This window comes from Moraxella boevrei DSM 14165 (genome assembly GCF_000379845.1).
GTDB lineage: Bacteria > Pseudomonadota > Gammaproteobacteria > Pseudomonadales > Moraxellaceae > Faucicola > Faucicola boevrei.
The window spans coordinates 1-56,315 of the sequence record NZ_KB903773.1; the positions used below are offsets into that span (position 1 = coordinate 1).

The window sequence follows — 56,315 nt, forward strand, 5'->3', positions numbered from 1 at the left end:
TTTTTTTAGTCGCTGGATTTCTCGTTGTTCTTCAGTTAGGGCGTTGCCTTTGGTTATGGGGTTGCCTCGTTTTTCTCTGCGATAACGGGTTAGCCAGTTTTCGAGTGTGGATTCGGCTATTTCATATTGGGTTGCAACATTACTTGGTTTTTGCCCTTGTTCTTCTATGAGTTTTATCATTTCTAATTTGAATTCGGGTGTGTATGTTTTACGTACTTTTGTCATGAGATTATGCCTCCGTTTGGGGTATTATAATCTCTTATCAGCTGTCTAGGTTTATTATGCCACTACAGGTAAAAAATTATGAAACTCACCCCCACCGCCCAAAAATTTATCCTACATTGGGGCGAGATGGGCAACAAATGGGGCGTCAATCGCACCGTGGCACAAATCCACGCCCTACTTTTTATCACAGGTACACCGATGAATGCCGATGAAATCGTGCAGACCCTTGGGGTTGCCCGCTCCAATGTTTCTAATAGTATCAAAGAGCTTCAAAGCCTAAACTTGGTACAGACCACGCACATTTTGGGCGACCGCCGTGATTATTTTACGACAAGCACCGATGTGTGGGCGCTTGCTCGCACCATCGTGCAAGAACGCTACCGCCGTGAACTTGCCCCCACCGTGCAGTTTTTAGAAGAGCTGATACAAAGCGATGACTTTGCCAAAGAAAATACCAATGTACAAAAACGCATCAAAGACACGCATCAATTTGTCGCCACGCTTAGCACTTGGGTAAATGAAATGCTAAAACTTTCTACCAAAACTTTAAATAAAATCCTAAAACTTGGGGCAACTGTGCAGAAGTTTTTAAAGTAGGTTGATCAAATGAAAAGTAATAAGCCTTATCCTACCAGAAAAGTAATTTTTGCTTATGGATTAATTGCTCCTTTAATTGGTTGTTTATTGGTGTTTGTTAGCTCATTTATAATTGCAATTATCCATTCTCAAAATATCAATGATTATGGATTTATTATTTTAACAATATTTTTTGTTATCGCTACTTTTATGGCTATTATCCCAGCTTTTATTACAGGTATTTGGGTTGCTAATACGAAAACTTATATTTGCAATAAAAAAGATTATCTTAAAATATTTAATAAAGGCGTTATATCTTGTTTTCTTTTTATTTTATTTTTTATAATTAGTTTTATTATCATTGATTTAATTAATGATTTACCTATTCAATATTTACCAAGTAGAATTTATGATAATTTCTCAAAAGAATATTATGTATTGATAATATTTTCATTAATTGGCGGTTTAAGTAGTGTTATTACAGCAAAATTATTTTTACCAAAACCACCCAAAGATTTTGAAAAATAGGATAACAAAATGCCAAGCAAAAAAGAAATCCTAGAATATACCAAACAAAATGAATTTGTTTATCCAAAAGAGAAAGTTATTTTGGGTTTTACATTATTGGGCGGTATGGTAGGTGGTTTTATTTTTGGATTGGGCATTATGTTAGTATTTATTATTGGTGATATTATTAATAATAAAAATATTTTAACCGTAAACTCTTTTGTGGAGTTACTATTATCATTACTAAGTTTTTCGTTAGTTGGTTTATTTGTCGGTGGTATTCCTGCTTTAATTACAGGCATTTATTTGGCAATGACAGAATTTATCATTATAAATAAAAAGGATTATCTATCGCTACTATTAACAGGTGGTATAATAACTATTTTTATTTGCTTAATTTTAATATTTTTAAAAACGGCGAATGAAGCAAGTCTTGATTTTGGTGTCAATTTAATTTTATTGATATTATTTTTTATTGGCGGACTATCAGCAATGATTTGTGGTAAATTATTTTTACCAAAATTACCCAAAGATTTTGAACAATAGGAAATCAATATGAAAAAATCCAATTATCTTAATAAAATACAATGGCAAGATTTACGCCATTTAACAATTTATGAAAAAACCTATAATATTCTATTGCCTTATCCATTTTTAGGGCTATCTTGGTATTTTGCTTATCAAGAAATGTACTTGATTGCTGTTATATTTTCTTACTTTTTTACCATTACTGCATATCGGCAAGGACACGATTTATATCATCATACGCTTGGTGTTTCTCGTTTTATGAGTACGGTGTTATTGTTTTTGATTAGTTTGGTGTCATTTACCAGTTTGCACAGTATGAAATATAGCCATTTATTACATCATCGTGAACCATTATCCGACAATGACACCGAAGGCTATTTGGCACATAAAAATTGGTTAATGGCATTATTTGGTGGATTGTTGTTTCGCATTCGGTTATTTAAACACGGCTTTAACTTAGCACCCAAAAGAGAAAAACGCAAAATTATCCTAGAAAGCACACTGATTTTATTATTAACCATTGCCATTTTTTATTATCAATATAGCGTTTTTATTTATCAATTTGTGGTAATGTTTATCATGAATGCTTGTGCAGGATTAATTGCCGTTTGGGGATTGCATCACGATTGCGATGAGGTGGGTCGCACCGAAAGAAATCCGATTGTAAATGCCTTATCTTTTAACTTATTTTATCACGCTGAACACCATTTATTTCCTGCTGTACCCACGCAAAATCTACCCAAACTTGCCAAACGCTTGGATAAAGTAGCCCCACACCTTGCTAATAATAGGGTTGTACCATTTTTGGCAAATAAAAATAATGAAAATTGTCCAATTAAAGGACTGTTTGCTTAATAGGAGAGCTTATGAACATTTTAATCGTAGGCGGTAGCGGATTTTTGGGTAACGCTTTGAGCAATAAACTCTTAAAAAATCCCAAAAATACCCTATTTTGGGTCAGTCGTCAGTCATTTATCCCCAATAAAAATGTACAAGTTTTAACTTATGATGAATTAACGCCAGAGCAACATTTTGATATTGTCATCAATTTGGCAGGGGCGGGCATTGCCGATAAACGGTGGAGCGATAATCGCAAAAAAGCATTATTAGACAGTCGCCTTATTCCCACCCAAAAAATCATTGATTTTATCCATCAAAGCCATCACAAACCCAAACTTTTGATAAGTGGTTCGGCGATTGGGTTTTATGGCGTGCAAAAATTAAATGATGATAGCATTTTAACCGAAAATACTACGCCCATTTGCAATGATTTTGCAAGCCGTCTTTGTCAAAAATGGGAAACGCTTGCCAATACCAGTACTATTAAAACCGCCATTATTCGCACAGGCGTGGTAATGGACAAAAATGGCGGTGGAATGCTAAAACGGCTATTACCCCAATTTAAATTAGGCTTGGGTGGCAGGTTGGGCAATGGACAACAAATAATGAGCTGGATTAGCATTGATGATTGGGTGCGTGCGGTGTTGTTTATTATTGACAAAAATTTAAGTGATACTTTGCCCCACCGCCAAATTTATAATTTAACTGCCCCAAATAGCGTCAATAATCGTGAATTTACCCAAGCACTTGGCAAATTTTTAAACCGTCCGACTGTTTTTGTCGCCCCAAGTGGTGTTTTAAAAACCCTATTGGGAGAAATGGCAACGCTGCTGCTGAACGGACAAAGAGTACATCCAAAAGTTTTATTAGATATGGGGTTTGAGTTTAATTATCCTACTTTAACATCTTATTTAAAACCCAAACGGAGCATAAACAATGATTAGTGTCTATTATGATAGCGATTGCCCCATTTGCCAAAGTGAAATTGACCACTTAATGCAAAAATGCCCCGATAAAATTATCGCTGTGCCTGTATTGTCTACTCTTGATGAATTAAATCGTTATGGCATTGACAAAATAGAGACCCTGACTTATTTGTGTGTCAAAGACGCTAATGGACAACTGCACAAAGGCATTGATGCGGTGCGACTGCTGCACATTAGTGCCGATACACCTTTTGCTTTTTGGCTAACGATGCCTGTTATCAAGCAAATAAGTGGCTGGATTTATCCTATTTTTGCTCGCCATCGCTACAAAATCCCCAAACGCATTGTTTACTTATTGTTTGGCAAACCCAAAACCAATTGTGAAAATGGTGTGTGCCATATTGACCCAAAAAAGCGTTAACAGCCAAACCTTAATCGCCAATTTTTAACAAGCCAAAAAATTTTAACAAGCCAAAAAAAGCACAAACCTAAAATTTGTACTTTTTGATTAATTAAAATTAAAAATTATTTAACACTATCTAACATATAATCTACCGCATTGGTCACTTCGACATCTAGCAAATCTGCTTTACCCCCTTTGGGAGGCATGGCATTAAAGCCGTTAATCGCATGGCTATGCAATGTCGCTGTACCTTTACCGATACGAGCTGACCAACCTGCTTTATCACCAAATTTTGGTGAACCTAACAAACCTGTGGCATGACACGTATGACAAACGCCTTCGTAGATGGTTTTACCGTCACGTGGATTATTCGGGTCGGCAGCCCCGAGCTGTGCTGCAATCGTGATATCGCATTCTTGACCTTCAAAGCACACTTTGCCTTGGGGGGCGATGCGTGCGATTAGGTTTGGATATAAAGCAACCAATTTTTGTACTTGCGGTGGGTCTTGTGGGATTTCTTCTTTTTTGGTCGCTGGTGCAACGCTAGAAGCGGTAGCACTGGCAGTCGTTTCGGCTTGGCTGACAGCGACACCTGCTAAGCTTAGCATTGCCATCGCTGATAACATAACTAATTTTTTCATGCTTTACATTCTCTTATTATGAATGGTTATCAATCTTCACAGTTGTGCAATACAACCTGTTTGACCTGTTTAAATATCGTTTTCCCTACTATTATAAGGGAAAATCTAGGCAAAAATCTATGATTATTTTATCGCTTTTTAACGCCTAAGCAGTTCTTTTAACAAACCTCGCTCCACCAACAACACCAAAGCGATATAAATCAACCATAGAGCATTAGATAACCAAAAATTCATGTCAAAAACACTGACAATTATCACACTAAACAGCATTAAAATTGCCAAAAATCCGCCGATTTTTTTGGTTTTATACGGAATAGGATACATTTTTTGCCCCAAAACATACGAAATCGCCGTCATACTGGCGTACACCACGAGCGTAACCCACGCCGACACCATAAAGCCGTATTTTTGCAAAAATAAAATGTGTAATAAAATCGTCAAACCTGCCCCAAACCACGAAATTGCCGTGCCGATTTTGGTACGGTCGGTCACTTTATACCAAGTGGAAAGGTTATAATAAATGCCAAAAAACAAATTGGCAATCACGATAATCGGCACAATATCAATCGCTGTCCAATAACTGCTATCCGTGATAAATAGCCGTTTTAACCAAGAAATATTGGCAATAATTCCCAACGCCACCACCGAAGCAGTCAAAGTAAAATATTCGGTCAATGTGGCGTAAGTTCTAGTGGCATCGGCGTTTTTCATTTGTTTAAACAAAAACGGTTCAATCCCCATGCGATAAGCAGTAACAAACAGGGTCATTAGTACGGCTAATTTGTACGCCCCGCCATATGCCCCTGCATCACCTTTGTCAATGGTGTAGTATTGTATAATTTTATCAAAATTTTCATTGACCATAAATGCCAAGCCTGCCAACATTACTGGGTAAGAATAGCTTAACATTTTTTTAAATAAATTTTTGCTAAAATCAAATTTTACTTTAACAACAATCGGCAATAACATGACAAAAGTTGAGAAACTCGCCACCAAATTACTAAAAAATGGGTAAGAAACTTGCTGTTTTAAACCAATACTTTTGGCAAAATCCATAGGCACAAAGCGGAATAAGGCGATAACCAACACAGTTTGAATGAGAATGGACGACACCCGAATGGCGGAGTACATCACAGGTTTGTTGTGAAACCGCAACCACGCAAAAGGTATGGTACACACCGCATCAAAAAAGGCTATCCACGCAAACCACCGCAAATATTCAGGATTGCTTGCATAATCTAGCAAAGTGGCAAGCGGATAATTGAACAACAACACCGTTAGCAAAAACAAAGTCGCCAACCCAGTGACAAACCAAAAAGACGTGTTAAACACTTTTTGGTGCATACCGTCTTCACTGGCGTAGCGAAAATAGGACGTTTCAAAGCCAAACGTCAGCATAATATTGATAAAGGCTATCCAAGCATACAAGCTGGTAAAAATCGCAAAGGCTTCTTTATCTATATAGTTGATATATAACGGATTTAATAAAAAAGTGATGATACGTGGCAAAATCGCCCCAATGCCATAAATAATCGTTTCACCCAACAAACGTTTGATATTCACACGCCACCTACTTGATTGTGTTCATTGCTATTTTTTAGTTGAAGATAGGCTTGTCGCACTTGATTGACTTTGTCTTCGGTCAAAAGATTAGGCAAATTTTTCCAAACGTTGTGAAAGCCGTAACCACCTTGTAGCATCTCTTGTTTTGCTTGCTCTATTGTCCAGTTTTGCTGAATAATCCGATACATGGCAATCACAATACCTGTGCGGTCAGAACCATGATAACAATGCACTAACACTTTTTTACCCAATTTTTGTTGGTTATCGATATCTAGTAAAATTTTGGCAAGTTGCTCTGGGGTAACCGCCCAAGTTTTTAACGGTCGGTTGATTAAAGTAAAACTTTGATTGTCAAAATGTTCTTCATTTTCATCTCGGTTAAAATAACGCAAGTTGATAATGGTCTTGATGTCTTGTGATTTTAACAAGTTCATATCTTCAGATAACAATTGTTCACTGCGGAATAACTGCGTATCTACTTGGTAAAAATTGCTGTCTTTTTTGATGAGTTTTGCCCAATTTTTTGGGCGTGGCTCTAGGGTCGGTGGCGTGGCACAGGCAGTCGCCGTGATAGAAATAACGGCGATGATCAGAAATTTTTTTCGCATATGGTTAGCTAAATTGGTTAAATTTTTAAAGCGTGTAGTTTAATCAATTTACACAAAAAAAGCATTAATTTTTATCAAAACACCCTTTAAAAGCAAATTTTTGGATTAGTTGATAAAGCTTTGTTGGTTCAGTGGCGAAATCTACTGCTAAAGTAGTAGCTTTTTGCCGTTAGTTGAGTGTTTTTAACAAAAAAAATCTTTTATAATGAACGCTCATCCACCACCGAGGCAACGCTTAGCGAAGACTATTATGAAAACCTTATCAATCAGCACACCGACCCACGTTGAAACTCGGGTTAGCACGGGTCAGTCACCTAGCCAAAAAAATTGGTATGATTTAAAAAAACAAACGCATACCCCTATTTTGATTGATAAATTTCATAGACAACTCACCTACCTTCGTCTGTCAGTCACTGATTTTTGTAACTTTCGCTGTGATTATTGTCTGCCAAATGGCTATCAAGGTAAACGAGCTGATAATGAACTTAGCCTGTCTGAAATTGATACACTTATCCACGGTTTTCACATGCTTGGCACAAAAAAAGTGCGTTTCACAGGCGGTGAACCGTCCGTACGTCGTGATTTAGCGGACATTATTGCCATTGCCAAATCGTACGATATTCACAAAGTTGCTATATCTTCTAATGGCTATAAATTAGCCAAGCATTTAAAGTCTTGGCAAAATGCAGGTCTGACCCAACTAAACCTTAGTATAGATAGTTTTAATGCTGAAATTTTTAGACAAATCACAGGTTTTGATATGCTACCCGCACTTTTAAAAGATGTGGATAAACTTTTGGAGACGACCGATATTGCCTTGAAAATGAACGGTATTTTGATGGCGGATACAGCGTTTGATAATCTTATGTCTGCTCTGGATTTTGTGAAAAATCGCCCTGTTACCTATCGGTTTATCGAGTTTATGCAGACATCGGACAACAGTGAGCTGTTTTTTGCTCAAAACCAAACCACCACGCTCATCAAAAACTATCTGTTTGATAACGGCTGGACAATCCGCCAAAAACACAATGATGATGGTCCTGCGATAGAATACGTTCATGATGACTACATGGGCAGTATTGGTGTGATTGAGCCGTATGCCAAAAATTTTTGCGACAGCTGTAACCGCTTGCGTGTCAGCAGTCTTGGCAAGGTACATTTGTGTCTTTTTGATAGTCAAAATTACGACATTCGTGAGTTTTTAAGCAATAACGACACAAACGGCTTAATCCGTGCGGTTCAAAATCTTATGCCAATCAAGCCCGAACATCATTATCTTGACAGCCACAGTGGACTGATGAATAACTTGTCTTTAGTTGGCGGTTAATATTGTTACTCATTTTAAAGGAAAACCATTATGTGCGAACTTTGTAACGACCCTAATCACACAACAGAAAGCCACAAAGTGAACAACCCAAAAGCAAAACCTGAAAAACCATTCATTCCCCTAAACATTGCCGTCTTAACCGTGTCGGACACTCGCACGCTTGATGAAGATACTTCGGGTAAATATTTGGCGGATAGTATCGTGGACGCAGGTCATAATTTAGCCGAGCGTGCCTTGACTACCGATGATATTTATGAGATTCGTGCGGTGATTAGTCGCTGGATTGCCGACCCCAACATTCACGCCGTTATTAGCACAGGTGGCACAGGCTTTTATGGGCGGGATAATATGCCAGAAGCAGTGAGCGTGTTATTTGACAAATCCGTGGACGGCTTTGGCGAGATGTTCCGCTTATTATCAAAAGATGAAATCGGCATGAGTACACTCCAATCTCGTGCGGTGGCAGGTATGGCGAACAGCACAGCGATTTTCTGCTTGCCTGGCTCAACAGGGGCGTGTCGCACAGGTTGGACAGGAATTTTAAAAGACCAACTCGATAATCGCACTCGTCCGTGTAATTTTGTACCGCATTTAATGAAAGTCAACCCCACGCATGATTAATTTATCTGCCATTTTAATTTTAGCAGGAGGTGAGTCTCGCCGAATGGGGTCACCCAAGGCGTTATTGCCCTTGCCAAATGGCGAAAATTTATTACAATATCACATTCGCCACGCCAAAAAACTTGCTAAAAATTTAAACAAGAATATCCCAATTTTAATTGGTGATAATGATAAAAACTTTAGTCTATCTGATGATATAGATGTAATTGCTATTCAAGATTATATCAACAATGCTGGGGCATTATCATGTTTGTTAAGTGCGTTTTATTATTGCCAAAATTATCATTTAAATGATGGGTTTATATTGGTGATTAGTTGTGATAATTTGATTGGTATTGATAAATTGTATTTTAAACTCATGGCAAATAATACAAATTCACAAGCGATTTATTTAACTGACAATCATTTAACTGATAGTAAAGATTATCCATTGTTAGGATTATACAATCTCAATTTAATTGATGAATTAAAAACTTATTTGGATAATGATAATCGTGCGGTGATGAAGTTTTTAAAAGATAAGCAAGTACAAAAAATCAGCATGAATAACGAATGGCGATATTTGGCGAATTTTAATACGCTTGATGAATTTGAATTGGCTTTAAAGTATTTTAAGAATTATCATTAAAAAGGATGAAAATATGGAACTCAAAGACCGCTTAAAGCGGGCTAGAAAAAATGCTAACCTAACACAAGACGAAGTTGTACAACGAATTGATGGTCTGACGCAATCCGCTTACAGTCAATTAGAAAGTGGCAAGGTTAAAAGTAGCAGTAAAATCGTTGAATTAGCTAACCTATTTAAAGTCAATCCCACATGGCTAGCTACAGGTCAAGACAGCGTTATATACAACAACAGTGTACAAATTGACACACAACACAACTTAACCCACCCAAATTTAACGCATTTGGACACCGACGGCAATATCACCATGGTGGATGTTGGCGATAAATCCGTCACACAACGCAGTGCCACCGCACAAGGTAAAGTAATTTTTCCGCCCCAAGTTTACACCGCCATCAAATCCTCTGACGGGCAGACCAAAAAAGGTTCAATCACCGCTACCGCCCACATTGCAGGCATCATGGCAGCCAAAAAAACCCACGAACTCATTCCACTGTGCCACGCCTTACCCCTTGATACGGTGAAAATGAGCTTTGATTATGACGACACCACACACGCCATCCATGTTACCGCCACCGCCAAAGTCACACACAAAACAGGCGTGGAAATGGAAGCCCTAACCGCCGTGTCGGTAGCGTGCCTGACGATTTATGATATGACCAAGGCGATTAGCCATGATATTGTGATTAGTGATATTTGCCTTGTGAATAAAACGGGGGGAAAATCTGATTATGTCAAGTAATAACCCAAAAAACACAAAGAAAATCAATATCTTATACTTTGCAAGCCTAGCTGATAACGCAGGCATTGATGAAGAGATTATCACAGTCACTGATGAAACTTTACCCCAAGTTTTTAATAATTTAGCCCAAAAACATGGTTTTATCCTCACTCAAGATAAAATCGCTGTGGCGATTAATCATGAATTTAGCGACTGGAATGCCCCTGTTAATGATGGCGATATTGTTGCCTTTATTCCACCTGTAGCAGGGGGTTAGTGGTGATAAATTCTAAAAAATTACACCAAGGCTCATCAGTTATCAATCTAACCGAAGATGAGGCTTACTTTACCGCTATCACGGACGGCTTTGCTTTACTTGATAAGCAGATTGATGACAGACGGCTAAAAATGGCACTGCTCAATGCCAACTGTGGAGCGTTAGCGACCTTTGAAGGCTGGGTACGTAATCACAACAACAAGCGCCCCGTCACGCATTTGACCTATTATGGTTATGAAAAACTCGCCATTAATCAAGGCAAAAAACTCATTGATGAAGCCAAACAACAATTTGACATTGAACACGCCGTCGCCATCCATCGTATTGGTGATTTAAATGTAGGCGATATGGCGGTGTGGATTGGCGTGACCGCTCATCATCGTTACCCTGCCTTTGATGCGTGTCGCTGGCTATTAGATGCGATTAAAGCTGATATTCCTGTGTGGAAGCAGGAATTTTATGCCGATAGCGATGAGAGTTTGTGGTTGTCGAATAATGGATAAATAAAAAACGTAAAGAGAAATCATTTTTTTAAAATAAATTTTATTTAAAATCAGAAGCTTGTAAAATATTTGAAAAAATTTATAAAAAAGTTAAAAAAAGTGCTTGACTCGGTTTCAAAAATCCTTATAATATGCACCACAACGACGCGATAAACAAGCATAAAAAATGTTTAAGTTGTTAAAAACTCAAATGCGGGAATAGCTCAGTTGGTAGAGCACGACCTTGCCAAGGTCGGGGTCGCGAGTTCGAATCTCGTTTCCCGCTCCAAATTCTAAAAAGCCACTTAGTTGATTAAGTGGCTTTTTTATGGTCTAAATTTTTAAAATTTTAACCCATAAAAAAGTAGCCACTTGAGCTACTTTTTTACTTTTATAAGTTGAAACTTATTTTTTATCTAACATTGACATACCACCAAAGAATACAAATGGCCAAATCAAAGCGGCAATAAACCACATAGGATTTAAAACAAATGCCATGCCAAGCAGTCCTGCCTGTATCACATAATAACTCATAGTAATCAAAGTCATGCGAATGATTGCCCCTTCACGGTTAATCAAACCGACCACCGCTGCGGCTGAGACCACATTGTGTACAGAAACCATATTGCCTGCTGCACCACCAACCGCTTGCAGAGCAACAACTTTACTTGCCATGGCGGTATCAAGACCGATTTGAGTGGCGGTTGACCATTGAAAATAGGCAAACATCATGTTACTTACCGTATTTGAGCCTGCAATAAATGCACCTAATGCACCAATGGTGGAGGCAAACATCGGCCAGCTGTTACCAAAAGCGTTGGCGGCACTTTGTGCCAGTACAATCGGCATAGCAGGCATGGCGTTTGCCACATCAGGGGCAGAGGCAGAATTGATAAATACTTGCACCATAGGAATCGAGCAAAGTAGGGCAGGGGCAGCGGCAACCATTGTTTTGGCAGACACTGACCAGCTTTTTTTGACCTGTGTGCTATTCATACCAAACAGTACAATGCAAATCAATGAGGTTAATAACAGCACGCTGGCAGGCGAGTACAAAAGCGACTCTTTGTGGCTGATAGCTGTACCAAACAGATTGTTAAATTTTATGGTCAAAGCATCGCCACTTAACAAGCCTTTTAGTCCCAATGCAGGCACACGCGTTACAATAAGTAAAATAATGACAATCAAATACGGTGAAAACGAGCGTAACAAGCTAAATTTTGGTGGCGTGCTTTCATCGTGTTTGTCATGCTGAATATCGCCCATCCAATTATCCGCCCATTTTGACTTTTCTGGAAAATCAAAGATATTTTTGGGTTGCAAAAACCCACTTTTGGCAGCAGGCACAACAATCGCCAAACCAATAAAACCGCCAACCAATGACGGAAATTCTGGGCCTAAAAACTTGGCAACCAAAAAATAAGGAATGGTAAAGGCAAGCCCTGCAAAAATCGCAAATGGTGCAACTTCAAGTCCTTGTTTAAAAGAGCGTTTTTCGCCAAAAAAGCGTGTTAAAAAACAACACAAAATCAGCGGAATCAAAAAGCCGATTATCGCATGAAACATACCGACATTGGCAGTTGTTTGTAAGATATAATCGTCTAAGGTGCTAGGTGCGATACTGGTAAGTAAATCTTCTTTGCCGTCTAAGCCGTTTTTGACGCCGATAAGCAGTGGGGTGCCGACCGCACCATAAGATACAGGCGTGGACTGGATAATAAGCATTGCCATAACCGATGCCATTGCGGGAAAACCCAAGGCAAACAATAAAGGTGCACCAACCGCAGACGGCGTTCCCCAGCCTGACGCTCCTTCAATCAAACAGCCAAACAGCCACGCCACGATAATCACCTGAATACGGCGGTCAGGCGAAATATCCATAAAGCCTTTACGGATGGCCAAAATTGCACCACTTTCTTTTACGGTATTAAGTAGTAAGATTGCACTAAAGACGATAAATAGCACAGAGATGGCGGTAATCACGCCTTTGGCACTCGCGGCCATTACTTGATTGATATCTGCTTGCCATACAAAAACCGCAAGCCCAGCTGTTACCAAATAAGTCACCGCCATCGCAATTTTGGCAGGCAGACGCATGATAACCAGTAGCACAAGTACGATGAGAATTGGCAACAATGCCAAAAAGGTAAGCATAAAACGCTCCTTGTTTAAAAAATTAGCTTGTATTGATTAAGGTTATTGATAACTTTTAAAGTATTTTTTACTTTGTAATTATTTTAAAAGAATTTCTCACATCTTGCAAAAGACAATTTAAATTGATAAATATTATCATATTACCAATACATTATTCAATATCTTACCAAATAATTTTGCAAATAATTAAATTGTTAACAATACAAAAAATACCAAAATAAGATAAATCTTTAAAACCAGCCAAGCCTTAATCGTCAGTTTATGCCCGTTATTTAGTATAAACAACCTTTGCCAATTACCGCATTTTGCAAAAAATATCATCAACTAAAAAGATGACTTAAACCCATTAAACCAACACCTAAAATTCTCAAAAAAGATTTTAGATGTTGGTGGTTTTTGATATCAATAATCGTATGACTTATGAATATGTAGTATGCTGAGTAGATTTATCATCTTGCTGATGATAGGTTTTTAGTATCTGCGACAAGATTTTGTTGTTTTTGTCAAAAGCACGGCAATGTCTGCACAACAAAAGATGGGTTTGAAGTTGCATTTTTTGTTGCCAAGTCAATGGCTGCTCCAAAGATAAGATCGCCAACTTACTGATTTGTTCACAGTTTTTCATGATGTTATGTTCCTATTCATTAAACCAATGGCGATTTAGACACACTTGCAAGCTAACTCTGGCTCGGTGCATGAGTACATAATAATTTTGTTTACTGATTTGGCAGTTTTGGCAAATTTCATCACTGTCTAAATCCAAATACTCTTTCATCAAAAAAACTCGTGCCTGCTCGCCTGCCAAATGCGTCAAGCAATACTCCAGAACCTGCCAAAAATGCTGGTTATGGACTTGCGTTTCTGGGTCGCACCATGAATGATCAAAGACTTTTGGTGCATAGTCCTTCTGCCAGCTGCCTGCATCAGAAAACACCAAATCAACAATATCGCCATCGCCATCATCAAGCTCACTCATCGTAATATACGGCGTGTTTTTTCGTAGGCAATCGGCAATCTTATGCTTTAAAATGGCAAAAACCCAACTTTTAAAAGCCGAATTACCTTTAAAATTTTTGGCGTATTGCATCGCTGATATCACGCACTCTTGGACGACATCTTGGGCAAGGCTTTTATCATTTAATTGATTATTGGCAAAGGCAAGTAATTGCTTGTACAAATCGGCTAAATATTGGTCGTTAAGTGAGTGATGTGTCTGATTGGCGGTGTTATTTTTTGATAACAACTGAATAAATACTTGATAATCCTCATTCATGCTTTTGCCTTTTTTCTATTTTAAAAACTTACTTTTTAAAAAATAATCCACGCTGACATAGTTACCCGCTCCATAAAACAATAAAGGCAATAGCATAATCAAATAAGTTACCGCAAATTCCACGCCATTATTTAAAATCACAAAATTACCCATATCGGTAAGCCACTCGTAATTACCGTGTTCTTGCAAAATCTCACGAGCCTTTTCCAATCTTAATGCAACTTCTTGGGCGTTATTTAGACTGTCATCAGCACTGCCAAAACCCAATTTTGACCAAAATAAGGCAGTGCTTGTGCTGGCTTCACTAGATGCAATGGCAAACCAACCATTTTTTAAATGCACTGTCCAGCCTGCCACTGCCATTGTAATGATTAGCATAATACTAAACAAGCGTGTAAAGACTCCAAATAGCAAAGCAAATCCACCAATAAGTTCGGCAAAAATCACCAATGCTGTCATCAAAGGTGCAAAAGGCAGTCCAAGCCCCCAGTCGCTATTGCCAAGCCATTCACTGGTTGCATTAAAGCTGTTTAATTTATTGAGTCCTGCAACAATAAAAATCGGTGCCAAATAAATACGCAAAGCAAGCAGTAAGGTAAAATCAAGCGATTTTAATTTATGGATAAATCTATCATAAGTATGGATAATTTTTTGCATAAAAACTCTTTTTTATAAAACACTAATTGGGCTAATTTATGTCATTTGAATTAACACAGATTGGCTAACTAATAACGCAAATAAATCATCAGTATATGCCAAAAGCTCGTCAATATTGTCATAATCAATAGATTGACCAAAATCACGCATTAGTTGTTCATTAGATGAATATGTTTGTTCACTATTTTGCATAAAATCAATGAGTAAATGGGTCAAAGCATTAATTTGGATAAATTCTATTTTGTCATTATTGTCTTTTAAGACCACCAAAAAAGCATCAGACGGTTCAATATCGCTATTATCCACGCTAATGGTATGTACAGGATAATGATAGTGATGATTTTGTACACTATGATTTAAAGCGTACGAATTGTTGCTGTTAATAATGACCTTTGGCGTTGTATTTGGCAGGGTGTCTACATACAGTTCTAGCCATTCATAATGGGCAAGCTCGGGCAAATAATCAGGCACAAAATCAATATCACTTTTTTGAAGTGTTATTGCATTATGCCAATCACTATCGTTGCCATCGTTTAGTTTTGATAAAAAATCCACAAATTGCATTGGAATTTCACTAAAATATGGCGAATGTGTTGGATAACATTGAAAAAAATACAACGATAAGGGTTTGAAGTTGTCGCCCAATATTGCCCGACAAACGGGAAAGCATTGATTTAAAAAACCAGACATATTGTTAAAAATCAAGTCTTGGTAAATTTTGCCAACCTTGTGGGGGATAGTATCGCTAGCAGATTGAGAACGCAAATAATCGCCAAATTGCAATTGAAATTTTTGCAAAGAATAAGGCGGTTTATGACTATTAACTGTGCGATTTTTTTCAAATAAAGTCATTATCATTGCTTTTTATCATTTTAAAATCAGGCAGATAACTGTTGTTTGTTTGGATTTAAAGATTGACAAGCATTTTTTTGAGCATGGTGAATCATATCAATCTCTGTCAATAATTCATCTAGGGCAGGAAAATTAAAATCTCGCTCCAAACAAGTGGGAATGTCGGTGGCTTTTTTGCCTGTACGATAGTAAATCTCGCGATAGGCTTCGTCCAATAACTGCCAAACAGGTTCTATGACATTATTGCCGTGCGTGTCTATAATAAAACCGTCTTCTGCCACATAATGCCCTGCAATGTGCATATAACATACTTTTTCTAGTGGCAACTGGTGTAAATAGGCAACGGGGTCAAAGCCAAAATTTTGGCTATTGACATAAATATTATTGATATCCAAATGCAATAAGCAATCGGCTTCTTTGACCACAGCACTGATAAATTCGCTGTCGGACATATCACTGTCTGGTGGCGTGTAATAATAACTGGCGTTTTCAAAACCAATTTGCATACCCATAATATCTTGGGCTTGTTTTATGCGATTGGCTGTCCATTTGACCGCATCGTTGGTACAAGGAATAGGCAACAAATCATACAAATGTCCCTTGTCATCAGATGTCCACGCCAAATGCTCAGTATATAACTGCATACCGTGTTCTTGCATAAACTTTTTGGTATTTTTTAATAAATCAATATCCAATTTGGCACTACTGCCGATTGACAAAGACAAACCGTGACAAATAAAAGCAAATCGCTCGGTATAGGATTTGAGTAGTTTGTGATACTGCCCGCCCATTTGTCCTGCCGAATTAAGCCAATTTTCAGGCGACACTTCAAAAAAATCAATCGCTGATAAATCGTGTGTTTGCATATCTTGGCAAAGTTCACGGCGAAAGCCTAAGCCTGCACCTTTTAAAAGACGATTTGTCATATTAATCTCAAAAAATTGATAAAAACAGCCTTAGTAAATTTAAAGCAATAAATTTTGAAAAAAAGTAATAAAAAAACAAGTAATAAACACGAGTGGTTAAAGCCAACAGTGTATTAAAACAATTTAGCCAAACCAATAAAAGAACTTGCTTGATTTGACTAAATTTTTTGCCAACTATTTTTTAATTATTTAATTTAAATTGTTGGCTAGCAGATTATCTAGCACCACCGCATTTAGCTTCGCCACACTTGGCTTCGGCTTTTTTAGCAGTAGGTAAAGCTGTGCCACCGCATTTAGCTTCGCCACATTTAGCTTCGGCTTTTTTGCTAACTGGGGCTTTGGCTACGCCACCGCATTTAGCTTCGCCGCATTTGGCCTCGGCTTTTTTGGTTGCTTTTTTGGCTTTGGCGATACAGGCTTTATCGGTTTTGTTACATTGAGCGGTTGTGTTTTGATAGCCTTGTGCCATCGCATTCATGGCAAATGGACTTACGCCTGCGACAACCAATGAGCCAACTAGGGCAGTTTTTGCTAATTTTTTCATAACAGTTTCCTATGAATATTTTAAAGAATGAATCTAAAGTGGGCGTTAAAAACCAAACCAAATTGTTTGGTCAAGTATTAGTCGTGTTTTTTTGCAAAACCTTACAACTTTTTTAAAAATTTTGCAAAAAATAAAAATTATCTGCTAGACTGGCTATAAATTTGAGCAAATAAAGATTTACCCTACCTTGAACTGGATTTTAATTTCAAAATTATTACAATAGATGCCTTAAATAATTTATAGGTTTTTTAGCAAATATTTGTTACAATAGCATATCTGTATCTTTTAATAAGGATTTTTATGATTATTGCTTCTGCCAATGACTACCGAGAAGGTGCACGCCAAAGACTGCCTAGATTTTTGTTTGATTATATTGACGGCGGTGCGTATAGTGAATACACGCTAGGACGCAATGTGTCGGATTTGTCTGACATTGCCTTGCGTCAGCGTGTGCTAAAAGATATGAGCCAGCTTGATTTGTCCACCGAGATTTTTGGCGAAAAGTTGTCTATGCCACTTGCCTTGTCGCCTGTGGGTTTGACAGGTATGTATGCCAAGCGTGGCGAAGTGCAAGCGGCACGCGCAGCTGACAAAAAAGGCTTACCCTTTACGCTGTCTACTGTATCAGTATGCCCCATTGAAGAAGTTGTGCCTGCTATTAATCGTCCGATGTGGTTTCAGCTTTATGTGTTAAAAGACCGTGGTTTTATGCAAAATGTGTTAGAGCGTGCCAAAAATGCGGGCTGCTCTACACTTGTTTTTACCGTGGATATGCCAGTGCCAGGGGCAAGATATCGTGATATGCACTCTGGTATGAGCGGACCTAATGCCAATATCCGCCGATATTTACAAGCGATGACCAAGCCTCATTGGGCGTGGAATGTGGGCTTAATGGGTAAACCGCACGATTTGGGTAATATTTCCAAATATTTTGGTAAAGCGATTGGGCTTGAAGATTATATGGGTTATTTGGGCGAAAATTTTGACCCATCTATCTCTTGGAAAGATTTAGAATGGATTCGGGATTTTTGGGACGGTCCAATGGTAATTAAGGGTATTTTAGACCCCAAAGATGCCAAAGATGCGGTCAGTTTTGGGGCGGACGGTATTGTCGTGTCTAATCACGGCGGTCGTCAATTAGACGGCGTGTTATCCACCTGCCGAGCATTGCCATCTATTGCCGATGCGGTAAAAGATGATATCAAAATCTTGGTAGATTCTGGTATTCGTAATGGGCTTGATGTGGTGCGAATGCTAGCATTGGGGGCGGATTTGTGTATGATTGGGCGTGCGTTTGTCTATGCTTTGGCGACAGACGGCGAAGCGGGCGTTACTAATTTATTAAATTTGTTTGAAAAAGAAATGCGTGTCGCCATGACTTTAACCAGTTCACAATCTATCAAAGACATCAACCGAGATTGTTTAGTAGATTTTGCAAATCTCGCCTAAAATTTAACCAAAAATAAAAAAATAAACCCAAAATTCGTTTTGGGTTTTACTTTTGACATAACCTATTTCCAATCCTGTTTACCAATCGCCACTATTTATTTTTGCCAATTGTTGTATAATATCGCTATTTTTAGTTGGTTTTAGGAATATCCATGACAATTTCTGCTTTTCACGCACCACTACCAAAATGGCTAACTAGCGAGCATTTAACAGGAATGCTCCGTGGCATTGAAAAAGAAGGCTTACGCATGAACCCCCAAGGGTATATCGCAAGCTCGCCACATCCGAGTGCTTTAGGCTCAAAATTAACGCATCCGCTGATTACCACTGATTACGCCGAAAGCCTATTAGAATTGATTACCGAACCGCAAGACAGCCCAAAAAAAGCCCTTGCCATGCTCCGAGATTTGCACATTGTGGTGCAGCAATCGTTGCAAAATGACGAACTATTTTGGCCACTTTCTATGCCGTGTATGTTGTCGGATAATGATAATGAGATTGCGTTGGCGGATTATGGCACATCAAATATTGGCAAGCTCAAAACGCTCTATCGTCATGGTCTGGGCATTCGTTACGGTCGGCGAATGCAGACGATTGCAGGCTTGCATTATAACTTGTCATTTGGGGATGGGTTGTTTGAGCAATGGCAATCGGCTGAGAATAACCAACAATCATTGACTGATTTTAAAAATGACAAATATTTGGCACTTATTCGCAATTTTAAACGTTTAAGCAGTTTGGTACTCTATTTGCTAGGGGCAAGTCCGAGTGTGTGCAAGTGCTTTTTGACAGGGCGTGAACATCATTTGCAGGCCTTAAATGATTCAACTTATTATTTGCCAAATGCTACGTCCTTACGCATGGGCAAGCTCGGTTATCAAAACAGCGTGCAGGATGACTTGGATATTCGTTATAATAATTTGCCTGAATATATTCAAGGCTTACGCCAAGCCATTCACACACCAAATGCGAGCTTTCAAGCGTTGGGAATGGATGATGAAAACGGCAACCCCATTCAAATTAACGACCATATTTTGCAAATTGAAAACGAATATTACAGCCCAATTCGTCCAAAACAAGTCATAAAATCAGGCGAAAATCCAAGCGATGCCTTGGCAAATCGTGGCATTGCCTACATTGAGTTTCGTGCCATTGACCTTGACCCGTATAGCGACATTGGTATTCGCTTATCCACGGCGTGTTTTATGGAAATTTTGGCGTTGTACTGTTTAGTCAACGAAAGTCCAGAATTATTCCCCGATGAAGAACAACTTATCAGCCAAAACCAAGAAAAAATCGTTAACCAAGGACGTGACAGTGCTTTAACTATCCAAGTCAAAGACGGTGAAATGCTCTTTAGCGACTGGATTAGCGAGCATTTAAATGCCATGCTACCACTTGCTGAACTGCTAGACGGCGTATATGGTAATAACGACTACCGCAACGCTTTAACCTTGATGTTTGGCAAAGCCCAAAATCCTGACTTTACCTTATCGGCACAAGTTTTGCAAGATACCGAACATTATGGCAGTACGTGGCAATTTGGTAAAGCCTTAGCCGAACAGCACGCCAAACTATTACGCAGTCAAAGTCTAGGTTGCGAAAAAGATAAATATTATCAACAACTTGCCAAAAACTCTATCCAAGAACAAACCAAACTTGAACAACAAGATAACGTGAGTTTTTATGAATTTGTGCAACAATATCGTTGATGATGATAAAAAATTTTATAAAAAACACATTGTCTGTTAAAAGGTTCTTATGAAACAATCCAACTTTTTGTATCGCATTTTTAGCTATCGTAGCGTTTCAGCTTTGCTTATCCTCGGTAGCGTTGTGGGTATGGCATTTGCTTATTATTTACAAAAAGTCGTCGGGCTTGACCCATGTCCGTTGTGTATTTTTCAGCGTGTTGGTTTGATTGGCATGGGGGTTTTTGCATTTTTGGCAGTGATTGGCAACCCACAAAAACGCTGGGCAAAAGTAACACTCATGATATTGGCATTAGTCAGTATTTTGTGGTCGGTTGGTGTGGCAGGTCGGCATATTTGGTTACAAAACTTGCCACCTGATGAAGTGCCTGCGTGTGGGCCGGGGCTAAATTATTGGATGGATACCCTGCCCATTGCCCAAGTGTTTAAAGAAGTATTCACAGGCTCGGGCGAATGTGCGGTGATTGATTGGACGTTTTTGGGCTTTAGTTTACCCCAGTTGTCGTTTACGTTTTTTAGCGTGTTGACCTTATTTGTGTTATTTAATCTATACCTTTCCTTACAAAAAAATGTTAATCCATAAAATTTTTATGAATTTTTAATGTTAAAGTCAATCCAAATGTGATGTTGAGCTATTTTTACCGAAATTTTATCAAAGTTTTTTTAACCATTTATCACTTTATTCTTTTTTGTTGTTAACAAGATGTATCTTTACACTGATTTTATGTTAAAATAATAAAGTTTATTTTAAAGAATTTAGCAAAAATAAAACCATCATTTTGCTTCTTAATTTTTGGTTTAATGTTCAAGGAAACACATTATGGCGTTAGGTGTTTTAAAGAAAGCATCGGATATGGGGGTAAATACTCCACGTGATTCGGTGGTAAAAGGCCGTTACCGTGATTTGATTATTTCACTGGCCGTTTTCGTCATGTTACTAACAGTAATGTTGGTTTATACGATTTATGGTTCAATGCAACTGCAGAAAAATACGGCATTGATTGCAACGACCAATAAGCTTGCTAACGATGTACAACAGGTAATTAAAGACTTGTTTGATATGCAGGTAAGTTATGGTGAAGACGTTAACTCACCTCATATTGCAACGGTTTTAGAGCGTTTGGATGAAAAAGTCACTCAGATTAATACCACTTTAACGGCGCTAGAAACGGGCGGGTCAACTGCCATTGATAGCGATGGTCATGAAGCAACCAAACTACCGATTGTAAAAGATGCAAAACTGGTTGAGTCATTAAGTGCAACACGTCAAAACTGGAACGAGTTAGAACCAAAAATTAAAAATTATTTAGCCGTTGCCAAAGACATTACCAAAGACTCAGCAACCCCACTACAAATCGCAGGTGAACAAGCGAAAGTATCAACCCTTGCGATTAACACAGCATTACAAGACTTAACAACCGAAGCTTTTCATACCAGTGAAGCTCAAACCAAACAAATTAACACCATTCGTGCGATTGCAGTTTTGCTAGCGTCCCTGTATTTCGTGTTCTTCATTGCCTTTTTTATCCGTCGTTTGCGTAAGTCGGATGCTGAAGCACTAGCGGCACAAAAAGAAACCGCTGAAATCATGCAAAACGTAAACACAGGTCTATTCTTGTTAAACAAAGACATGACGATTGGTCATCAACACTCCGCAGAACTTAGTAATATCATGGGTAAGAACACGCATATTGCGGGTGAAAACTTAACCAAATTGCTCAAAAACAAAATCTCGGACAAAGACATTGATACGACCGAAGGCTTTGTAAAACAGCTTTACAACCCACGAGTAAAAGAAAAACTTGTAGATGACTTAAACCCACTGAAAAAAGTGATGCTACATGGCGATGACAGCCGAACTGCCTCAGGGTCAAACCGTTATTTGGACTTTAAATTCTCACGTGTTTATGCAGGCAAAGAGATTGAAAAAATCTTGGTGAACGTACAAGATGTAACCCAACAAGTACGACTGGAACAACGCCTAGAGCATGAACGGGCTCAAAATGACTTGCAAATTGAGATGTTAACCACGATTTTAAACGTAAGTCCTGCGTTGATTAATGACTTTATTAGTAATACCAAAGCCAATATCGTAAAAATTAATGATATCTTAAAAGTATCTGGTAGTAGTCAAGCAGAACTTGAAGATAAATTAACCCGTATGTACCGTATTATGCACAGCTTAAAAGGTGAGGCATCAGCGTTAAAACTACACAGTTTTACCAGTATCGCCCAAAATTTTGAGGAAAAACTAAAAGGTTTGCAAAACCAAGGTCGTTTGTCAGGTAATGATTTCTTACCATTAACCATTCACCTTGATGAATTGTTAAACTTGTCAAATACTATTGAAGCGTTGGGTCGCCGTATTAACCAAAATGCCAGTAGCTTAAATCTTGGTACCCAATCGATTAACGGTGTTCAAGACTCACCAGTAGTTGTAAAGGCAACCCCAGTACCCGCACCTGTGTCAGGTTTGAATGAGTTTTATCAACAATTTGCTGATAATATTGCCATTCGCCAACAAAAACAAGTACAGTTAAAAGCATCCGGCTTGAACGAAACCCAGTTGCCACACCAAATGGAACATACGCTCAAAGAAATTATTATTCAATTAGTACGTAACTCGGTCGTACACGGCATTGAAACCCCAGAAAAACGGGTACAAATGGGCAAATCAGCCATGGGTAATATTCACTTAAGTCTGTTGGATTTGGCAGGCTCATATAAACTCACCCTTGAAGATGACGGTGCAGGGATTAACTATGATGCGGTACGCCAAAAAGCGGTTAACATGGGCTTTAACGCTGAAGATGTTGCCACTTGGAGCCGACAAAAACTCACAAGCCTACTATTTAAATCAGGCTTTAGTACCCAAGATACCGCTGATGAAGATGCAGGTCGTGGCGTTGGTTTGGATATCATCAAAGACAATGTACAGCAGTTACAAGGTACTTTGGGCGTTGATACCAAAGAAAACCAGTATACTCGCTTTACCATTAAAATTCCAAAAAATCCAAATGCTGAATAACTTTTGTTAAGGAAAAAATTTATGTACCGTTTAATGATTGTTGATGATTCAAACATTATCCGAAATCGTATTCAACGTATCTATAATTCTGACCAATTCACACTTGTCGCTACGGCGAGCAATGGGGCTGAAGCGATTGAAAAATTTGACACACACCAACCAGACGTGGTTACTATGGATTTGACCATGCCACAAATGGATGGTTTAGAGTGTATTGAAAGATTAGTTGCTAAAAACCCTGACGTCCGCATTTTGGTCGTGTCTGCCTTGTCGGACAAAGCAACAGGTATTCAAGCATTGGAGCTAGGTGCAAGCGGGTTTTTGTGTAAACCGTTTTCTGAAGAAGAGTTAGCCGAAGCCTTAGCTGAACTGGTCAGTTAATTTTTAATAATTTAAAAAATAGGTTAACAACAAGCGAGTAATTGTAATGAATGTAGAAAAAAATTTCCAAGTATTTATTGATAGCGTTGCCAATTATTTTCGTCAGTTAAATGATGAAAATATCGTGATTGCAACGCCATACCTAAATGAAAACCACACGCCGATTGTCAGTGATTATACCGGGGTGATTGGTATTACAGGCAATAACAAAGGATTGGTGTATTTTACCGCACCAAAACCTTTACTAGAAAAAATGCTGGTCGTCATGCAAGAAAGTGACAACAGCGAAGATAACTTGGTGGACTTGGTCGGTGAAGTGGCAAATACCATTTCAGGAAATGCTCGTTCAGAGTTTGGACCAGAATTTAACATTTCTGTACCGTTTGTGTTCCGTGGGCAACCTGACAGTATTAACTTGCCAAAAGACCGTCATTCGTTTGTCATTCCACTAGAGTGGAAAAACTTGACGGCCGCCATCGTCATTTACCTACAAAATCCTTAATAAAAAAACTTGAGATAGCTTATGAAAGCTGAAAAATTACACGTATTTATTGACTCGGTAACCAATTTTTTTAAGCAAATCAACAGCGATGCGGTGTTGGTGGATACGCCTTATATTCATGACAATGAAAAACCGTTGGCCTATGATTTTAGTGGCATCATTAGCATTACAGGTCCATTACAAGGTTCGGTGTATGTAAGTTCGGAAACGCCAATGTTACGCAATATTTTACACACGATGGGTGAGCCTGATAGTTCAATCCACTTGTTAAAAGACCTTGTTGGTGAAATCGCCAATACCGTATCGGGTAACGCTCGTAAAGAATTTGGTTCAGAATTTATCATCTCACCACCGATTATCATGGACGGCGTGCCAACATCAACTTACTTACCAAAAGAGCGTCGTTCTTATATCATTCCTGTTACTTGGGACAAATATAAAACCATTATCGGTATTTGTTTACAATAAATGGGTACTAAGAAATAAAAAAGACGATAGTGATTGGTATCGTCTTTTTTATTTAAGCCACATTTTACAAAGAAATTTGGGTAACCCAAATCACCCAAATTTCTTTGACTAATTCGCTTAACCGTTTAGTCCAAATTATTTCCCACCACGCTCACTACGGGCTTTTTTCACAAGAAAATCAACCACTTGGGTAACTTTGTCATCTTCACCCGATACCACATATTTCCCATCAACCACTACCGCAGGCACGCCTGATAATTGGTAGCGTTTTGCCGCCTCTTGCGAACGAGCGATTTTGGTATTCACCGCAAATGAGTTGTATAAGCTATTAAATTTGTTCAAATCCGCCCCTTGCGATGCGTACCATTTACCGATTGACGCTTGGTCGTACAACTTTTGGCGGTCTTTTTGCAAGGCATCAAACATCGCTTGGTGCGTTTTGTGCTGAATACCCATTAATTGAGCGGTATAAAAACCACGGGCATTTTGTTCCCAAACAGGATTCATCGCCGCCGGCGTTTGCATAAATGCGACGTCCGCAGGCTTGGTTTTTGCCCATTTTTGTATATGTGGCTCAAGGTTGTAACAGTGCGGACAGCCATACCAAAAAAACTCACGCACAATAATTTTGTTGCCTTCAATTTTTTCAGGATTGGCGAGCACTTGATAATCTTTGCCCGATACAAAATCTGCCGCTTGAGCAGATAAACCACTAAATGCAATACCAACCACCAAGGCAGTCATAGCAAGTTTTTTCATAACAATATCCTTTGGATAAAAAATGTAAAAAATTAATGTAAAATACGATAATGTTATCTTATCATTTTTTTATTTTTACGTGTAGTAAATTTTGACAAGTACTAAAAAAAACTACATAAAAGTAAAAGTTTGGCAAGGTTTTGATAATTTTTGCTAAAATAAAAATCGCCTTTGATTAATAATATTAAAAACTTAAGCATAATAAGATTGCTTACTTTTTGTTAAGGTTTTTTTGATAAAATTTTGTTAAAATAAACCGTTATTTAGCAAAAATTAATCAACAATACGCTCTTTAGCTTTAGGAAAAATCATGTCAAATTCATCAACCAATGCCGACTATCAAGAAATTGGAAAATTTACCGCCCTTGCCAATGAATGGTGGGACAAAAATGGGGCATTTGCCACCCTGCACGATATCAATCCGTTGCGGTTAAACTGGATACAAGAGCAAACAAAATGCCATCAAAATTCGGATTTAACAGGTAAAAAAGTGTTGGATGTTGGCTGTGGTGGTGGGATTTTGTCGCATTCGATGGCGGAGCGTGGGGCAGTGGTAACAGGCATTGATTTGGGGCGTGAAAATGTCGAAGTCGCCAAAATTCACGCTGAAAAAACTGCTCAAGCCATTGATTTTCAATGTATTTGCGTGGAAGACTTGGCAAAAACCCACGCAGGGCAATTTGATGTGGTAACGTGTATGGAAATGTTGGAACACGTCCCAAATCCACAGTCGATTATTGATGCGTGTTTTGAGCTGTTAAAGCCAAATGGTGTGTTGGTCATGTCCACGATTAACCGCAATGCCAAATCGTATTTGTTCGCCATTATTGGGGCAGAGTACATTTTACGCTTGTTGGACAAGGGTACGCACGATTTTAACAAATTTATCACGCCTGCCGAACTTGACCGTTTTGCCGAACGCAGTGGCTTTAAACGTCAAGATTTGATTGGTTTGCATTATAATCCTTTGACAAAACGCTATTGGCTGGCTCAAAATGTGGATGTCAATTATATGATGGCGGTGTATAGACCGAAATAAGGAGAAAAATTATGCAAGGCATTCAAAGCATTTTATTTGATTTAGACGGCACACTCATCGACACCGCTCCTGATTTTATCCGTATTATCAAGGTATTATGTGAAAAATATAATCATATTGTCCCAAGCGATGACGCCATTCGTGAACAAGTGTCAGCAGGGGCAAGAGCCATGGTAAAACTCATGTTTGGCGATGAGTTAGCGAATGTCAGCGATGATGACCCACAACTTTTGGCGTATCGGCAAGAATTTTTAGATACCTATGAAGCCAATATTTGCGTGGATAGCTGTCTGTTTCATGGGCTTGATAAATTATTGTTACATTTAGAAAATCACGGCGTTTTGTGGGGCATTGTTACCAATAAGCCACGTTATTTAGCCGAAAAATTATTGCAAAAGTTACATCTTGATAAACGCTGTTCGGTGCTAGTTTGCCCTGATGATGTGAAAAACACCAAGCCTGACCCTGAGCCGATGTTTTTGGCGGTTGAGCGTTTAAATGAAACATTTGGTTTAAATTTAACCACCGAAAATTGCGTGTATATCGGCGACCACCCACGAGATATTGAAGCAGGCAAACGTGCCAATATGCGTACAATCGTTGCAGGGTATGGCTACATTCCGCCTGAAGATACCGAGTTTTATGCTTGGGGGGCGGATATGGTGGTGAATTCGGTTGATGAGTTAAGCGATTATATTGGTGGTTTATGTCCCTAACCAAAGCCAACCACCCACGCATCGCCAAAGCCATTCAAATTGACGATGAACCGTGGTATCTCGTCCAATTTCGTCAGCATCTACTCGCACGTGGGCTATCCACCAACACTCGCAACGCCTATCTGCGAGATTTGCTCGCCTGTGAATGCACCAACACAAAAGCCCTAAGCCAATGGCACGCCGAGGATATTTTATCCTGTTTAAGCCAATTCCAACAATCCGGCAAAAACGCTCGCAGTCAAGCTCGTGCGTTGTCCGCTTTAAAACAGTTTTTTTTGTGGCAAATTAACTGTAACCAACGCACCGATAACCCTTGCGACGGTATCCAAGCCCCAAAAATTCAGCGAGATTTGCCCAAAGATTTATCCGAAGATGACGTCACCGCCCTACTCGCCAGCCCTGACGACCGCACGCCATTGGGAATGCGAGACTTAGCCATGTTAGAAGTCCTGTACGCCTGCGGTTTGCGAGTGTCGGAGTTGATACATTTGGCATTACATGAGGTGAATTTAAATGCAGGTTGGCTACAAATCCGTGGCAAAGGCGACAAAATTCGGCTCGTACCACTCGGTGAAGTGGCGATTGACGTGTTAACCGCTTATTTGACGACCGCTCGCCCCCAACTGACCCAACTCAAAAACGGTCAAGAAAGCCGTTGCCAAGCGGTATTTTTGACCCAACAAGGCGGTTATATGACCCGCCAAAACTTTTGGTATGCAATTAAACGTTATGCCAAACAAGCAGGTATTGATAAAGAAATCTCACCGCACACCTTGCGTCATGCCTTTGCAACCCATTTGATTAATCATGGGGCGGATTTACGCAGTGTACAGATGCTACTTGGGCATAGTGATTTATCCACCACCCAAATTTACACCCATGTGGCGACCGCTCGCTTACAACAGCTCCATCGTAAACACCACCCAAGGGCTTAATTTTCTTAAAAAAATATTAATAAAACTAATCCAACCGATTAATCGTTAACACCACTTTATAACCGTCAGGGTGGTTAATGGTTAAACGATTTGGTAACTTTTCTGCATTTTTATAGGCAAAACTTGCCGTCCATTCACCATTTTTGGCAAAGCTTAGACGATTGGCATCATCTTGTTGATATTCACTATCGCTCGGTGCAGGTTCGCCCATTATCCAATATGGCAATTGCGAAATCGGTGCTTGCCAACCTGTGGCTTTTTGCAATAATTCTTCTGGATTATCCGCGAGCATTTCACCTTTTTCATTGCTCAACCTGGCGGTTTGTCCGTTAAAGCTGATATTAGTTTGCCCTGCATTGAATGCCCCTGACAACTCAATGCCAAAATTTTGCCCTTGCTGTGTCCAGACATAAAAGGCACTGCCCGCTTGTTTTGGCGTCGTTAAGCCGATTTTGCCATTAATGTTAAAATTTTTTGGCATTTGTATTCGCGTTGGCGTTTGGGTTTCTACAGATTGGTTGATAATCGGCGTGGCTGTCGCTGTGGTTGTTTTGTTGGCAACTTGTTGACTTTGACAAGCGGTTAATAAGGTTAAACCGCAACAAGCAAGGATAATTTGATAATTTTTCATTCCATAACTCTTTAAATATTTAAAAAAAATTAATAATTATTGGGTGTCGGTGGATAATGCAGTTCGGTTTTTAATACATTCTCAATGCGTTTGGCTTCATTGACATTGCCCAAATTAGCATAAGCTTGTTGCAATAGCAAACCGCTAATCACGTCAGGAATAATATCAAAATTATCCGATAATAACATGACAATCCGAGTGTTATCCGCTTGGTGCAAGGCTTGTTGTGCCAAAATTTGCCGAGCTTTTAATCCCACTTGGGTATCGTTAATCAAGGGGGCGATGAGATTTTCAACTTCAGTTGAGTTTTGCTTTAAATTTACCAAGGTTTGGGCATATTCTAAGCGATATTCAATGTTATTGGGGGCAAGTCGGCGAAGTGTTTGTAACACATTCAAGCGTTTGGCTTGTTCATCGGCGTTGCTATCAGGCATTAACAGGGCTTTGGCAAACAAAATATCTGTATTATCAGGCAGTTGGCGTTCAGCTTCATTGAGCAAGGCAATGGCTTTTGGTAGCTGATTTGCCTGCTTTAACACGCTGGCTTGCATGATATAACTTTGGGGTACAAACTCGTCAAACTGCTCACGCAAGCGTTGCATACTGGCACTGGCATCGGCGTAACGTTGCTCACTCATGAGCAAATCCACTTGGCGTTTGCGAGCGGTTAGTACCAAATCAGGTTGCATCACTTTGCCATAAAACGCAATCGCTGACTCAAAATTTAACTGACGCTCAGCACTAATGCCCAGATAATAATAGGCTTGGTCTTTATAATTGGGATTTTGAGTCAAGGTTAATAGCAGATTATCAGCTTCTTGATACCGTTCACTATCCACACCGACTAATCCTGCCAATAGCTTAATTTCATCGTCTGCCAAAAATACCGCATTTTTTTTATCATTTAACAACTGCCAAACCGCAACATTTTTGCCTTGCTTAATCAAATAACGGGTTTGATATAAAAACAAACTTTTATTGTCGGGTAAGATTTTACGAGCTTTGACAATAAAATCATTGACTTTGTCAGCGTGCGATGTACCGTCTGCAGATGGCATGGCTTGCAAAATATCGGCTTTTAAGGTCAAAAATGCAGGATTTTTAGGTTGTTTGACAAGGGCTTTATTAATTTCACTTAACGCTTGTTGACTTTGGTTAAATTGTAGTAACAAACCTGCTTTCATCACCAATAAAGATGGGTTATTTTTGGTGTTCAAATTTTGTAAAATATTGAGCAATTCCACTTGGTCAGCAGTGTTAGTCGGATAAATGCCCACCAAAATTTGGCTTAAATCCGCATTGGGGTCGTATTCTAAAATTTGGTTGAGCTTTTCACCTGCTAGCTCGTACTCATGGGCTTTCAACGCCAAATGTGTCACATAAAACAACGCAGGGACGTGTTCAGGGTTCGCCTGTTGCCAACGGTTGGCAAACTGCAATGACGCCAACGCAGGCTCATGCTCTAAGGACAAACCCAACGCCCGCTCAAAAACAGAAGCGGAAAACTCTTTTTGCGACTCACGTTTATACAGTTGTAACGCTGTCGGTATATCTTGGCGATTAGCGGAAAATTCTGCCAATATCACCGCTAACAAACTCGGTTGGTTCACCGCTTGGGTTGGTTTAAACTCATTTGACTTAGACTGATTTAGCTTGGATTGATGTAGCAATGCCCCAATCATCGGACTAGATGGCGTATTTTTGGCAAGATGCGTTGTTTGCAACTGTTGATAAATGGTTAAAATCGGCTGATGGTCAATTATTTTTTGGTAAATGATATTTTCGGCAATACTTTGATTGTACCACATTGACAACGATAACGTCACGACAAACGATAACCGCCCAAATCTTTTGGGAAATTGGCGTTTAGCGAGTAATGAAAAATCAGCCATCGTAATGATATCAACCACTATCAAGTAAAATCGAAGAATAAAAACCCCTATTCACCCACCATTATAATCAAACTTTGTTACAAAAAATATAGAAAAACTGTTAATTTTTTCTGATTTTGACAAAATGTCATTTTTTTATCAAAGTTTTCTCAACAAAATTTTTAAAAAACTGCCAAAACTTTGCCAAAAAATTGAAAGTTTAGCACCGCATAGCGAACTATGTTATAATGGCGGTTTTTTTCTTGGTCTCATTTTTTGTCTATTTTGCCAACTTTTGACATTATTTTGGCAAATATTTGTCGGCTTTTGTTATGCAATTATTGGTTCTTGGTCTTAATCACAAAACTGCCCCTGTTGCCATGCGAGAGCGTTTGGCATTCGGTAGCGATACACCGACCGCATTGCAATCGCTCCAATCACTCGCCGAAGGGGCGGTTATTCTCTCCACTTGTAACCGCACTGAGCTGTATATTTTGGCAAAACCCAATCAAGCACTTGGTGAACTTAGCGAACAATTATTGAGTTGGATAGCCGATTTTAAAGGCTTAAATGCGAACGAAATCCGTCATCACCTATATATTTATGAAAATAACTTGGCATTGACCCATTGGGTGCGAGTGGCGTCAGGGCTTGACTCCATGATTTTGGGTGAACCGCAAATTTTGGGGCAAATTAAACAAGCGGTTCACCAAGCACAAAATTTAGGCAATATTAACAGTCAGTTAAGTTTTATTATTCAACAAGTATTCGCTACTGCCAAACAAGTACGAAGCGAAACCAAAGTCGGCTCACATGCGGTATCGCTCGGCTTTGCATCGGCAAAATTAGTCACTCAAATTTTTAACAAACCACAAAATAACACCTTACTCGTGGTGGCATCAGGCGAAATGAACCGTTTGGTTGCGACCCATTTGGCAGGGCTTGGGGTAAAAAAAGTCATTATCTGCAACCGTACGCCACAACGTGCCGAAGCCTTAGCCAATGAACTACGAACACCAGAGCGTACAGTAGAAATTGTAGGGTTAGACCGTTTGGCGGATGTATTGGCACAAGCGGATATTACCACCAGCTGTAGTGGCAGTTTGCACACGCTCATTGACAAAAATATGGTAAAAACTGCTCTAAAAATCCGCCGTCATCAGCCCATGCTCATGATTGATTTGGCAGTGCCAAGAGATATTGAGCCGAGTGTGGGCGATTTGGACGATGTGTATCTATATTCGATTGATGATTTGCAACACGTCATCGCAGGCAATTTGGAGCAACGTCGCCAAGCGGCGGTAGAGGCCGAATTGCTCGTGAGTCAACAAGTCGTGATGATTGAACGCAAATTATTGGCAAAAGATATCGGACAAGAAATCGGACATTATCGGCAACAAACCAAACAACAATCCGATACCCTACTCGCCCAAATGCTCCAACGTTTGGCAACAGGGGAAAATCCTGCTGAACTGATGACCGAATTAACCCACAAACTTACCCAAACCTTGACCCACGCTCCGACCAAAATGCTCAAAGCGGTGGCAAGCGAACAATCCAGCGAAACGGCAAATTTTGTTGCCCAACAATTAACAGGGGCGTTTCGTCCGAATAAATCTTGATTGGTTTAAAGTTTTTAATCATACCTTGATTTTATGCATAAAAAAGGTGGATTGCACATTAATGAACCCACCTTTTTAACTTTTGTCATCAACGATTAATTACTCATTGAATTTGTGGTGATTGGTTGTCGTTAATCACGCTTTCATCTACTTTCACGGTTTTTTGCCCTGTCATAGACGGCAGTTCGTACATGGTGTCAAGTAACGCATTTTCCACGATAGAACGCAAGCCCCTTGCCCCTGTGTTGCGTTTGAGTGCCTGCTGAGCAATCGCCGTTAACGCATCTTGGCTAAATTCAAGTTTGGCATTTTCCATGTTAAACAAATATTCATATTGCTTAACAAGGGCGTTTTTGGGTTCGGTTAAAATTTGGATTAAGGCTTCTTCGTCCAATTCTTCTAGCGTGGCGACCACAGGCAAACGTCCGATTAATTCAGGGATTAAGCCAAATTTAATCAAATCTTCAGGCTCAACTTGTTTAAACAATTCACCAATTTTTTTGCTGTTGTCTTTGGGTTTAACATCGGCATTAAAACCAATGCCCGTTTTTTCGGTACGTTGTTGAATGACTTTGTCAAGCCCTGCAAACGCCCCACCACAAATCACCAAAATATTGCTGGTATCGACTTGTATCATTTCTTGGTTGGGGTGTTTGCGTCCCCCTTGTGGCGGTACATTAGCAATCGTGCCTTCAATCAGTTTTAACAAGGCTTGTTGTACGCCTTCGCCTGACACATCACGAGTAATCGACACGTTTTCACCTTTACGGCTGATTTTGTCAATTTCGTCAATATAAATGATACCCTTTTGGGCTTTCTCAATGTCGTAATCGGCAGATTGAAGCAGTTTTAACACGATATTTTCCACGTCTTCACCGACATAACCTGCTTCGGTCAAGGTGGTGGCATCGGCAATCGCAAACGGCACATCAATCAAACGTGCCAATGTTTGAGCAAGCAAGGTTTTGCCTGAGCCTGTCGGTCCAATGAGCAAAATATTGCTTTTCGACAATTCAATCATCGCATCATCCGCCCCTGTCTTGACAAATCTTGGTTCATCTTGCAGTTGGTCGGCGACTTTTAGGCGTTTGTAGTGATTATACACGGCAACGGCTAGGGTTTTTTTGGCACGGTCTTGACCGATAACGTATTCATCAAGGTGCTCACGGATTTGTTTTGGGGTTGGTAATTCACGACTTGCCCAGCTTTCTTTTGGCGTTAACGCTTCGCCGTAGCTGTCGGTACTGTCATCAATGTCTTCCAAAAAACCTTCACACACTTCAATACATTCATTACAAATATTGGCATTTTCGCCTGCAACGAGTTTTTTGACTTCGTGTTTGGCTTTGCCACAAAACGAGCAACAAGGTTCGGTAACTTCTTTCATGCGTATCTCTTATATTATTTTTTAATTAAATTATACAGTTTGTGGGCGTTTATCCAAGACTTCGTCAACCAAGCCGTATTCTTTAGCAGCATCGGCACTTAGGAAATTATCACGGTCGGTATCTTTTGCCACTTTTTCGTAATCTTGTCCTGTATGTTCGGCAATCAGGCGATTTAATTTTTCTTTTAAATACAAAATTTCACGAGCGTGGATTTCAATATCTGATGCTTGACCACGGAAACCACCTAATGGTTGGTGAATCATCACGCGGGAATTTTTTAGGGCATAACGTTTGCCCTTTGTCCCTGCAGATAGCAAAAATGCCCCCATAGACGCCGCTTGACCCAAACAAATCGTTGATACATCAGGCTTGATAAAATTCATGGTATCATAAATCGCCATACCTGCGGTTACCACGCCACCTGGAGAATTGATATACAAATGAATGTCTTTTTCAGGATTATCCGCTTCCAAAAACAACAGCTGAGCGACAATCAAATTCGCCATGTGGTCTTCCACTTCAGCCGTCAAAAAAATTACCCGCTCACGTAACAAACGAGAATAAATATCAAATGAACGCTCACCACGAGCTGATTGCTCAATCACCATTGGCACTAACGCATTTTGCGGTACAAGCATACCATCTAGACCACGTGTCAACGTGTTTTGCACTTGACTGTTTGCAAAAGGTGAATCTAAAAATTGTTCTAACATAGCCGTTCCTATTTTGTTAAAATTTCAATAAAATCAATACGCAAAAGCCCTTACATCGGATAAGGGCAGTTGCAAAATACACACGTTTGTTCATCAAACGTCAATTAAATCTTGTCAATGAACGATTACATCATGCCTTGTTGTTGACTGGCTAACAAATCTTGATACGACACTTGTTTATCGGTCACTTTACCTTTTGCCAAAATAAAGTCAACCACTTGGTCTTCTAATACGACCGCTTCAATGTTTGCACGCTCTTGAGCATTGTTGCTGTAGTACTCAATCACTTCTTCTGGCTCTTCATAATTTTCTGCCATTTCTTTGATAAAGTTTGTCACACGCTCTTGGTCAACTTCTAACTTGTTAGCTTCAATCAAGCTAGACACCAACACGCCCAAACGTGCTGAACGCAAGGCTTGGTCCTCAAACAATTCATTTGGCAACATATCTTTGCTAAAGTTGTTTGGATTTGCCCCAAATTGCTGTGCAAAACGGTTTAGCATCAAGTTACGTTGACGCTCAATTTCTTGCTCAAGCATTGATGCAGGAATTTCAATCTCATTTTTTTCAAGCAATGCGTTAAAAGTCGCTTCTTTAATTTGTGAACGACCTGCATTCTTGATTTCACGTTCCATATTTTTGCGAACGTCTGCTTTTAGCTTATCAAGACCGCCTTCTTTTACACCAAACACTTCAAAAAATTCTTCGTTTAGCTCAGGCAATTTTGCTTCTTCTACCGACTTTACATTGATTTTAAATTGAGCTTGTTTGCCTTTTAGGTTTTCCGCTTGGTAATCTTCAGGGAAAGTAACATCAATCACTTTTTCTTCGCCTGCTTTCATGCCAACAATACCGTCTTCGAACCCCGGAATCATACGCCCGCTACCAATCACTAGACTAAAATCTTGGGCTGAACCACCGTCAAATTTTTCACCGTCAATCGAACCTTCAAAATCAAACTTCACTTGGTCGCCAGTCGCTACTACGCCGTCTTTTTCAACATAAGTTTGGCGTTGTTTTTGCAAATTTTCAATCATCACATCAACGTCTTTGTCATCAACGCTTGCCACTTGACGCTCAACATCCACTTCGTCCAAGCCTTGGATTGCCACTTCTGGGAAAGTCTCTACAGTCGCTTGATACACCAAAAAGTCATTTTCTAACTTTACATCGTCAATATTTGGCATACCCACCGCACGGATATTTTCTTCACGAATGGCGTCAAACACGGTATCACGAATAACATCGTTGATCACTTCTTGCTGAATGCCTGCACCGTACTGGGCACGAATGTGCGAAACAGGCACTTTACCCTTACGGAAACCGTCAATTTTGGCAGTTTTTGCCACTTGATGAATACGAGACTCCACACGGCTTTGGATTTTAGAAACAGGCACTTTTACCGTCAATTGGGTTTCTAAATTTGACGTTTTGTTGGTAGTGATTTGTAAATCTGACATGATTACATTTCCTTTTAAAACTGTAAAAAATGGGTTAAGCTTACGACTTTTAGCCGAAAAAGCAATGAATTATCAAAAATTTATCAATAATTGATAAGCAAAAAATCTGTTGGTTTTGGGTAAAATAAACCGAAAGTCATCTATTATAAAGTAAAATTGGCATAAAGTAAAAATTTAATTGCAAATCAACCAACAAAGTTGCAAAATGTGACAACCGCTCTATCATGAACCGATTAACAATCTGTATTTTTTAAGTGAGCCAATAGTTTTTGCAGGGCTTGTCCACGGTGGCTGATTTGATTTTTCTCAACTTTTGTTAATTGTGCGGATGATTTTTGCAAATTTGGCAACCAAAATAATGGATCATAACCAAAACCATTTTCGCCCAAAATTTCTGGTAAAATCTCACCTTGCCAAATACTTTGTGCGATGATAGGTAAAGGGTCATTGGCATGACGCACCAATGCCAATACGCAAACAAACTGCCCAATAATCGGCTGTTTATTTCTAAACTTTTGTAAATCATTGAGTAGTTTTTGGTTATTGGCATCGTCTTTATTTTGTGAAAATTTGTCGGAAAAGACGGGGTCGTCTTTGGCAAAACGAGCCGAGTAAATCCCTGGTTGCCCACCCAAAATCGGCACGCACAAACCAGAATCATCAGCAATCGCAGGTAATCCGCTGATTTGACTGGCATGGCGAGCTTTAATTAACGCATTTTCCACAAAACTCAAGCCGTCTTCCACCGCATCATCAATATTAAGCTGACCTTGTGGAATGATGTCTATTTTTAAGTTAACATTATCAAATAGTTGCTGAAATTCGGCAAGTTTGCCTTGATTGTTACTGGCTAATACCAGCTGATTAATATTTAGCATAAAAAATTTCCATTTGATTTTATGGGTTATTGATTATCTTTTTTGTAATAAAAAATTGGTTAATTGGGTTTTTGCCCCTTCGGTGGCAAAGGATTCTGGGTGGTATTGCACACCTTCAATCGGATAAATGTTATGGCGAATACCCATGATTTCTGCCCCATTTTTGGCTAAGTTTTGCAAATCATTTTTGCCATGATTGTCATTATTTTCGCCTACAACACTTGTAATGTCTAAACACGCTGGTAAACTGTCAAAATCCACCATCAAGGAATGATACCGCATGATTTCAATGCCCTGTGGTAAGCCGTGATACACACCTTTGCCGTTATGGATAATCGGCGATGTTTTGCCGTGCATGGGCGTGTCGGCTCGCACCACTTTACCGCCAAAAAAGTGAGCAATCCCCTGCATACCAAGGCACACACCAAGTGTCGGCGTACTTTTGCCAATCTCGGTAATCACTTCACCACAAATGCCAAAATAATTCATGTCATCAGGCGAACCCGGTCCTGGCGAGATAATAATGCGGTTGGGGTTCATGGATTTGACATTGTCCAATGTAATTTCATTATTGCGTTTTACGGTTAAGCTAAATGGTGTGTTTAATGATGATAAAATCTCACCGATGTATTGGTACAGATTAAAGGTAAAGCTGTCGTAATTGTCGATGATTAAAACGTTCATTTTTGCTCTCTTTAGTAGGTTTTATCAGTAATGTTTTTTGTAGGCTTTTTCTAATTTGTACTACACAATCACTAGGTTTATATTTTTTCCAAAACTGCTAATTTTCATTATAAATAGATTTAATTTAATTTTACAGTCTTTATCTGAAAAAAAATAAGCAAATTTTCTTTTTCTTCATAAACTTTTACAGTATCGGAAACCACAGTGCCTGTCTTAAAATTGATATCATTAGTCCTTTGAAATTTTTGTGAGTTTTTATCTCCTACAAACCCATAACATAACCCGTATTTATCCTTCCATCTCTGCCGTAAAAAATTTTTTGATGCTTCATTCTTTAATGGTGCATTTACAAAAAAATTTTCACTTTTTAAATTGAAAAGACCAATTTGTTTTCCATTATTATTGTCTGAAAAGTTTCTTAAATAAAACTTTGGAATATAATGTTGATTTTTCTTATCTGTTATCATTTACATAAAATGCCCAAGCACCACTTTCATCGCTGACAATTTTCGCACGATTTCTTCATATTCATCATCGGCATTACTGTCAATCACATTGCCACCGCAAGTCTGAGCGTACGCCACATCGCCATTGACAAACAAACTTCGAATCGGAATGGCAAAAATACAATCGCCATTAAACGCAAACTGCCCCACCGCACCGCCATACGCACCACGCCCCACAGGTTCAAGCTCGCTGATAATTTTAATCGCTTCAATCTTCGGTGCTCCAGACAAAGTACCCGCAGGAAAATTGCTCGCTAAAGCACTGAACATATCGTGGTCAGCGTGCAAAATTCCTACAATCTCGCTAGAAATGTGCTGAACGTGAGAAAACCGCTTAATATCCATCAGATTTCGCACTTTCACTGTGCCAAACTGAGCCACTCGCCCAATGTCGTTCCGATGCAAATCGACAAGCATATTATGCTCGGCAATTTCTTTGGGGTCGTTGAGTAGCTTTCGGGCAAACTGTCGGTCTTCGGTCATATCCTTGCCACGCTTGGTCGTACCAGCAAGCGGATAAGTTTCCATTTCACCATTTCGCAGGCGAAACAACAGCTCTGGTGACGCACCGATGATTTTTTGCTCGCCAAATTTCATAAAATACATATGGGGTGATGGATTGACCTCACGCAATTTTTCATAAATCGGCATTTTATCGCCGATAATTTTATAATGCGACTGAAAACCGACTTCACATTGAAAAATCAAACCTGCCTTAATATCTTCTTTGACTTTTGCCACCGTTTTGGCGTGTTGCTCTTTACTCATACCATCGCCCAGATAGCTTACTTTTGGCTGATTATCAATCGGTAAATCACTGTTTAATAAAGCAATAATTTTATCCATACGGTTATTTTTATAATAAAAATAAAAAATCTCGCCTGTCATTTTATCAAGGCTCAAACCATCCAAATACAACCCAAATTTAAACGGCTCAAAATGCTCACTTGCTTTCACCTTTAAGCTCGGCTCAAAAAAATTCACGCTGTCAAAGCCCATAAAACCAACCAGTCCACCTGTGTGATTGCGTGCAATGACGTGTTGTGGCGTGATTTTTTGCAGTAAATGATAAGGATTTTCGCACCGATAATCGGTGGTTTCACCATCTTTTTCAATACTTAAGGTGTGGCGGTCTTTGGCAAAAATCATGGCATCAGGGTCAAAGCCGATGAGGTGATGGCGTGACATGTGACTTTCTTCACCCAAGGATTCAAACAAAAAACAGGTATCATATTCTTGTTCAATCCGCTTAAAAAGGGCAAAAAAATCAATATCTTGAGCGATTTTTACCAAATTGGGTTTGCTTGGAATATCAAACATGGGTGGGATTTTAGTCGTCATAAAATTTTTCTTTTGAATTAAAAATAACTTATTTCAACACGATGTATCAGTGTTCTAGTATGATGATACATCATAAAATATTTTAACCATTTTTGCAAGGATTTATCGGTTGATTGATTATTTTTCAACCAAAGGATTGCCCAAAACTTCTTGCAAATTTGGCAACAAATTCGCCACGTCATTCACTTGATACGCCTTTGCCCCACGAGACACGGTAGCGATACCCACGCACAGACGTTCGGCGATTTCTCGCTGTGGCAGACCTTGCTGTAATAGCACAAAAATCTGTAAGCGTTTGGCGATTTCTGCCTGCTCTTTGTCGGTCAAAATCGCATCAAACAATTTACCCAAAAACACCGCATCCGAGTCATTAGCAATCAGGCTGATTAAGGCTTGGTAAGTATGGTGATTGGTGGATAAGCTCATGATGTTTCTCTTTTTTAAACGTGATGGATACAGGTTGTAAATTTAAATTTTAATGATAAAAGTTTTTTTGTGAATTTTAGCAAAAAATCGCCGAAATTTGTTAAAATAGTAAAAAGATATCTTTTTAGTCAAATTTTAACAAAAATGTGCCTATTTGTTAACAAAGGCTTTATGTTTACCGCAAAACAGGTATAATTTGTTTTAGCTTTTTATTTTTATCATACCACTCACGATGAAGCACCATGCCAACGCCTTTTAGCCAGCTTGATTTACGTCCATTACAGTATTTTTCCCAAAATTTGCTCGCTAATTTACGGGCAATGGCGTATATGCTTATCGGTTCAAAAAAGGCGTTTTATTGGGTAAAACCAACGATTTGGCAATTTGTGTTTTTTGCATTAACCGCATTGGCAAGTAATTTGTTATTTTCGTGGCTTGCCAGTGATGAAAGTACGCATTTTAATCAACAAGGGTTGATTAGTTATTTGGTGTGGCCAACGGTGATGGTATTTGCAGGGTTAGTGCTTGCCAAGCGACATGGCAATGCGATGTTAATTTTTGTGCCTGCAATTTTGTGGTTGGTTGCCGATACCGTGATGGCATTGTTACAAAGTGCGGTGCAATGGGTGTCGCATTATGGTTGGTTGCCTGCATGGTCGTATGCGGTGTTGCCGATTTTGTTTACCGTGTTGTTTGTTTGGCAAGGTTTGGCGTTGTTGTGGATTTTTGGGCAACAGTTGCGTTGGTCGTGGTTGGAGCGTGGCTTTATTTTGCTTGGGGCGTTTGTGGTGTTCACGGTTTGGCAACAAAATGTGAAAAGTCAGCCGATTTTTCAAGCCGACCCTTATCAACCGACCCTTAACGAAGACGCTTTTTACGCTCAGCAACATTTATTACAAGACAGTTTAAACCAAATACTTGGCGAACGTCCTGCGGTGCGAGATTGGTATTTTTTAGGCGTGGCAGGACATGGTGAGCAAGATGTGTTTCGCGCCGAGATTGAATTAACCACCGAGTTTTTAAATAATCAGTTTGGTATGGCGGGGCGTTCTTTAGATTTGGTTAACAATGCTATGACGTGGCAAGTGTTACCGATTGCCAGTAAAACCAGTATTGACACCGCTTTGCAAGCCATTGCCAAAAAAATGAACATCACCGAAGACGTGTTATTTTTGAATATCAGTTCACACGGCGGTGACAAGCTGTTAGAAATGTCTAACCCACCGCTAGAGCTGGATGAAGTGGACGCCAAATGGCTACGCCAAACCCTTGATAAATCAGGGATAAAGTGGCGAGTGATTGTGATTTCTGCGTGTTATTCAGGCTCATTTATTGATGATTTGCAATCGCCGACTACGCTCATTATCACCGCATCTGCAAAAGACAAGGACTCGTTTGGCTGCACCAACGAAGCGGAATATACTTACTTTGGGCAAGCTTTTTTTGCCGAAAGTCTACCAAAATTTAAACGTTTTAAGCCTGCCTTTGACGATGCGATTGTGAACATTGCCAAACGAGAAAAACGCATGGGCTTTGAACCGTCCGAACCGCAGTTTGTGATTGGCGATGCCATGCAAAAAATGTTGCCTGAATTTGAAAAAAATCTAAAACCGTTAAACCAAAATAATCCTGTTAAAACGGACGAAAAAACTTTACAAATGAATGAATTAGACACCGAAAAATTGGCAGAATTGGTGCGTTGATTTTGATATTGTTGACATTATTCAATTTGCTCAATTAATCCACTCGGCAAAGTTGTTTTTTAGCCATATCATCAGGATTTTTTTGACGAGTATTTGATTTTATTTGGTTTTGCTCTGGATTTTTAGTGGGTGGATTTTGGGTAATTTGGATTAATTCTTGATACAATGCCAAAATTTGTTTTATCATGTGTTTTTGGATAAATTCATTGGTCATTTGCGGACGACAGACGTTTTTTAGCTGAATTTTTACCACTTTACACAAGGCTTTGGCGGTGATTTCTTTAACCAAGCCTTGGGGATATAGTTCGTTTAACAATTCACTATAAATCCCTGTATTCCACGCCACCACAGGCGTGCCAAGGTGAATGGCTTTTAACACATTAATACCAATACTTTCAGGTTGACTCGCCAGCCCTAGCACCACGTTGGACGCTGATAACCACTCTCGGCTATCGTTGTGACGCTGTCCGACAAAGGTAAAATAACCGTCCAAACCCAACGCACGACTTCGTTGTAAAAAATGCTCCATGTGAATGCCGTCTCGCTGGTTATCGTCCATGATAATGACGTGAATTTTGGGTAAAATTTCTTTTAGATTGCCCACGATGTCAAATAACCAAGACTGCCCCTTACCGTCACCTAAGGTATTGGGAAATAACACCCATTTTTTGTGTTCAAGCTCTGGATATTCCGCAAAAATCTGACGTAACCAATACACAGACGGTTGATGCCGATAGATAAATTTTTGAGTATCCACCCCCCGATAAATCCGAGTAATCATGCTATCATCATATTCGGGGTGATGCTGTTTGATATATTCGGTGACACTATTTGACACGCTAATTAAATGGTCAGTATCAAAAATCGCCTTATTATACGCCGTAGTTGGATAATAACCGTAAATCGTCGCCAGCGTAATCGGACGATACGCCATTGGCACAAGCTGTAACGCCCACTTTAATACCCATGCCGGTGTACGAGAATGAATATGCACAATATCAGGACGATACCGATAAATCAGCCGAGCCAACGGCACAACTGACCACAATGACGACCAAGTATGCTTTTCCATCGCAAGTGGAATATACTCACCGCCATCACGCACTAAGCGTCCCGCCAACTCATGCTCAGCAGGGGTACTGGCAATCACAACAGACTCGTGACCATTTTTAATCAAACTACGATTTAGCCGAAAAATGCCCCGCTCATCTTCATCGTGATGAAGCGATGACAACAAACGCATGACTTTCATACAAAATTATTCAAATTTATCGGTTTAAAACCACGCAAAAAAGGCGAGCCAAGACGAACTAGCCCACCTTTTTAACACGTTTAACACGATTTTAATCAGCAAAATTATTTGATTTTTGCTTCTTTAAAAATCACGTGTTGACGCACCACAGGGTCAAACTTTTTGATTTCCATTTTATTTGGCATCGTACGTTTGTTTTTGGTGGTGGTATAAAAATAACCTGTACCTGCTGATGATACTAATTTGATTTTATCTCTCATCGCTATTGCTCCAAAATGTTAAAAGAAAGTTGGCAAAATTAGATTTTTTCGCCACGAGCACGCATATCCGCCAAAACTTGGTCAATACCGAGTTTATCAATGATACGCATACCTTTTGATGATAAGCGTAGGCGAACAAAACGGTTTTCGCTTTCTACCCAAAAGCGATGGTTATGTAGATTTGGCAGGAAACGACGGCGGGTTTTGTTGTTTGCGTGAGAAACATTGTTACCTACCAACGGGCGTTTTCCAGTCACTTGGCATACTTGAGACATGGTGTACTCCTAATCGGTGTGCATGAGTGTTACTCATGCCTAAAATCGGATTGATAAACAAGCCTGTTTAAGCGTTTTAACAAATTTAACAAAAAAAGTTGTTAAGCGGGTTTTATTGAAGGGTTTATCAAGGTTTATTCATTTATATTTTTTATATAAAATTTACTTTTGATAAGTTTTTTAAATAAAAAATACAGGTAAATTTAAAGGGGCTATTTATACCATGTTTTTATGAAAAAAGCAAAGAAAAACTGCTAATTGGTAGATGATATTTGTTAAAATAGTAGGGCAAATTTTAGCTTTTTTGGTTAAAAAATGCTAGATTATCGTAATATTTTGTGCTAATATGATTTTATTTTTCAAATTTTATCAAAATATGCGATTATTTTTCTTTATTACTCGCATTTTGCTAATTTTTCCCATTATGGTGACTTTGGGGGTGACTGATGACAACGTTCACGCATTTTAGAGAAAAAATCCGTAATTTTTTTGCCCTAGATATAGCAGGCGGTATTGTGCTTGCAGTGTCGGCTTTGCTTGCGATGATTGTGGCAAATTCAGGCTTGGCGGATTGGTATCAGCATTTGTTACATTTGCCGATTGTGGTGCAGGTGGGTAATTTTGAGATTGCTCATAGTGCGGTGCATTGGATTAATGACGGTTTAATGGTGATTTTTTTCTTTTTGGTTGGGCTTGAGCTAAAGCGTGAAGTGCTGATTGGTGAGTTGTCTGATGTGAAAAAAATCGTATTGCCTGCATTGGGGGCGGTGGGTGGTATGCTCGTGCCTGCGTTGATTTATGCGGTGTTTAATCATCAAAATCCTGATTTGTTAAAGGGTTGGGCGATACCGTCAGCGACAGATATTGCGTTTGCGTTGGGGGTCTTGACGTTGCTTGGCAAGCGTGTGCCATTGGCATTAAAGGTGTTTTTGGCATCTATTGCGATTTTTGATGATATTGGGGCGATTTTGGTGATTGCGTTGTTTTATTCGCATGGTTTGTCTTGGACAGCGTTGGGCGTGGTGGCAGTTACGATGTTGGTGTTATATGCGATGAACCGCATGAATGTCACGCGTACGACAGCGTATGCGTTGGTTGGGGTGATTATGTGGGTGGCGATGCTAAAATCGGGTATTCATGCCACACTTGCTGGGGTGATTGGGGCGATGTTTATTCCATTAACCAATGACAAAGACCCGAACCATTCACCTTTGGAAACGTTGGAGCATGATTTGCATGAAACGGTGAGTTTTGTGGTATTGCCGATTTTTGCCTTTGCCAATGCAGGGATTACTTTTAGCAGTGGCGGATTGATGTCGCAGTTAGCCCATAGTGTTCCGCTTGGGATTGCGTTGGGATTGGTGTTTGGCAAGCCGATTGGCGTGATGTTGTTTAGTTGGCTTGGGGTTAAACTTGGCTTGGCAAAATTACCTGAAAATGTGGATTGGCGACAGGTGCTTGGCGTGGCGATGTTATGCGGAATTGGCTTTACCATGAGTTTATTTATTGGTGGTTTGGCGTTTGCGGGGCTTGAAACCAAAGTATTTGATGAGCGATTAGGCATTGTGCTTGGGTCATTGATTGCAGGAATTTTGGGTTATGCTTATTTAAATAAAGTTTTACCAAAAGTGGAAAATAATGAATTTGAAGCGTCAAAAGACCACACTTATATTCCGTAATCTTTTTATCAACTTGTCAACATTCGGTGGGTTACGTTATCACTAACCCACCTTACATCTTCTTAATCAAAAACCAACTCACTGTCTATCAGGGTCAATCTCCACCAAATCAGGGGCTTGCGTGTACATTGAGCCGTCTTGTAAGGTATCTTGCACAGGGGCAATCGCTTCTTCTTCAGCAATCACCTGCCGAGCCACGTGCAAAATCAACTGACGTAACCAACGATGAGCAGGGTGATGCTGTAAAAGAGGCGACCATGCCATTGTTAACTCAAACTCTGGAATAAAAAACGGTGGCTCTTTAATCACAATACTATCATTGCTCGCTTGCATTCTCGCCACACGGGTTGGCAAAGTAGCAATCAAATCTTTATTCGCCATTAACATCGCAGGCATCTGATAATGGCGTGTAAACACGCTGATTTGACGTTTTTGCCCCAAACGGTGCAAGGCTTGGTCAATCGAGCCAAGACCGCCAGATTTTTCAGGATTAACGCCAAAACCCACGCCCATGCCTGTTTTTGACACCCAAATATGCTGTGCCGACAAATAATTTTTTAAATTAAACCGATGCACATAGGGACTATCCGCCGACAACAAACAACTAAACGTATCTCGCCACACCAATACTTGATGAAAACTTTGCGGAATTTCGTTAAAACGGTTAATCGCCAAATCCACCTTGCCCTGCTCCATATCCCGATAGGATACATCAGACGGTGTTAAAAAATCCAAAATCACGTTTGGTGCTTCAGAACGCAAGGCTTTCACAAGGCGTGGCACAAGCGTCGCCTCGGCATAATCCGATGTCATAATCCGAAAAATGCGACTTGACGTGTAAGGACGAAACTCGGTGCGTGGCTCAAGCAATAAACCAATATCCGATAAAAGTTCACGAATACGTGGCTGTAATTCCATCGCACGCTCGGTTGGGGTCATGCCTTCAGATGAACGAATGAGTAGTGGGTCGTTAAAAAGTTTACGCAAACGGCGTAAAATATTACTCATGGCAGGCTGGGTAATGCCAAGCTGTTCGGACGCTCGAGTAACATTTTTTTCACGCAATAATACGTCCAAATGTACCAATAAGTTTAAATCAACACGTTGTAAATTCATAATTTTTCCGTTATTTAAAGACTTTTTCGTAATTGTTTTAGCAAATAAATAAAAATAATTTTGTTTAACTAGCTGATAATTAAAATGATTTTACCAATATTTTTTTTAAAAATACCAAAAATAACAATCATAAATTAGCTAAATTATAATAAGTGGGTTATAGTGGTATCAACTTGTTAAACACATCAAAAAACCTACGGTATATTGGGCAATTGAATGACCGTTTGGTTTAAAGGTAATTTTAACAAAATATCGGGTATCACGGCGAAAAATCTTGCAATTTTTTGCAAAAAAATTTTTCAAGGAAACCAAACTTTCAAAGTTTATCGGTTATTAACCCCCAAACCGTCATTAGGAGATGGATTATGACAACGTATGTTTCAGCCATTGAACACATCAAAGCGTTAAAAGAAAGGTATGGCAACTGGCAAAATATCAGCGAAGAAGATGCAGGTCGCCTTATGGTGCAAAATACTTTTAAAACAGGCTTGGACATTGCCAAATATACCGCAGGCATTATGCGTCGTGATATGGCTCAGTATGATGCTGATAAGTCAAAATATACCCAATCACTTGGTGCGTGGCATGGCTTTATCGGTCAGCAAACCATGTATGCGGTGAAAAAATATTTTGGTACAACCGAGCGTAAATATATCTACCTTTCAGGCTGGATGGTTGCCGCATTGCGTTCTGAATTTGGTCCATTACCTGACCAATCTATGCACGAAAAAACTGCCGTGCCAAAATTGATTGAAGAAATCTACACTTTCTTACGTCAAGCAGACGAAAAAGTATTAAATGACTACTTCCGTGAATTAAAACAAGCCAAAGAAGCAGGTCAAGATACCAAAGCAATTTTGGATAAAATCAACAACTTTGAAACCCACATTGTCCCAATCATCGCTGACATTGATGCAGGTTTTGGTAATGAAGAGGCAACTTATCTGTTAACCAAACAAATGATTCAAGCAGGGGCTTGTGCCATTCAGGTTGAAAACCAAGTATCAGATGCCAAGCAATGCGGACACCAAGACGGCAAAGTTACCGTGCCACACGAAGACTTTATTGCCAAAATTAACGCAATCCGCTACGCATTTTTAGAATTGGGCGTTGATGACGGCGTTATTGTGGCTCGTACCGACTCTGAAGGGGCATCATTGACCCAAAAACTGCCCGTTTCTCGTGAAAAAGGCGACCTTGCATCTAAATACTTAGACTTTTTAGATGTAGAAGAAGTGAGCATTGAAAACGCTCAAGAAAATGATGTCTTGCTAAAACGTGATGGCAAACTAGTTCGCCCAGTGCGTATGCCAAACGGCTTGTACGCATTCCGTGAAGGCACGAATATTGACCGTGTGGTACTTGACTGTGTAACCGCATTACAAAACGGTGCTGACCTGTTGTGGATTGAAACGCCAACGCCAGACGTGGCTCATATCAAATCAATGACTGACCGTATCGTTGAGCAAGTGCCAAATGCAAAACTGGTTTACAACAATAGCCCATCATTTAACTGGACGCTAAACTTCCGTAAACAAGTGATTGCAAAATGGGAAAAAGAAGGCAAAGATACATCAGCGTATGACAAAAACAACTTGATGTCAGCCGATTACGATAATTCTGAGCTTAACACCGCTGCGGACGAGTTGGCTCGTACATTCCAAGCGGACGCATCTCGAGAAGCCTGTGTATTCCACCACTTGATTACCTTACCAACCTTCCATACCGCAGCATTAAGCACGCATTTATTAGCAAAAGGTTACTTTGGCGATAAAGGTATGCTGGCGTATGTAGAAGAAGTGCAACGTAAAGAATTGCGTGAAGGCGTATCAGCGGTGAAACACCAAGCAATGGCAGGCTCTGACATTGGTGATGACCACAAAGAAATTTTCTCTGGCGATAATGCCTTAAAAGCTGGCGGTGCAAAAAACACGTCTAACCAGTTTGGGCATTAATTCGCATCATTGCAAAAAAAACTTTGCAAACCCAAAATACCTTGCTATCATGCAAGGTATTTTTTGTCTTTAGAAAAATTAACTTGGAAAATCCACTATGCCAAACCAACCCATTTACCCAAACACGCATCAAACTAAACCTGCTAAATTACGCCAATTTAGCAAAAGTTTTTTTAGCTATTTGGTCATGTTTGTCGTGATTTATAGCCTTATTAATTGGTGGCGAAAACCTGTAATGCCGTCTGCCCCCACCCTACAATTTCACAGTATCCAAGCGCATCGCATTGACCTAAACCGCTTAAGTGAGCAACAGCCAGTACTGATTTATTTTTGGGGAACATGGTGTAGCGTGTGTCGCCAGGCTTCACCAAGCGTGCAAAAACTCGCCAGCAGTCATAACTACCCCATTATCAGCGTGGCGGTCAGCTCGGGCGACAATCAAGACATCACTCAATATATGCAGCAAAAAGGCTTGGATTTTATCACGATAAATGATGATAACGGTGCAATTTTTCGTCAATGGCAAGGGCAAGTAACACCGTCTTATGTAATTTTAAAAAATGGGCAAGCCGTACAAAGTTTTACAGGTATTCAACCCAGCTGGCTGTTAAATTTACGTTTAAAAATTGCCAGTTTTTAACTGCTATTTGATAAAAAATAAAAAACCTTTTAATCAATTTAAAAGGTTTTTTGTTTGCCCAATTTACAAACTTTTATACTTTATGCTGCATATCCACCAACCGATAAATAGCAGACACTAAGTCATCTTCACTAAATGGTTTACAAATAAAGCCTCTTGCTCCATATTGCAAGGCTTGCAACGCCGTCGCTTTATCTGACAATGCCGACACGACAAGAATACTCACGCCTGTACCTTGAGCCACAATTTTTTGGATACATTCCAAGCCGTCCATCTGGGGCATGGTCAAATCCATGGTGATAAGTTCAGGCTGATGCTCCGTAAATTTTTGTACTGCCTCCACCCCATTACTTGCGGTGGCAACGATTTCAATATCGCTATTGGCAAAGCTACGCTCAATACGGTTACGGATAATGTTGGAATCATCGACAATCATCAAACGGTAAGCCATAATTTTTACCTCGTTGTTAAGTCAATCGGGTTTGGTGTTTTAGTTTTTATTAAAATCTTTATTAAAAATAACTATTAAAAACCAAATCTTCATTGAAAAAAGATGCTATTATAGGGCGTTATCGTGGAAAAGTCACGGTCATTTGGGTAAATTGGTTCGGCTGGCTGTTTACGCCAAATTTACCTTGCCCTTCTACTGCGAGTTGACGCACGATATCCATGCCCACGCCACGCCCTGCATCTTCGTCTTGTTTGTCAGCAGTGGACACGCCTGCACTTAACATTAACCGCACCAAATCACGTGGTTGTAGATTTTGGGCTTGTTCTGGCTTGACTTGTCCGATTTCTACCGCTTTATCACGGATTTTTGCCCAGTTAATGCCTTGACCGTCATCGGTAACACTCAATTTTTGTTGATTATTTTTAACATTTTCTAGGTTTAATGTTACCACGCCTGTTTCAGGTTTGCCTTTAGCAACACGCTCACTCGGATTTTCAATCCCATGGACAATCGCATTTTTCAAAAACTGTGTTGCGATATCTTTGTACAAATGGCTTTTTTCCGCACTCATCGGAGCATCATCAAAACCATTCACCGATACCACAACTTTTTTGCCTTGACGCTTGGCGATGTCGCTTGCGTAATTACTAAAATAATTTTGCCAATAGTTACTTTCCGCTGGCGTTGCAGTTGGTTTATTATGGCTTAAAATCGTAACACTCGCAGTTTTAGGCGTTGGTTGTGCGGTATTGGTCGCCACCACATTTTCATCTTTTAAATTTAGACGTTGGGTCAAGCCTTCAATAAATTTCACCATGTCAATCAATTCGTTTAACGCAATGGTAAATCCCAAGAAATCATTGCCTGTAAGCTGTTGTTTTTCAAGCAATTGTTTAACGTGGTTTTCCTGTTTTTCAGTAATGCTAACAACGGTGTTTAGTTTAATCGCAGATGCGTCACCTTTTAAGCGATGACTTTCACGGTAAAGTTGCTGTGCTTTATGGGGTAGATTGTCCAAATTTTCGGTTTTTAACACATTGTTCATGCGTTCAATCCGTTGTTTAGTTTCAGTAATAAAGTTGTTTAACTGTGTTGGGTTCACTGTTAGCAAGTAGCTAATCATGTCAATTTGACGGTCGTGTTGTTCACGGTCTTTTTGCATTTGTAATTGCAAACGCACTTCTTTGGTCACATCTACCACGCTAACGAACACTTTTTCAACCGCTTTGCCTGCTTTATCCATGACACGCAAAAAGTTAAATTCCAAAAACTTAGTATCACTCATACCGTCTTTATCAACGAACGAAATTAACACTTGTTTTAACGGATTTAAATCTTGGATTAACTCTTCTACCACCCAAGTATTATAAAGCTGTTCTACAAACAGTTTGGTGGTTTCCATATCTTTTTGACTAATCATACCACCCAGTAAATCGTACAGGTTTCGTCCTGCAATGTTACGCTGTTGAAGAATATCTTCTAGCTTTGATGAATATTGCTCCCCAATTTTTAAATCTTTATCAATCAAAAACAACCCTTCATTCACCGTGTGCATGATTTCATCGGTTTCTTTTTGAGCTTTTTCAACCAACGCATCACCCAACCGCATACGGCGTAACGCATACCCCACAAAAAACACCAAGAACCCAATCAACGTCACAAGAGCAATAATCTGAATATAACGGGTATAACTTGCCATTGCCAAACTATCTTCCAAATACGTATCATAACCCACGTTCATATAATCCCAAATTGGGGCTTGCTGTTGATAAGCGTAATTGGCAAGATCGGCAAATTGAGCAGGGCTACTATTTGGTGTTAAGGTATTAATTTTTGCAGAATAATTTTTCCATAATACGCCAAAATCTTGCATTGCGGTTTCTTTTTGCTCATAAGTGAACAATTCTTCTAAATAACTGTCAATCTCAGCGGATTGCGTTTTTAACGCATTTAAGGCTTCTTGCCCTTTGGCAGGGTTTGTTGATATCAAACGCTCTAACTGCTGAGTCCCCGTCGCAATAAATAGCGTGTTATCACTGATATTACCAATCAAATCCATGTGTTCAGTAGACGTGGTGGCACGCTGGGCGAAAGTATAGTTGGCTACCCCAAGTGCAATCAAAAAGGCAGTCAACGCTAATAAAGAAATAAGTAGCGGACGATATTTAGCATTGCTAAATAAATCCCCCAATAAACTGCTATTCGTATTTGACATAACTAAAATCTCTCAAAAGATAAAAAGTAAAGATTTTAGTAAAAAAGTTGCCAAAAATTACAAAATAACTGTAAATTTAGAAATATTTTTGTCACATAAAATCAATACTAGGGAAATATAATCGGCATATTGTAATCCGAAATCCCTATAAAAACAATGGACTTCAACAAAAAGTTGTATCAGTTCGCTATTTTATAGGACAATAATGTTTTATATTAGATTAAGGTTTGATAAAAAGACCATTTATCACAAAAAATCAACCTTTGATTTTTTATAAAATCATGATTAAGTTAAACTAAAATTTATACGCTAAATAAAAATATTTTATATATATCTTCTGTCATTATGATAATTTATTTTTTCTATATAATAAGTTGCTAAATTTTTGAGTTTTTACCAAAAATTTTCACAAAAATCTATTATTCTACACAATCATCAACAACCGTTACGTGAAATCACTTATTTTTTGCCAAAAAAACGGTATAATATCCTTGTCAACATTCACATTTTTATGGAGAAAAAAATGGGCTTTAAAAAACAACTTAGCATCAGCCTTTTGACAATCGGTGTCACTCTTGGCGGTGTTTCGGCGTGTTCTAGCACCACTGATACAGGAGCGATTGGGGTAAATCGTAAACAAATGCTCATGGTGTCTAGTGATGAAGTCTTAAAAATATCAAACCAAAGCTATCTCAAAACCTTACAAGAAGCCCGTAAAGACGGCGTATTGGACACCAACCCCGCCCAACTGCAACGCCTAAAAACGATTGCCAATCGCCTAATCGCCCAAACAGGGGCCTATCGCCCTGACGCCAAAAACTGGCAATGGGAAGTGCATACTATTAAAAGCAACGAAATCAATGCCTATGTGATGCCCGGTGGTAAAATCGTGTTTTACACAGGTATTATTGACAAACTAAAATTAACGGATGCTGAAATCGCCGCCATTATGGGGCATGAAATGGCTCACGCCCTGCGTGAACACTCGCGTGAGCGAATGTCTCGCCAAGTCGCAACCCAAACTGCGATTGGGCTTGGTGCGGCGGTGCTCGGGTTATCTAGCGGTCAAGCTCAATTAGCAGGATTGGCGGGAGATGTAGGCTTAAGTTTACCAAACAGCCGTACCCAAGAAACGGAAGCTGATTTAATGGGGCTTGAACTCATGGCTCGTGCTGGCTACGATCCCAACGGTGCGATTAGCCTTTGGCAAAAAATGCAAAAAGCAGGCGGTAGCGGTATGCCTCAATTTTTGAGTACTCACCCTGTGAGTACCACACGTATCGCCAGTATCCAAGCCATGATGCCAAAAGTCATGCCGTTATATAACCAAGCAAAACGTTGATTTTTTAACGAATAACGGTTAAATCCATATTAAATTTATCAAAGGTATGTTAAAATTTTTAGCATACCTTTGTTGTTAATTTTATGTGTTGTATTTAGGAAAAAATGATGTCTGCCACCCCAATTGCCGATGCGTTAAATGAACGTGTCCAAGTATTAAACCCAACTTTTGTTAAATTAGAAAACGAAAGTATGAACCATGCCAATTACTTTGACGGTAAAGAAAGTCATTTTAAACTCACCATTGTCAGCGATGAATTTGCCGACAAACGTTTGGTACAACGACACCAACTTGTTTACAAGGCGATAAATGACCTACTTGCACAAGGCGGTGGCACCGTTCACGCCTTCGCTATTCACGCCTACACATCAAATGAATGGCAAGCGGTGGGACAAGCCCCCAATAGCCCTGCCTGTGCAGGACAAAATAAGGGGTAACACATGAAACATTTTCATATGCTCATGGCATTTATCACGGTGGCGATTTTTGTTTATCAATTTATCTTAGTTTTTCAAGGTAAAAATGGACAACTTGCGACCAAATCACTCAAAATTGCGGTTCACGTAATTTATTTTTTGTTATTAATCACAGGGATTTTGCAGTTACTACCGCTCTTAAAAGTGGTGGGTTTTCCGCATTTTGTCTTGGCAAAAATTATACTATTGGTCGTGGCGATTTCGGCAACCATTAAAGCCACTCGTCTTAGCACACCAAATCCACAAGCACGAGCAGGTATATGTATTTCGGCGGTGGCTTATATCGGGATTATTGCGTTAGCATTGTTAAAACCGATGAATTTATTTTAAAAATTTGTTAAAATATCATTAAATTCTTTGAGTTTGGAACAACCACCATGAAATCATTATTTTTACAAACTTTTGCTTTAGCTATCCTTGCTATGACAGGCTGTGCTAGCACGCCAACACCACAATACATTTCACCAAATACTTATCAAAGCTACGACTGTAACACCTTGATGAGTGAATACAACCGCACCACCCAATACATCAATGCCAACCAACAAAAGTCAGGACTTACCATGTCAGGCGTGGGAATTGGTATTGCAGGCGGTCGGCACGGGATTTATCCAACCGTGAGTTTTGGCGTGGGTAAAGCTAACTCGGGCAATCAAAATAACGTCAGTATCGCCATGGGCGAACGTGATGCCATCGTGCAAAGTGGACGCATGAAACAATGTGCCTTTAGCCGAGGTGTCAAACTATATAGCGAAAAATAATTTACGAACAATTGTAAAAAAGGACTGTATAAAATCAGTCCCTTTTTACAAATATACAAGCAATGGCGTTTTAGAGTGATGTTGATTACAAAGTGCAGGTGACGCTTTGTGTCTGACCGCTAAGATTTTTGTAACTTAACACACCCGAATTGGATTTTTCATGCCATGAGCCACCTTGATTATGCCATAATCCATTGCTCGTTGTATAATAAGCACCTGAAGCAGATGGGCTTAACGAAAGATTAGCAAAAACGCCTTGTGATTGGAGTTGGATTTGCTCATCACTAAGATAAGTGACTGCCACCGTCAAGCCATTGGTACATTGAAAAGTCTTCGTACCCATATTGTTTGTATGATTGGTGCTAACAACTGCAGGGCTAGTTGTCGCAGATGGTGCAGGAGCCACTGACGTGGTTTTGGTGGCACAGCCAGTTAATGCTAAAGCAAGTATCGCACCAGAGACAAATAAAGTTTTCATAAAAAATCCTTATAAATAAAGTGATAAGTTGAAAAATCTAGCAAATAAGATGATTAGCAAAAACAAATTCTTGCCAATACCAAGTACACTATAACTGAATTTTTAAGTTATTAAAGGATAACTTTGTTAATTTTTGGTAACCGATAAAAAATTTTTGATTACACTTCATCCTGATTAGGCTCGGAGCAGTACTTGCGTTCTGTACTTTGTTGCGTCAGTTCGTCAGCGTTGATACTAGTTGCCAACGGTTTTATTGGCCATGTCATGGTAAATCTTGCTCCACCCAAGTTTGGGCTTTCGTCCACGCTCATATTACCATTAAACCAAAAGGCAATGCGAGAAACAATTGACAAGCCCAAACCATAACCACCTGTCGAACGTGTTCGGCTGTCGTCCAAGCGAGCAAAGGGAATAAACACTTTTTCACGGTCTTTTTCAGCAATACCGTGTCCGTCATCTTCTACGCTGATAAAGGCTTCTTTTTTGTTCACCCCTGCGGTGACGATAATTTTTTGCTCGGCATAACGTGTCGCATTGCCTGCCAAATTTTGTAACACACGGTGCAAATAGCGTCTATCCGCCACCGCAACCGCTTTATCATCCATTTGTCCCGCTTCTACCACGACAGGCTTGCCAAGAGCGTTAGTTTCTCGCACGATTTGGGCGACCAATTCCGATAACTTAATCGCTTCCCATTCCATTTTTGGCGAACCTTCTTCCAATTTGGCATAAGTCAAAATTTCATCAATCAACCCATTCAAATCTTCAATATCTTGCTCAATATAATCTCGCTGGCTCATGCGGTCTTCGTATTCATCGGTATCCGCAAGCATATCCACCGCAAAACGAATACGGGCCACAGGCGTGCGTAGCTCATGCGACACTGCACGTGTTAGCTCACGTTGCGACTCAATCAAACGGCGAATATGCTCGGTCATACTGTTAAACGTGGATGCCAAATGAGCAATTTCATCTTCGCCAATCACTTTCACTTTGGTGTCAAGTTTGCCTTCACGCACCTTAGTAACACCCGTTTGGATCAGCTGTAATTTACGTTCAAGCGGGAAAATCAACGCATACACACCTAAACTAATCAAAAACATACTAATTAAAGTAATACTAATAATTAAATTTAGCGGAAACCAATTGAACAATGGAATTGAACCCATCACCGCCACGGTATTAGGAATTTCAGTCGGGGCTAAAATTTTGAACGATGAATTTTCGGTACTCGCACTATCGGCAAACAAAATCACAATATCTTTCCGTAGTAAACGAGACTGTTGGTCGGAGTCCAATTTTAAATTTTCTAAATTTTGCAACGATAATTTAAATGGAAAATACGGCTGTAAGGCTTGCAAACGTTGCTGTTTGGCTTCTACGGTAGGATAATACGACAAATCATCGAGCAACAACACACCCAGCCCCTTCATCTGCTGTTCGCTTAATTTTTTGATATGGACATGGATGACTTGGTTACTATCGGTGACTTTGTGAAAAATTTGGGCATCGGTGGTTTTATCATCAAAACGCACCACAGATTTTTGTTTTTCTAAACGTTTTAACTCACTGTTTTTAAAATTATTTTTATCAATATCTTGTAGATGAAAATCATTGTCAAACAAAATACTCACATCATTGAGCCAACGCTTACGAGCGACATCACTCTTTTGACGAGCCAAGCCTTCACTTACCAAGTGAAAGCCTGAAGTTGCCATATTTTCACGGTAATTTTGCACCCGTTCAGCATTAATGGTTGTCCATAAAAGTTGAGCGAATAATGCTACTAGCAAACAAACGAGCAATAACCCTGCATAAATACGCAAAAAAATAGATTGATTTAACGATGAAAATACTGACATAAGCAAAAAAATAACCAAAGATAGGCTATTTTAGGGATTTGCCAAAATAAAGTCTATAGCAAATC

The 56,315-nt window shown here is 39.5% G+C and carries 61 protein-coding genes, 1 tRNA gene and 1 pseudogene; 33 read left to right on the top strand and 30 right to left on the bottom strand.

The annotated features are described in order from the left end of the window. Positions 1–225 (bottom strand): transposase (locus A3G3_RS0102610; RefSeq protein WP_019518991.1); only part of this gene is annotated, 225 nt, incomplete at its 3' end. 78 nt (positions 226–303) lie between these two features. On the opposite strand from A3G3_RS0102610, the gene A3G3_RS0102615 reads away from it, so the two are divergent. The 6 genes from A3G3_RS0102615 to A3G3_RS13055 are packed head-to-tail and all read left to right on the top strand — an operon-like array spanning position 304 to position 4,023. Then, positions 304–822 (top strand): GbsR/MarR family transcriptional regulator, encoded by a 519-nt coding sequence (locus tag A3G3_RS0102615; RefSeq protein ID WP_019518992.1) that lies wholly within the window; start codon positions 304–306, stop codon positions 820–822. Positions 823–831: 9 nt separating this feature from the next. Next, positions 832–1,329 carry a hypothetical protein gene (locus A3G3_RS0102620; RefSeq protein WP_019518993.1) on the top strand — a complete coding sequence of 166 codons (498 nt, stop codon included), beginning with the start codon at positions 832–834 and terminating at the stop codon, positions 1,327–1,329. A 9-nt stretch (positions 1,330–1,338) separates the two neighbouring features. Continuing rightward, positions 1,339–1,854, top strand: a complete 516-nt coding sequence (locus A3G3_RS0102625; RefSeq protein ID WP_019518994.1) for a hypothetical protein — start codon at positions 1,339–1,341, stop codon at positions 1,852–1,854. 9 nt (positions 1,855–1,863) lie between these two features. Beyond that, positions 1,864–2,691 (top strand): fatty acid desaturase family protein, encoded by an 828-nt coding sequence (locus A3G3_RS13045; protein WP_019518995.1) that lies wholly within the window; start codon positions 1,864–1,866, stop codon positions 2,689–2,691. Between the two features lie 11 nt (positions 2,692–2,702). Then, positions 2,703–3,620, top strand: a complete 918-nt coding sequence (locus A3G3_RS13050) for a TIGR01777 family oxidoreductase (protein WP_019518996.1) — start codon at positions 2,703–2,705, stop codon at positions 3,618–3,620. After that, positions 3,613–4,023: a thiol-disulfide oxidoreductase DCC family protein gene (locus A3G3_RS13055; RefSeq protein ID WP_019518997.1), complete on the top strand. Its 411-nt coding sequence runs from the start codon at positions 3,613–3,615 to the stop codon at positions 4,021–4,023. Before A3G3_RS13050 ends, A3G3_RS13055 begins: the two co-directional genes overlap by 8 nt. A gap of 104 nt (positions 4,024–4,127) precedes the next feature. On the opposite strand, the gene A3G3_RS0102645 is transcribed toward A3G3_RS13055, so the two are convergent. The 3 genes from A3G3_RS0102645 to A3G3_RS0102655 form a co-directional block, all read right to left on the bottom strand. Then, complete coding sequence (locus A3G3_RS0102645; RefSeq protein ID WP_019518998.1) at positions 4,128–4,646, bottom strand: c-type cytochrome; 519 nt, start codon at positions 4,644–4,646, stop codon at positions 4,128–4,130. A gap of 138 nt (positions 4,647–4,784) precedes the next feature. Continuing rightward, positions 4,785–6,209, bottom strand: coding sequence for a lipopolysaccharide biosynthesis protein (locus tag A3G3_RS0102650; RefSeq protein WP_019518999.1), 1,425 nt, complete (start codon positions 6,207–6,209; stop codon positions 4,785–4,787). Beyond that, positions 6,206–6,817 (bottom strand): dual specificity protein phosphatase family protein, encoded by a 612-nt coding sequence (locus A3G3_RS0102655; protein WP_019519000.1) that lies wholly within the window; start codon positions 6,815–6,817, stop codon positions 6,206–6,208. The genes A3G3_RS0102650 and A3G3_RS0102655 overlap by 4 nt, the downstream gene beginning before the upstream one ends. A gap of 250 nt (positions 6,818–7,067) precedes the next feature. Between A3G3_RS0102655 and moaA the strand changes: the two genes are divergently transcribed. The 8 genes and pseudogenes from moaA (at position 7,068) to A3G3_RS0102690 (ending at position 11,159) form a co-directional block, all read left to right on the top strand. Beyond that, positions 7,068–8,144 carry a GTP 3',8-cyclase MoaA gene (moaA, locus tag A3G3_RS0102660; protein ID WP_019519001.1) on the top strand — a complete coding sequence of 359 codons (1,077 nt, stop codon included), beginning with the start codon at positions 7,068–7,070 and terminating at the stop codon, positions 8,142–8,144. A 30-nt stretch (positions 8,145–8,174) separates the two neighbouring features. Further along, positions 8,175–8,765, top strand: a complete 591-nt coding sequence (gene moaB, locus A3G3_RS0102665) for a molybdenum cofactor biosynthesis protein B (RefSeq protein WP_019519002.1) — start codon at positions 8,175–8,177, stop codon at positions 8,763–8,765. Beyond that, positions 8,758–9,393: a molybdenum cofactor guanylyltransferase gene (mobA, locus tag A3G3_RS0102670; RefSeq protein WP_019519003.1), complete on the top strand. Its 636-nt coding sequence runs from the start codon at positions 8,758–8,760 to the stop codon at positions 9,391–9,393. The genes moaB and mobA overlap by 8 nt, the downstream gene beginning before the upstream one ends. A 13-nt stretch (positions 9,394–9,406) precedes the next feature. Next, a pseudogene (locus A3G3_RS14710) lies at positions 9,407–9,592 on the top strand (helix-turn-helix domain-containing protein); the annotation flags it as partial. A gap of 39 nt (positions 9,593–9,631) precedes the next feature. After that, positions 9,632–10,132: a cyclic pyranopterin monophosphate synthase MoaC gene (moaC, locus tag A3G3_RS14715; RefSeq protein WP_026212806.1), complete on the top strand. Its 501-nt coding sequence runs from the start codon at positions 9,632–9,634 to the stop codon at positions 10,130–10,132. Then, positions 10,122–10,388 (top strand): molybdopterin converting factor subunit 1, encoded by a 267-nt coding sequence (moaD, locus tag A3G3_RS0102680; RefSeq protein WP_019519005.1) that lies wholly within the window; start codon positions 10,122–10,124, stop codon positions 10,386–10,388. Before moaC ends, moaD begins: the two co-directional genes overlap by 11 nt. Then, on the top strand, positions 10,388–10,891 hold the full coding sequence (locus A3G3_RS0102685; protein ID WP_019519006.1) for a molybdenum cofactor biosynthesis protein MoaE: 504 nt from the start codon (positions 10,388–10,390) through the stop codon (positions 10,889–10,891). Before moaD ends, A3G3_RS0102685 begins: the two co-directional genes overlap by 1 nt. A 192-nt stretch (positions 10,892–11,083) precedes the next feature. Continuing rightward, a tRNA-Gly gene (locus A3G3_RS0102690) sits at positions 11,084–11,159 on the top strand. Positions 11,160–11,275: 116 nt separating this feature from the next. Here A3G3_RS0102690 and A3G3_RS0102695 read toward each other — a convergent pair. The 7 genes from A3G3_RS0102695 to A3G3_RS13060 form a co-directional block, all read right to left on the bottom strand. After that, positions 11,276–13,024, bottom strand: a complete 1,749-nt coding sequence (locus A3G3_RS0102695; RefSeq protein ID WP_019519007.1) for an L-lactate permease — start codon at positions 13,022–13,024, stop codon at positions 11,276–11,278. Positions 13,025–13,442: 418 nt separating this feature from the next. Further along, positions 13,443–13,649: a zf-HC2 domain-containing protein gene (locus A3G3_RS0102700; RefSeq protein WP_019519008.1), complete on the bottom strand. Its 207-nt coding sequence runs from the start codon at positions 13,647–13,649 to the stop codon at positions 13,443–13,445. Between the two features lie 12 nt (positions 13,650–13,661). Then, the gene (locus A3G3_RS0102705; protein ID WP_019519009.1) at positions 13,662–14,297 is read right to left on the bottom strand and encodes a sigma-70 family RNA polymerase sigma factor; all 636 of its coding nucleotides are present in this window, start codon (positions 14,295–14,297) and stop codon (positions 13,662–13,664) included. Positions 14,298–14,312: 15 nt separating this feature from the next. Next, positions 14,313–14,954: an HvfX family Cu-binding RiPP maturation protein gene (locus A3G3_RS0102710; protein WP_019519010.1), complete on the bottom strand. Its 642-nt coding sequence runs from the start codon at positions 14,952–14,954 to the stop codon at positions 14,313–14,315. Positions 14,955–14,990: 36 nt separating this feature from the next. Beyond that, a complete protein-coding gene (locus A3G3_RS0102715; RefSeq protein ID WP_019519011.1) occupies positions 14,991–15,806 on the bottom strand; it encodes an HvfC family RiPP maturation protein in 816 nt (271 codons plus the stop codon). A 26-nt stretch (positions 15,807–15,832) separates the two neighbouring features. After that, positions 15,833–16,732 carry an HvfB family MNIO-type RiPP peptide maturase gene (locus tag A3G3_RS0102720; protein ID WP_019519012.1) on the bottom strand — a complete coding sequence of 300 codons (900 nt, stop codon included), beginning with the start codon at positions 16,730–16,732 and terminating at the stop codon, positions 15,833–15,835. 214 nt (positions 16,733–16,946) lie between these two features. After that, positions 16,947–17,276 (bottom strand): HvfA family oxazolone/thioamide-modified RiPP metallophore, encoded by a 330-nt coding sequence (locus A3G3_RS13060; RefSeq protein ID WP_019519013.1) that lies wholly within the window; start codon positions 17,274–17,276, stop codon positions 16,947–16,949. A gap of 300 nt (positions 17,277–17,576) precedes the next feature. Between A3G3_RS13060 and lldD the strand changes: the two genes are divergently transcribed. From lldD to A3G3_RS0102765, 7 genes are all read left to right on the top strand, one after another. Continuing rightward, positions 17,577–18,725: an FMN-dependent L-lactate dehydrogenase LldD gene (gene lldD / locus A3G3_RS0102735; protein WP_019519015.1), complete on the top strand. Its 1,149-nt coding sequence runs from the start codon at positions 17,577–17,579 to the stop codon at positions 18,723–18,725. A 152-nt stretch (positions 18,726–18,877) separates the two neighbouring features. After that, positions 18,878–20,437: a glutamate--cysteine ligase gene (gene gshA / locus A3G3_RS0102740; RefSeq protein WP_019519016.1), complete on the top strand. Its 1,560-nt coding sequence runs from the start codon at positions 18,878–18,880 to the stop codon at positions 20,435–20,437. Between the two features lie 49 nt (positions 20,438–20,486). Continuing rightward, complete coding sequence (locus tag A3G3_RS0102745; RefSeq protein WP_019519017.1) at positions 20,487–21,020, top strand: disulfide bond formation protein B; 534 nt, start codon at positions 20,487–20,489, stop codon at positions 21,018–21,020. 237 nt (positions 21,021–21,257) lie between these two features. Continuing rightward, positions 21,258–23,465 carry an ATP-binding protein gene (locus A3G3_RS0102750; protein ID WP_019519018.1) on the top strand — a complete coding sequence of 736 codons (2,208 nt, stop codon included), beginning with the start codon at positions 21,258–21,260 and terminating at the stop codon, positions 23,463–23,465. 21 nt (positions 23,466–23,486) lie between these two features. Next, positions 23,487–23,846 (top strand): response regulator transcription factor, encoded by a 360-nt coding sequence (locus A3G3_RS0102755; RefSeq protein WP_019519019.1) that lies wholly within the window; start codon positions 23,487–23,489, stop codon positions 23,844–23,846. A gap of 46 nt (positions 23,847–23,892) precedes the next feature. Next, a complete protein-coding gene (locus tag A3G3_RS0102760; RefSeq protein ID WP_019519020.1) occupies positions 23,893–24,348 on the top strand; it encodes a chemotaxis protein CheX in 456 nt (151 codons plus the stop codon). A gap of 21 nt (positions 24,349–24,369) precedes the next feature. Next, positions 24,370–24,816 carry a chemotaxis protein CheX gene (locus tag A3G3_RS0102765; protein WP_019519021.1) on the top strand — a complete coding sequence of 149 codons (447 nt, stop codon included), beginning with the start codon at positions 24,370–24,372 and terminating at the stop codon, positions 24,814–24,816. 135 nt (positions 24,817–24,951) lie between these two features. Here the strand turns inward: A3G3_RS0102765 and A3G3_RS0102770 are convergent, their stop codons facing one another. Further along, positions 24,952–25,575 (bottom strand): thiol:disulfide interchange protein DsbA/DsbL, encoded by a 624-nt coding sequence (locus A3G3_RS0102770; RefSeq protein ID WP_019519022.1) that lies wholly within the window; start codon positions 25,573–25,575, stop codon positions 24,952–24,954. Between the two features lie 310 nt (positions 25,576–25,885). Between A3G3_RS0102770 and ubiG the strand changes: the two genes are divergently transcribed. Genes ubiG through xerD form a run of 3 tightly spaced genes read left to right on the top strand, consistent with a single transcriptional unit; the run spans position 25,886 to position 28,265 of the window. Further along, positions 25,886–26,614 (top strand): bifunctional 2-polyprenyl-6-hydroxyphenol methylase/3-demethylubiquinol 3-O-methyltransferase UbiG, encoded by a 729-nt coding sequence (gene ubiG, locus A3G3_RS0102780; protein ID WP_019519024.1) that lies wholly within the window; start codon positions 25,886–25,888, stop codon positions 26,612–26,614. A gap of 11 nt (positions 26,615–26,625) precedes the next feature. After that, positions 26,626–27,330, top strand: a complete 705-nt coding sequence (locus A3G3_RS0102785) for an HAD family hydrolase (RefSeq protein WP_019519025.1) — start codon at positions 26,626–26,628, stop codon at positions 27,328–27,330. Further along, on the top strand, positions 27,321–28,265 hold the full coding sequence (gene xerD, locus A3G3_RS0102790) for a site-specific tyrosine recombinase XerD (protein ID WP_019519026.1): 945 nt from the start codon (positions 27,321–27,323) through the stop codon (positions 28,263–28,265). Before A3G3_RS0102785 ends, xerD begins: the two co-directional genes overlap by 10 nt. A 25-nt stretch (positions 28,266–28,290) precedes the next feature. Here xerD and lolB read toward each other — a convergent pair whose 3' ends face one another. Then, positions 28,291–28,896 carry a lipoprotein insertase outer membrane protein LolB gene (lolB, locus tag A3G3_RS0102795; protein ID WP_019519027.1) on the bottom strand — a complete coding sequence of 202 codons (606 nt, stop codon included), beginning with the start codon at positions 28,894–28,896 and terminating at the stop codon, positions 28,291–28,293. Positions 28,897–28,925: 29 nt separating this feature from the next. Beyond that, complete coding sequence (locus tag A3G3_RS0102800; RefSeq protein WP_156802080.1) at positions 28,926–30,788, bottom strand: tetratricopeptide repeat protein; 1,863 nt, start codon at positions 30,786–30,788, stop codon at positions 28,926–28,928. Between the two features lie 311 nt (positions 30,789–31,099). On the opposite strand from A3G3_RS0102800, the gene hemA reads away from it, so the two are divergent. Beyond that, on the top strand, positions 31,100–32,389 hold the full coding sequence (gene hemA, locus A3G3_RS0102810; protein ID WP_019519030.1) for a glutamyl-tRNA reductase: 1,290 nt from the start codon (positions 31,100–31,102) through the stop codon (positions 32,387–32,389). 103 nt (positions 32,390–32,492) lie between these two features. Here the strand turns inward: hemA and clpX are convergent, their stop codons facing one another. From clpX to A3G3_RS0102855, 8 genes are all read right to left on the bottom strand, one after another. Continuing rightward, positions 32,493–33,776, bottom strand: a complete 1,284-nt coding sequence (clpX, locus tag A3G3_RS0102815; protein WP_019519031.1) for an ATP-dependent protease ATP-binding subunit ClpX — start codon at positions 33,774–33,776, stop codon at positions 32,493–32,495. 30 nt (positions 33,777–33,806) lie between these two features. Continuing rightward, positions 33,807–34,415 carry an ATP-dependent Clp endopeptidase proteolytic subunit ClpP gene (gene clpP, locus A3G3_RS0102820; RefSeq protein WP_026212810.1) on the bottom strand — a complete coding sequence of 203 codons (609 nt, stop codon included), beginning with the start codon at positions 34,413–34,415 and terminating at the stop codon, positions 33,807–33,809. Between the two features lie 200 nt (positions 34,416–34,615). Next, on the bottom strand, positions 34,616–35,953 hold the full coding sequence (gene tig, locus A3G3_RS0102825; protein WP_156802081.1) for a trigger factor: 1,338 nt from the start codon (positions 35,951–35,953) through the stop codon (positions 34,616–34,618). A gap of 230 nt (positions 35,954–36,183) precedes the next feature. Next, complete coding sequence (rdgB, locus tag A3G3_RS0102835; protein WP_019519035.1) at positions 36,184–36,828, bottom strand: RdgB/HAM1 family non-canonical purine NTP pyrophosphatase; 645 nt, start codon at positions 36,826–36,828, stop codon at positions 36,184–36,186. Positions 36,829–36,861: 33 nt separating this feature from the next. Next, positions 36,862–37,512 (bottom strand): anthranilate synthase component II, encoded by a 651-nt coding sequence (locus A3G3_RS0102840; RefSeq protein WP_019519036.1) that lies wholly within the window; start codon positions 37,510–37,512, stop codon positions 36,862–36,864. A 119-nt stretch (positions 37,513–37,631) separates the two neighbouring features. Next, positions 37,632–37,979 (bottom strand): DUF4238 domain-containing protein, encoded by a 348-nt coding sequence (locus tag A3G3_RS0102845; protein WP_019519037.1) that lies wholly within the window; start codon positions 37,977–37,979, stop codon positions 37,632–37,634. After that, the gene (locus A3G3_RS0102850; protein ID WP_019519038.1) at positions 37,980–39,359 is read right to left on the bottom strand and encodes an anthranilate synthase component I family protein; all 1,380 of its coding nucleotides are present in this window, start codon (positions 39,357–39,359) and stop codon (positions 37,980–37,982) included. Between the two features lie 117 nt (positions 39,360–39,476). Beyond that, complete coding sequence (locus A3G3_RS0102855) at positions 39,477–39,785, bottom strand: Trp family transcriptional regulator (RefSeq protein WP_019519039.1); 309 nt, start codon at positions 39,783–39,785, stop codon at positions 39,477–39,479. Positions 39,786–40,027: 242 nt separating this feature from the next. On the opposite strand from A3G3_RS0102855, the gene A3G3_RS0102860 reads away from it, so the two are divergent. Continuing rightward, entirely contained in the window at positions 40,028–41,488 is a 1,461-nt protein-coding gene (locus tag A3G3_RS0102860; RefSeq protein ID WP_019519040.1) for a C13 family peptidase, read from the top strand. Positions 41,489–41,522: 34 nt separating this feature from the next. On the opposite strand, the gene A3G3_RS0102865 is transcribed toward A3G3_RS0102860, so the two are convergent. The 3 genes from A3G3_RS0102865 to rpmB all read right to left on the bottom strand — a co-directional run bounded on the left by A3G3_RS0102865 (position 41,523) and on the right by rpmB (position 43,275). Beyond that, positions 41,523–42,740: a glycosyltransferase gene (locus tag A3G3_RS0102865; RefSeq protein ID WP_026212811.1), complete on the bottom strand. Its 1,218-nt coding sequence runs from the start codon at positions 42,738–42,740 to the stop codon at positions 41,523–41,525. A gap of 104 nt (positions 42,741–42,844) precedes the next feature. Continuing rightward, on the bottom strand, positions 42,845–43,000 hold the full coding sequence (gene rpmG / locus A3G3_RS0102870) for a 50S ribosomal protein L33 (protein ID WP_019519042.1): 156 nt from the start codon (positions 42,998–43,000) through the stop codon (positions 42,845–42,847). Positions 43,001–43,038: 38 nt separating this feature from the next. Next, complete coding sequence (gene rpmB, locus A3G3_RS0102875; RefSeq protein WP_019519043.1) at positions 43,039–43,275, bottom strand: 50S ribosomal protein L28; 237 nt, start codon at positions 43,273–43,275, stop codon at positions 43,039–43,041. Between the two features lie 446 nt (positions 43,276–43,721). Between rpmB and nhaA the strand changes: the two genes are divergently transcribed. Next, positions 43,722–44,954, top strand: a complete 1,233-nt coding sequence (gene nhaA / locus A3G3_RS0102880; protein WP_019519044.1) for a Na+/H+ antiporter NhaA — start codon at positions 43,722–43,724, stop codon at positions 44,952–44,954. Positions 44,955–45,032: 78 nt separating this feature from the next. Here the strand turns inward: nhaA and A3G3_RS0102885 are convergent, their stop codons facing one another. After that, entirely contained in the window at positions 45,033–46,070 is a 1,038-nt protein-coding gene (locus A3G3_RS0102885) for a LysR family transcriptional regulator (protein WP_019519045.1), read from the bottom strand. Between the two features lie 365 nt (positions 46,071–46,435). Between A3G3_RS0102885 and A3G3_RS0102895 the strand changes: the two genes are divergently transcribed. Both A3G3_RS0102895 and A3G3_RS0102900 read left to right on the top strand, forming a co-directional pair. Next, positions 46,436–48,025, top strand: coding sequence for an isocitrate lyase (locus A3G3_RS0102895; RefSeq protein WP_019519047.1), 1,590 nt, complete (start codon positions 46,436–46,438; stop codon positions 48,023–48,025). A gap of 97 nt (positions 48,026–48,122) precedes the next feature. Beyond that, on the top strand, positions 48,123–48,665 hold the full coding sequence (locus A3G3_RS0102900; RefSeq protein WP_019519048.1) for a protein disulfide oxidoreductase: 543 nt from the start codon (positions 48,123–48,125) through the stop codon (positions 48,663–48,665). Between the two features lie 73 nt (positions 48,666–48,738). Here A3G3_RS0102900 and A3G3_RS0102905 read toward each other — a convergent pair whose 3' ends face one another. Both A3G3_RS0102905 and A3G3_RS0102910 read right to left on the bottom strand, forming a co-directional pair. Beyond that, entirely contained in the window at positions 48,739–49,116 is a 378-nt protein-coding gene (locus A3G3_RS0102905) for a response regulator (protein WP_019519049.1), read from the bottom strand. A 118-nt stretch (positions 49,117–49,234) separates the two neighbouring features. Then, positions 49,235–51,331 (bottom strand): ATP-binding protein, encoded by a 2,097-nt coding sequence (locus A3G3_RS0102910; RefSeq protein WP_019519050.1) that lies wholly within the window; start codon positions 51,329–51,331, stop codon positions 49,235–49,237. A 385-nt stretch (positions 51,332–51,716) separates the two neighbouring features. Here A3G3_RS0102910 and A3G3_RS0102915 point away from each other — a divergent pair, with 385 nt between their 5' ends. The 4 genes from A3G3_RS0102915 to A3G3_RS0102930 all read left to right on the top strand — a co-directional run bounded on the left by A3G3_RS0102915 (position 51,717) and on the right by A3G3_RS0102930 (position 53,910). Next, a complete protein-coding gene (locus tag A3G3_RS0102915; protein WP_019519051.1) occupies positions 51,717–52,673 on the top strand; it encodes a M48 family metallopeptidase in 957 nt (318 codons plus the stop codon). 107 nt (positions 52,674–52,780) lie between these two features. Beyond that, positions 52,781–53,110 carry a BolA family protein gene (locus A3G3_RS0102920; RefSeq protein ID WP_019519052.1) on the top strand — a complete coding sequence of 110 codons (330 nt, stop codon included), beginning with the start codon at positions 52,781–52,783 and terminating at the stop codon, positions 53,108–53,110. 3 nt (positions 53,111–53,113) lie between these two features. Further along, a complete protein-coding gene (locus A3G3_RS0102925; protein ID WP_019519053.1) occupies positions 53,114–53,479 on the top strand; it encodes a SirB2 family protein in 366 nt (121 codons plus the stop codon). A gap of 47 nt (positions 53,480–53,526) precedes the next feature. Next, a complete protein-coding gene (locus A3G3_RS0102930; RefSeq protein ID WP_019519054.1) occupies positions 53,527–53,910 on the top strand; it encodes a hypothetical protein in 384 nt (127 codons plus the stop codon). An 85-nt stretch (positions 53,911–53,995) separates the two neighbouring features. Here the strand turns inward: A3G3_RS0102930 and A3G3_RS13930 are convergent, their stop codons facing one another. Both A3G3_RS13930 and A3G3_RS0102940 read right to left on the bottom strand, forming a co-directional pair. After that, complete coding sequence (locus A3G3_RS13930; protein WP_019519055.1) at positions 53,996–54,388, bottom strand: MliC family protein; 393 nt, start codon at positions 54,386–54,388, stop codon at positions 53,996–53,998. Positions 54,389–54,546: 158 nt separating this feature from the next. Beyond that, positions 54,547–56,250 (bottom strand): ATP-binding protein, encoded by a 1,704-nt coding sequence (locus A3G3_RS0102940; protein WP_019519056.1) that lies wholly within the window; start codon positions 56,248–56,250, stop codon positions 54,547–54,549. Positions 56,251–56,315 lie beyond the last annotated feature (65 nt).

What these genes read in the sequence shown, in the direction of transcription:
- rdgB (WP_019519035.1), bottom strand. Translation starts at nt 36,828, where the DNA reads ATGCTAAATATTAATCAGCTGGTATTAGCCAGTAACAATCAAGGCAAA.
- lolB (WP_019519027.1), bottom strand. Translation starts at nt 28,896, where the DNA reads ATGAAAAATTATCAAATTATCCTTGCTTGTTGCGGTTTAACCTTATTA.
- rpmG (WP_019519042.1), bottom strand. Translation starts at nt 43,000, where the DNA reads ATGAGAGATAAAATCAAATTAGTATCATCAGCAGGTACAGGTTATTTT.
- rpmB (WP_019519043.1), bottom strand. Translation starts at nt 43,275, where the DNA reads ATGTCTCAAGTATGCCAAGTGACTGGAAAACGCCCGTTGGTAGGTAAC.
- A3G3_RS0102720 (WP_019519012.1), bottom strand. Translation starts at nt 16,732, where the DNA reads ATGACAAATCGTCTTTTAAAAGGTGCAGGCTTAGGCTTTCGCCGTGAA.
- moaD (WP_019519005.1), top strand. Translation starts at nt 10,122, where the DNA reads ATGTCAAGTAATAACCCAAAAAACACAAAGAAAATCAATATCTTATAC.
- moaB (WP_019519002.1), top strand. Translation starts at nt 8,175, where the DNA reads ATGTGCGAACTTTGTAACGACCCTAATCACACAACAGAAAGCCACAAA.
- A3G3_RS0102855 (WP_019519039.1), bottom strand. Translation starts at nt 39,785, where the DNA reads ATGAGCTTATCCACCAATCACCATACTTACCAAGCCTTAATCAGCCTG.
- A3G3_RS0102745 (WP_019519017.1), top strand. Translation starts at nt 20,487, where the DNA reads ATGAAACAATCCAACTTTTTGTATCGCATTTTTAGCTATCGTAGCGTT.
- A3G3_RS0102885 (WP_019519045.1), bottom strand. Translation starts at nt 46,070, where the DNA reads ATGAATTTACAACGTGTTGATTTAAACTTATTGGTACATTTGGACGTA.
- clpP (WP_026212810.1), bottom strand. Translation starts at nt 34,415, where the DNA reads ATGCTTGTACCGCAAAATGCGTTAGTGCCAATGGTGATTGAGCAATCA.
- A3G3_RS0102655 (WP_019519000.1), bottom strand. Translation starts at nt 6,817, where the DNA reads ATGCGAAAAAAATTTCTGATCATCGCCGTTATTTCTATCACGGCGACT.
- hemA (WP_019519030.1), top strand. Translation starts at nt 31,100, where the DNA reads ATGCAATTATTGGTTCTTGGTCTTAATCACAAAACTGCCCCTGTTGCC.
- A3G3_RS13045 (WP_019518995.1), top strand. Translation starts at nt 1,864, where the DNA reads ATGAAAAAATCCAATTATCTTAATAAAATACAATGGCAAGATTTACGC.
- A3G3_RS0102905 (WP_019519049.1), bottom strand. Translation starts at nt 49,116, where the DNA reads ATGGCTTACCGTTTGATGATTGTCGATGATTCCAACATTATCCGTAAC.
- lldD (WP_019519015.1), top strand. Translation starts at nt 17,577, where the DNA reads ATGATTATTGCTTCTGCCAATGACTACCGAGAAGGTGCACGCCAAAGA.
- A3G3_RS0102800 (WP_156802080.1), bottom strand. Translation starts at nt 30,788, where the DNA reads ATGGCTGATTTTTCATTACTCGCTAAACGCCAATTTCCCAAAAGATTT.
- A3G3_RS0102865 (WP_026212811.1), bottom strand. Translation starts at nt 42,740, where the DNA reads ATGAAAGTCATGCGTTTGTTGTCATCGCTTCATCACGATGAAGATGAG.
- nhaA (WP_019519044.1), top strand. Translation starts at nt 43,722, where the DNA reads ATGACAACGTTCACGCATTTTAGAGAAAAAATCCGTAATTTTTTTGCC.
- ubiG (WP_019519024.1), top strand. Translation starts at nt 25,886, where the DNA reads ATGTCAAATTCATCAACCAATGCCGACTATCAAGAAATTGGAAAATTT.
- A3G3_RS0102765 (WP_019519021.1), top strand. Translation starts at nt 24,370, where the DNA reads ATGAAAGCTGAAAAATTACACGTATTTATTGACTCGGTAACCAATTTT.
- A3G3_RS13060 (WP_019519013.1), bottom strand. Translation starts at nt 17,276, where the DNA reads ATGAAAAAATTAGCAAAAACTGCCCTAGTTGGCTCATTGGTTGTCGCA.
- A3G3_RS0102695 (WP_019519007.1), bottom strand. Translation starts at nt 13,024, where the DNA reads ATGCTTACCTTTTTGGCATTGTTGCCAATTCTCATCGTACTTGTGCTA.
- A3G3_RS0102770 (WP_019519022.1), bottom strand. Translation starts at nt 25,575, where the DNA reads ATGAAAAAACTTGCTATGACTGCCTTGGTGGTTGGTATTGCATTTAGT.
- A3G3_RS0102715 (WP_019519011.1), bottom strand. Translation starts at nt 15,806, where the DNA reads ATGACTTTATTTGAAAAAAATCGCACAGTTAATAGTCATAAACCGCCT.
- A3G3_RS0102750 (WP_019519018.1), top strand. Translation starts at nt 21,258, where the DNA reads ATGGCGTTAGGTGTTTTAAAGAAAGCATCGGATATGGGGGTAAATACT.
- A3G3_RS13055 (WP_019518997.1), top strand. Translation starts at nt 3,613, where the DNA reads ATGATTAGTGTCTATTATGATAGCGATTGCCCCATTTGCCAAAGTGAA.
- mobA (WP_019519003.1), top strand. Translation starts at nt 8,758, where the DNA reads ATGATTAATTTATCTGCCATTTTAATTTTAGCAGGAGGTGAGTCTCGC.
- A3G3_RS0102925 (WP_019519053.1), top strand. Translation starts at nt 53,114, where the DNA reads ATGAAACATTTTCATATGCTCATGGCATTTATCACGGTGGCGATTTTT.
- A3G3_RS13930 (WP_019519055.1), bottom strand. Translation starts at nt 54,388, where the DNA reads ATGAAAACTTTATTTGTCTCTGGTGCGATACTTGCTTTAGCATTAACT.
- A3G3_RS13050 (WP_019518996.1), top strand. Translation starts at nt 2,703, where the DNA reads ATGAACATTTTAATCGTAGGCGGTAGCGGATTTTTGGGTAACGCTTTG.
- A3G3_RS0102900 (WP_019519048.1), top strand. Translation starts at nt 48,123, where the DNA reads ATGCCAAACCAACCCATTTACCCAAACACGCATCAAACTAAACCTGCT.
- A3G3_RS0102845 (WP_019519037.1), bottom strand. Translation starts at nt 37,979, where the DNA reads ATGATAACAGATAAGAAAAATCAACATTATATTCCAAAGTTTTATTTA.
- A3G3_RS0102760 (WP_019519020.1), top strand. Translation starts at nt 23,893, where the DNA reads ATGAATGTAGAAAAAAATTTCCAAGTATTTATTGATAGCGTTGCCAAT.
- A3G3_RS0102840 (WP_019519036.1), bottom strand. Translation starts at nt 37,512, where the DNA reads ATGAACGTTTTAATCATCGACAATTACGACAGCTTTACCTTTAATCTG.
- clpX (WP_019519031.1), bottom strand. Translation starts at nt 33,776, where the DNA reads ATGAAAGAAGTTACCGAACCTTGTTGCTCGTTTTGTGGCAAAGCCAAA.
- A3G3_RS0102700 (WP_019519008.1), bottom strand. Translation starts at nt 13,649, where the DNA reads ATGAAAAACTGTGAACAAATCAGTAAGTTGGCGATCTTATCTTTGGAG.
- A3G3_RS0102940 (WP_019519056.1), bottom strand. Translation starts at nt 56,250, where the DNA reads ATGTCAGTATTTTCATCGTTAAATCAATCTATTTTTTTGCGTATTTAT.
- A3G3_RS0102705 (WP_019519009.1), bottom strand. Translation starts at nt 14,297, where the DNA reads ATGAATGAGGATTATCAAGTATTTATTCAGTTGTTATCAAAAAATAAC.
- A3G3_RS0102625 (WP_019518994.1), top strand. Translation starts at nt 1,339, where the DNA reads ATGCCAAGCAAAAAAGAAATCCTAGAATATACCAAACAAAATGAATTT.
- A3G3_RS0102710 (WP_019519010.1), bottom strand. Translation starts at nt 14,954, where the DNA reads ATGCAAAAAATTATCCATACTTATGATAGATTTATCCATAAATTAAAA.
- A3G3_RS0102895 (WP_019519047.1), top strand. Translation starts at nt 46,436, where the DNA reads ATGACAACGTATGTTTCAGCCATTGAACACATCAAAGCGTTAAAAGAA.
- gshA (WP_019519016.1), top strand. Translation starts at nt 18,878, where the DNA reads ATGACAATTTCTGCTTTTCACGCACCACTACCAAAATGGCTAACTAGC.
- A3G3_RS0102755 (WP_019519019.1), top strand. Translation starts at nt 23,487, where the DNA reads ATGTACCGTTTAATGATTGTTGATGATTCAAACATTATCCGAAATCGT.
- A3G3_RS0102860 (WP_019519040.1), top strand. Translation starts at nt 40,028, where the DNA reads ATGCCAACGCCTTTTAGCCAGCTTGATTTACGTCCATTACAGTATTTT.
- A3G3_RS0102930 (WP_019519054.1), top strand. Translation starts at nt 53,527, where the DNA reads ATGAAATCATTATTTTTACAAACTTTTGCTTTAGCTATCCTTGCTATG.
- A3G3_RS0102910 (WP_019519050.1), bottom strand. Translation starts at nt 51,331, where the DNA reads ATGTCAAATACGAATAGCAGTTTATTGGGGGATTTATTTAGCAATGCT.
- A3G3_RS0102615 (WP_019518992.1), top strand. Translation starts at nt 304, where the DNA reads ATGAAACTCACCCCCACCGCCCAAAAATTTATCCTACATTGGGGCGAG.
- moaA (WP_019519001.1), top strand. Translation starts at nt 7,068, where the DNA reads ATGAAAACCTTATCAATCAGCACACCGACCCACGTTGAAACTCGGGTT.
- A3G3_RS0102620 (WP_019518993.1), top strand. Translation starts at nt 832, where the DNA reads ATGAAAAGTAATAAGCCTTATCCTACCAGAAAAGTAATTTTTGCTTAT.
- xerD (WP_019519026.1), top strand. Translation starts at nt 27,321, where the DNA reads ATGTCCCTAACCAAAGCCAACCACCCACGCATCGCCAAAGCCATTCAA.
- A3G3_RS0102850 (WP_019519038.1), bottom strand. Translation starts at nt 39,359, where the DNA reads ATGACGACTAAAATCCCACCCATGTTTGATATTCCAAGCAAACCCAAT.
- A3G3_RS0102920 (WP_019519052.1), top strand. Translation starts at nt 52,781, where the DNA reads ATGTCTGCCACCCCAATTGCCGATGCGTTAAATGAACGTGTCCAAGTA.
- A3G3_RS0102645 (WP_019518998.1), bottom strand. Translation starts at nt 4,646, where the DNA reads ATGAAAAAATTAGTTATGTTATCAGCGATGGCAATGCTAAGCTTAGCA.
- A3G3_RS0102785 (WP_019519025.1), top strand. Translation starts at nt 26,626, where the DNA reads ATGCAAGGCATTCAAAGCATTTTATTTGATTTAGACGGCACACTCATC.